Source organism: Hymenobacter mucosus (genome assembly GCF_900188255.1).
Classification (GTDB): Bacteria; Bacteroidota; Bacteroidia; order Cytophagales; family Hymenobacteraceae; genus Hymenobacter; species Hymenobacter mucosus.
The window spans coordinates 1-56,632 of the sequence record NZ_FZNS01000016.1 but is presented as its reverse complement, the minus strand read 5'-3'; the positions used below and the strand labels follow the sequence as shown (position 1 = coordinate 56,632).

Sequence of the window (56,632 nt, the reverse complement as noted above, 5' to 3'; positions counted from 1 at the left end):
CTAGCTTGGGTCGGTACGTAGTCAACGGTGGCTTTCTCGGTGGCAAAGTTGACCACGGCCCGTTGCACGCCGGGCGTGCGGGTTAGCGACTTCTCGACGAATGAGGCGCACGAGGCGCATGTCATGCCTTCGATGTCGAGGGTCTCGGTTTTGGTGGTTGGTTCCATGAGAAGGGTATGCAACAAGCTGTTTCTGAACCAGAAATCAGGATAGTAACAGCTTAGTAATACACTACAAAGGAACGGCCCTCATCGCCCAGAGTTAGTACGGAATCCTTCTCTAGACTTGCATAATTTGTATGGTCAGCTTAGGCTAAATATGGTCGTCTTTAACCTGTATCTAACTGCTTGAGAAATGATTGTTAGTGTTAGCTACTCCCAGTCAGTGTCACTCAACGCGATCCGCGAGAAGGGCGAGCAGAGAAGCTTGATTCTCTCCTAGTTCTTGCCGGATAGGTTGTTGTACTTCTAGTAAGGCCATCAGCATACCGCTTACCTCAATCAAATATACTAGAGCCTCAAACCAGTAGCGGCAGTCTACAGCTGGGGGCAATTGTATGAAATCACGGTTTGCCGGAGCGTAATGGTGTTGCTGTGATAAATGGCGTTGTACGATGTAAAGGCGGGCTAAATGCCGTGTACCCGGATGCGCCTTTATTTGGTTGAACATATCTTTTTCAGATAACGGCCGGGTATGGCCTCCAGGGGCATGAAACAATGGCTGGTGCCGCGCTTCTCGTAGCATCTCCGGGCTTTTGAGTTGCTTGCTGCCAGGACCGCGCAGCAAGTGCTCCGCGTCGTGGTATAGCTTTGCCCAACGGGTTTGTTCTTCCTGCTCTACCTCTGCGGCACTGGCATCCGGCATTTCCAGCGCCGTATGCTCAAAGATGGTCTTGACGTACTTGAAGTATTCCAGGTCCAATATCATCAACTCGTGCTGAAAGGCATCAGCATCTTCATGGAAGGTTGCCAGATACAAGCCGGTCAGGGCATCGGTTGAAGCAGTGCGAAAAGCCAACGAGATAGAAAGCTTCAGCTCGATTATCTCTGGCCATCGTTCTAAGTGTATAATAACCCCCACGAGAGTAGACCGGATCCGACGCAGCAAATCTAGATACGTGTGTTGAGTGAGGTTGGCTTGCGTGAATGACCGGCCTGCCGCTTGAATACTGTCCGTCAGGACCTGGCAGTAATGCCGCAAAATGTCGCTGTCTTTTTTATCTCCTCGAATCATAATCGTATTTCTAAATTGACGATAAATTAAGCTTGCGACTGCAGGCTCCCTCTCTGCACTACACAGGCGTGACCATAACCGGAGTTAAAGTATACAAAGCTGATAGGATACACCTAATTCCTATGCTCTACCACTAAGCGACCTGTTTATAAAATAGCGCTCACGACTTGCATAATTTTGTGGTCTGACAAGTTGCCTAACTATGGGGGTTGCAAGATAAACCGGCTTATAGAGCAGATAGAGACTGTTTTACTCCTTTTCACGTCTTACCTAACCAAGCCTTGCTGGAACTCTTAGGTAGGAATAGTAGTAAAGAATTAGTCCTGTACTTTCCGCGCAGAAGTCTAATTTTGCAGTTGCTTAACGCCTGTCATGTTCCGTAGCCTGTTTCCTTTCCGACGCCTGCTGGCGACGAGCTTCCTGCTCGTCTTCATCAACGTGTTCGTCGGCCAGTGCTGGTGCGCGACCATGAATCCGGTACTGGCAGCCCCGGTTGCGAAGGCCTCGATGGGTAAGAAGCCCGTACATCCCGGCTGCCACGGCCACAACCGGGCGATGGCCAAGCAGGACCCTACCAAGGAAAAGAGGGCCCATGGCAAGCATGATTCCAAGCCGATGGGCAAAGAGGATTGCTGCAAGGATAACTCGGCCGCTATTCTCAAGTCGCTGACGCCACCTGCCGAGAAGCAACTGCTGACGCTCGCGCCGGCCCTGCTGCCGGCTGCCAGTGACTTCTATTTTCGGCCGGCTGCCGGCCAGTGGGACCGCACTAATTCCGTGGTGCTGGTACCCGGCGAGCACCTGCCGCCCAAAATTCCGGACATCCGTATTTTCATTCAGTCCTTAACGGTCTGATTACTTGACGTGCTCCAGGCTCGCCCCGGACATAGCAGCGCTATGTCCGGGGCGAGCCTTTGCTTTGGCATGTCGGCCCGGCGCCTAGTCGCCCCTCCCTTCCCATTTACTGGCTTTGCTTTTTCAACCATGAAGAGTTGTTGCGAGCAGGCCGGCGCTCCCGCCCCGCGTGGGCCGCTACGCCGCCTGCTTTCCTACCTGCTCTACGCCGTGGTGGTCGCCGCGCTGGGCTTCATGCTCTGGCAGCAGTGGCAGGCCTAAGCGAGCGTCCGCGTTTCCGGCCGCTTTCCTAAGCGCCGCTTAGTTCACCCCCTTTTTCCTCCTTATGTACCGCATACCGCTTTCGCTGCTGGCTCTGGCCGGCATGCTCTCTGCTACTAGCTGCTCGTCTAATACCGAATCAAGCAGCGCCACTAACACCGTTACCACCCCCACCAACGGGCCCGCTGAAGGCACTGCCGACCACAGTGGCGGGCATACCTATGCCTGCCCCATGCACCCCGAAGTTACCAGCACCAAGGAAGGGGAAACGTGCCCCAAGTGCGGCATGAAGCTCGAACACAACGATAAGGTGGCCAACGGCAAAACCTACGAGATGAGGCTGGTGCCCACCCCGACGGAAGTTACGGCCGGGCAGCCCACGACCTTGGCGTTCACCCCCCGCGAAACGGGCAACGAGTCAGCCCCCGTGCCGCTGGCTGTGGTGCACGAAAAGAAGATTCACCTCATCATCGTCAGCAAGGACTTAGGCCAGTTCTACCACGAGCACCCCGAGTACACGGCCCAGGGCGACTACAAAGTGCAGTACACCTTCCCCAAAGGCGGCGACTACGTGCTGTTCCAGGACTACACGCCAACGGGTTCCGGTCACCAGCTAGGCCGGCAGCCACTCACGGTAAAAGGTGCGGCCTATACGCCCGTCAAGTTCAAGAACGACGACATGCAGTGGGATAAGGACGGCTACCAGGCGACCCTTTCCTTCGACAAGCCGCTGACCGTCGGCCAGCTGCTGGGCATGAAGATCAACATCACCAAAGGCGGGCAGCCGGTCACCAACCTTGACAACTATCTCGGGGCGCTCGGTCACGTGGTGGTCATCAGCGAGGACACCGAGCAGTACCTGCACGTGCACCCCAACGAGCAAGCCGACAAGGGCCCCTCCATTGGCTTCAACACCAACTTCGAGAAGCCCGGCTTATACCGCGTGTTCCTGCAATTCAACCACGATGGCAAGATTCACACGGGCGACTTCACCATCAACGTGAAGGCCTAGTATCCCTTCTTTTCTTCCCTTACTCCCAACCACATTCATGAAAAAGCCTGCTTTTTTCCTCACCGCCCTGTGCGCCGGTACCCTGCTGCTAGCTAGCTGCAGCAATGAAAAAACTACGGATTCGACCGCAACCGCTACCGAATCCTCCACCCCCGAAACGGCCAGCTCTGGCGATATGGCGGGCATGGACCACTCGGCCATGGGGCATGACACGGCCGGCGCCGCCAGCACCTCCCCGCTGATGACGTCGATGAACGAGATGATGCAAAAGATGGAGGCCTCCAAGCCCAAGGGCAACACTGACCACGACTTTGCCCATCACATGCTAGAGCATCACCGGGGTGCCGTAGCCATGGCCGACATCGAGCTGCGCGATGGCAAGGACGCCACCATGCGAGCAATGGCCGAGAAAATCAAGGCCGACCAGCAAAAGGAAATCGCCGAGCTGGAAGCCGTCGCTACTCGCCTTGACAATGCCCCCACCAACTACAAGCCCCAAGACCCGGCCGACCCCTTCACCAGTAAAATGAAGGCGTCGATGGAGAGCATGATGAAAAACATGCCCAAAACGGTGGCCGACCCGGACATGAATTTTAACATGCTGATGATGGTGCACCACCAGAGCGCCACGGATATGGCCCAGGCGGAACTAGCCCACGGCAAAGACACCAAGCTCAAGGAAATGGCGCAGAAGATGATTACCGAGCAGCAGAAAGAAATCCAGCAGTTCAAAGACTGGCACGCCCAGAACGCCGACAAGATGTAAGCCCCACTGGCTAGCCATTTTTTCTTACTACAACTCTCTTATGAAATTCTCCTCTCTTCTGCTGGCCGCCGCGTTGCTGGCCGCGCCCCTCTCGCTTGCCGCCCAGCATCAGCATGGTGCCCAGCCCGGCGCGGCCGCCCATGGTCATCAGGCCGTCGGTGAAAATCACGCCCACACCTCCCCGCACGGGGGGATCGTGCGCACGGCCGGGGCTTACCACTTGGAACTGGTCCAACAGGCTGGCGCCCTGCACGTCTATCTGCTTGATGCCAAGGAAGCCACGGTAGCCCCAACGGGGACGACCGGCACGGTCATGCTGCTGACGAGTGCTGGTAAAAGCAGCACAGCAACCCTGACGCCCAGCGGCGACCATTTGGTAGCGACGCTGCCAGCCGGCACTTCCCTGCGCACGGCCATCGTGAGCGTGAAGGCCAAAGGCCAGTCGCTGAGTGCCCGCTTTGAGAAGCTGGACGCCAGCAAAGCCAAGCCCGGCAAAGCCGTTGGCGCTGCTTACAACTGCCCGATGCAGTGTGCAGGCAGTGCCAGTGACAAGCCTGGTAGCTGCCCGAAATGCGGAATGGCGCTGGTAAAAAACACCTAGGCCACGACTGAATGGGCGGGCCTGGTGCATGCCGGGCCCGCTTGGCCTTTGGCTGCCCACTACGGCAACCAGGGCAGCCCCTCGGGCAAGACTTAACCTGATTGTATGAAGTACCTAAAGATAAATGCCCCGGGTAGGTGGCTGCTGCTCGTGCTGGTGCTGCTCGCGGGCCCGGCGCGGGCCCAAACGGCGGTTCTGCTACTTGACAGCGCCGAAGCGCAGGCCCTGCGGCGCCACCCCCGTCTGCGGCAGGCCGAGCAGGAAATCAGCGAGCAGCGGGCCCTGAAGCGGGGCTCATTTGCCCCGGCCAACCCCGACTTTCTGTTTTCCGCCCCCACAGGCGAAATGTGGGCCCCGGGCGTCGTGCAGACCATTGACCTGCCCAACGTGTACCGGCGGCAGCGCCAGGTAGCCCAGGCTGGCCTCACGCTGGCCGAGCGCAACCGCGAGGTGAGCCGGGCCAGCGTGCTGCGCGACACCCGCTTGGCTTACCTGAGCTTGCAGTTCGCGGAAGCGCAGGTGCGGCAGCTTGCCTACCAGGACAGCTTGTATCAGGCCCTGCGGGTAGCCACCGAGCGACTGTTTGCGGCCGGGGAAGTCACGTCCCTGCAGCGCATCAGTACCGACGCCGAGGCCCGGCAGGTCGCCGTGCAACTGCAGCAAGCCACCGAGGACTTGCGCACCGCCCAGCGCCGCTTAGGCTTGCTGCTCGGTACCCCGACTGTGTTGGCTACCAGCACAGACTTGCGCCGGAGCGGCCCGGAATTAGCGCAAACCGGGGCGGCGCTGCTCGGCAGTCTGCCGGCCGAAGATAGTGCCGCCCTCGTGCGCAGCCCCGCCCTGGCCTACGCTACCCAGAATGTGGCACTGAGTCAGTCCGGCATCAGCCTCGTGCGGGCCCGTCGAACTCCGGCGCTAACGGTGGGCTATCAGAATCAGGCCTTTGAGAACTCCGCAATCAAGTACCGCTTTCAGTTCGGGGTATCCGTGCCCATCTGGTTCTGGACCTACCGCTCCCAGCTACAGGCGGCCACGGCCCGCTCACAGGCGGCAGGCTACCAACTGCAAACCCAGCGCCTGGAACTCGGCACCCAGTACCAGCAGGCGCTGGCTGACACGCGCAAGTTTTCCGCCTCGCTGGCCTATTACGAGCAGACGGGCGTGCCCCAGGCGCGGGCCATTATCAGCCAGTCGCAGCGCCTGTTTCGGGCCGGTGAAATCAGCTACCTGGTTTTGATTCAGAGCCTGAATCAAGCCTTTACCATTCAAAATACCTACCTGACCACCATTCGGGATTACCGGCAGGCGTTGGTCGAACTTAATTACCTGCGGGGTGAATAACATGAAACAGCTACTAATGCTACTGCTCGGGCTGCTGCTAAGTTGCCCCGCCTGGGCCCACGGCGGCGAAGACCACGGGGACGGCGCCCAAGGGGCAGCCCCTGCGGGGGCTACCACGTTTTCGGTGGCCGCCCTCTCTGAACAGTTCGAGGTGCTGCTGCGCTACGAGCCGCTACAAGGCGGAAAGCCCGCCGACCTGCGCCTGTTCCTGTCCGATTACGCCACCAACGCGCCCATCAAAGGGGCCAAGCTGACCTTAACCAACCCGGAAGATGCGGCGCTCAAGTGGACCGTCACGGAGCAAGAGCCGGGCGTGTACCTAGTAGAAGGCCAATTCCCGGCTAATAAAGCCTACAGCTTCGCCCTCAACATCGTGGCCGGGGACAAAGCCGACCTGCTGCTGCTCGATGGCATCAAGGTGGGCGCCAAGCTACCGGTAGCGGCCACCGCCGTGCCCGACGCGCCCGGTCTGTTTTCCTCCTGGAAAACCATGTTGGCCTTAGTCGGTGCCTTTGCCCTGGGCGTCGTGCTGACCGTCATGCTGCTACGCCGCCGTCCCGCGCTGCGTGTTTCCACCCCTACTCCCGTTGTCTATGAAAACCAAGCATAAACTCCTGGCGGCCACGGCAGCGGCGGGCCTGACGCTCGCCGTGCTATTGCCCCCACCGGCCGCCGTACTGGCCCATGGCGGCGAAGACCACGGCGGCACCGCCCAAGCCAATACCGGCGTGGCCCTGACCGATGAGGTGCTGCTGCCCAAAGAAAGCCAGTTTCTCTTTCAGGTGGGTACCCGCTTAGCCGCTTATTCCAGTACCTACAGCCGCGCCACGCTCTACGGCACCGTGTCCGCTGCGGCGGGCGGGGAAGGTCGCATCGTCGTGCCCCAGACAGGACGTATAGTCAGCCTCACGGCGCGAGTGGGGCAGCCCGTGCGGGCCGGGCAGACGCTGGCCGTCATCGAGCAAACGCTCGACGCGACCCAGCAGATTGGCCTCAGCACCGAGCGGGCCAACGCCCAGGCCGAGTTGCGGGCGGCCCAGCAGGATTACGCCCGCCTGCAAAGCATTGCCGATATTGCCGCCCGCAAAGACGTGGTAGCCGCCGAACTGCGCTTACGGCAGGCCCGCCAGAACGCTAGCATCTACAACGGGCAAGCCCAGCAGCGCCGCGTGCGCATCACCTCGCCCATCAGTGGCACGGTGGATGTATTCAACCTAGCCGTGGGTCAGCAAGTCAACCAAGGCGACGAGCTGTTTCGGGTCCTCAACCCCGGCAAGCTGCGCGTGGAAGCCCAGGTGTTCGCCCAGGACTTAGGCAAGATTACGCCGGGCGCCGAGTTTCGGGTGGAAGGCCTGCAGGGCCAGCCCGGCGCGCCCGCCCGCCTGGTCGTGTTCAGCAACGCGGTGAATCCCGTCAACCAGGCCCGACAGCTGATTTTGGAACTCGACGCACAGGCCGGCACCGCCTACCGGGCCGGGCAGGCCGTGAACGTGCAGGTGGTGGGGCAAAGCAACCAGGGAAAAAAGCAACTCGTGGTGCCTTCTTCGGCCGTGACTGACCTGAACGGCAAGCCTGTGGTGTTTGTGCACACGCAGCCCGAGCGCTTTAAAATCCGCTACGTGCAGCCGGGCTCCATTAACGGCGAGCAAACGGTGCTCTTACAGGGCGAGGTCAATGAAAATGACCGGGTCGTGACCACCGGCACTTACCAACTCAAGTCCATCTACCTCAACCAGTAGCCCTCGCTGTTCTCTCTGCTATGCGTGCTTTCCTCGCTGCTCTCGCTTCGCTTGCCTTAACTGCCTGGTCGGTTCCGACCCTCGCCCAAACTGCTGCGGCCCCGGTGGCTTTTTCGACCGATGAAGCCGCCGTGCGGGCCGTGCTCCACCAATACCAGCAGGCGGTACAGAAGCTGGACACCACCGGCACCACCCGGTTGTTTGTGCCCAACTCCGTGGTGCTGGAATCCGGCAGCCGTGAGGGTACCTACGCCCACTACCGGGACCACCACCTGGGGCCGGAACTTAAGGAGTTCAACTCGTTCACCTATGCTGATTACAAGGCGGACGTGACGGTGGATGGCAATTACGCCTTTGCTACGGAGAGCTACACTTATACCATTGGGTTAAAGAAAGATCCGAAGGCGAAGACCGCGCCGGCGCCCATCAAGCGCCGGGGAGTCGCCAGCAGCGTGCTGCGCAAAAACGCGGCGGGTCAGTGGCAGTTCGTGAGCACCCACAACTCGGCCCACAAGTAGCCCCTACCCCCTACCGCCCCGTCCGGGGCACCCCCCCAGAACCTGATCGGCCGTGGCTAACCCGCCGTCTGTTTTTCTTTTCCGACGATGCTTGATAAGATCATTCGCTTTGCCCTGCAAAACCGCCTGCTGATGCTGGCCTTTGCCATCGGGCTCTTGATTGCCGGCACCTACACGGTCCGCCAGTTGCCAGTGGACGTGCTGCCCGACCTGGACCGTCCCCGCGTAACCGTGTTCCTCGAATCGCCAGGCATGGCCCCCGAAGAAGTGGAAGCCCTGGTAACGCTGCCCGTGGAAACGGCCCTGAATGGGGCTACCGGCGTATCGGCCGTGCGCTCCAACTCGGCCATTGGCCTAGGGATGGTGTTCGTGGAGTTCGACTACGGCACCGACCTGTTTACGGCCCGCCAGATTGTGAGCGAGAAGCTGCAAACCGTGGGCGAGCAACTGCCCACTGGCATTACCCCAGTACTCGGGCCGATTTCCTCGGTGATGGGCCAGATCATGCTCGTGGGCCTCTCGGGCGGAGCGCAAACCAACGCCGCCGATTTGCGCACGCTGGCCAACTACACCGTGCGCCAGCGGTTGCTCTCCATCCCGGGGGTGGCCCAAGTGATTCCGATTGGCGGCGATAACCTGCAGTACCAGGTGCTGCTGGACATGCCCCGCCTCAACGCCACCGGTCTGACGGTAAATCAGGTGGAAGAGGCGTTGCGCCAATCCAACCTGAACACCACCGGCAACTTCTTCGACCGCAACGGCTCGGAAGTGCTCATTCGTAATCTAGGCCGGCTGCGCTCAGTGGCCGATATCGAGAACATCGTCGTGGGCTACCGTGAGCAGTCCCCCATCCGGGTGGCCGACATTGCGAAGGTGGAGTTTGGGGCCCGCTTCAAGCGCGGCGACGGCAGCGTGAATGGCAAGCCGGCCGTCATTCTGAGCATCGAAAAGCAGCCGGGCGCGGCCACGGTGGGCCTGACCCAAGCCGTGGAAAAGGCCCTGGTAGAGCTTAAGCCCTCCCTGCCCAAGGACGTGCAAGTCAATACGCGGCTGTTCAAGCAGTCCGAGTTTATTGAGTCCAGTATTACCAACGTCGAGGAAGCCTTGCGCGACGGGGCCATTCTGGTAGTAATCGTGCTTTTTGCCTTCCTACTCAACGTGCGCACCACCTTTATTTCGCTGGTGGCCATTCCCTTGTCCTTGCTGGTCACGGCCCTGGTGTTCCGCTTCGCGGGCATCAGCATCAACACTATGACGTTGGGCGGCCTAGCTATTGCCATCGGCGAGCTGGTCGATGACGCCATTGTGGACGTGGAGAACGTGTACCGGCGACTACGGGAAAACCGGCACCTGCCCCAGCCCCGGCCCGTGCTGCAAGTGATCTACGCCGCCTCGTCGGAGGTGCGCAATTCCATTGTATACGCCACCATCATTGTGGTGCTGGTATTCCTGCCCCTGTTTGCGCTCGAAGGTATGGAAGGCCGCATTTTCGCGCCCTTGGGCATTGCCTACATCACCAGCATCGTGGCCTCGCTGTTCGTGTCGCTGACCGTGACGCCGGTGCTCTGCTACTACCTGCTGCCCAAGATGAAGCAGATCAACCACGCGGAAACCGACGGCCCGCTGGTGCGCTGGCTGAAACGAAAGGATACCCATTTATTGGATTGGGGACTACAGCACCCGAAGGTGGTGCTGGCCACCACCGGACTGCTGTTTGTGCTGGCGGGGGCCATGGTGCCCTTCTTCGGTACCGAGTTCTTGCCGCCCTTCAACGAGGGCTCGCTGACCGTGAACTTCTCGGCCCCGGCCGGTACGTCGCTGACCGAAAGCAACCGGCTGGGCACGCTCGGCGAGCAGCAGATGCTCAAGATACCGGAGGTAGCCTACACCGCCCGTCGTACCGGCCGCGCCGAACTCGATGAGCACGCCGAATCAGTCAACAACTCGGAAATCGAGGTAGCTTTCAAAACCGAGGACGAGTTGGAAAAAGAAGGCAAAACGATGCGCAGCCGCGACGAGATTCTGGCCGACATGCGCGAGAAGCTGAGTTTGATTACCGGGGTGAACGTGAACATCGGGCAGCCCATCTCGCACCGCCTCGACCACTTGCTCTCGGGCGTGCGGGCGCAGGTCGCCATCAAGGTGTTCGGCAACGATTTATTGGAGTTGCGCCGCTACGCGGGCGAGATTCGCAGCGCGGCGGCCACGGTGCCGGGCGTAGTGGATCTGCAAGTGGAAAAGCAGGTGCAGATTCCCCAACTGCTGGTGCGCCCCCGCGACCAGGCGTTGCGAGCCTACGGCATGGAGCGGGGCGAGGTGGTGCGCGATTTGGAAACCCTGTTTCAGGGGGCCGTCGTCTCGCAGATGCTCAACGGCCAGCAGCGCTTCGACCTGATTGTGAAGCTGCCCGAAAACCAGCGCAACGACATTGCTGCTATCGGACAGACGCGAATTGAAACACCCTCCGGGGCCATGATTCCGGTGAGTGAAGTGGCCGACATCATCTATGAGCCGGGACCTAACACGGTCAACCACGAAAACACCCAGCGCCGCATTACCATCTCGCTGAACGTGGCTGAGCGCGATTTGGGCTCCACAGTGAAAGAGATTCAGCAGAAGATCAGCCAGCAGGTGAAGCTGCCGGCCGGCTACTACCTCACCTACGGCGGCCAGTTCGAGAGCCAGCAGTCAGCTTCGCAGAAGATTCTCTGGCTGAGCCTGTTTTCGCTGGCCGGCATCTTCCTAGTCCTCTACTCGCACTTCAAGTCCAGCTACATGGTGGGCCAGATCATGCTCAACATTCCGCTGGCGCTAATTGGCTCGGTGGTGGCCGTGCTGCTGACGGGCGGCACCTTCAGCATTGCCTCGCTGGTGGGCTTTATCACCCTCACGGGCATTGCCTCGCGCAACGGCATTATGATGATTTCCCACTACATCCACCTGGTGGAGCACGAAGGCGAAGTGTTCGGTGCCAAGATGATTGTGCGAGGCTCGTTGGAGCGTCTGGTGCCGGTACTGATGACGGCCCTGGTGGCGGCGCTGGCGCTCATTCCGTTGACGCTGGCCAAAGATGCGCCGGGCAAGGAAATCCTCTACCCGGTGGCCACCGTGATTTTAGGCGGCCTGCTCTCGTCCACGTTCCTGGATATCATCGTCACACCCGTGGTGTTCTGGCTGGTCGGCGATAAAGCGCTGGCGCAATACTTCACCGCTCACCAGGAAACCGGCTTGGACGCGCACCCGCAAGAATTGGATGCGCAGCCCCTCACCCCGGCCGGCGACCACAACCCCTTATTCCCCGTGCGGTAAGTGTATGTCAGTTGATCGCTGTTCCATTCCGCCTACTACTGTGCTGTACATCAAGCACATCGTCTGCGCGCGCTGTATACGGGTGGTACGGCAGGAGTTGGAGCAGTTGGGTTATCAGGTGCTGGAGGTGCGGCTAGGGGCCGCGACGATAGCGGCGGCGGCCGAGCAGATTGACTGGCCGCGCCTGCGGTTGGCGCTCACGGCAGCCGGGTTTGCGTTGCTTGAATCCGTGCATCAAACGCTGCTGGGCCGGGTGCAGACGGCGGTGCACCAATTGTTGCGCCAGCCGCCCGGTTTGCGGCATCGGGCGTATCCGGCGGCTGTCGCCCTGGAGCTAGGCTTACCAGTTGCTCAACTAAGCGCAGCTTACGCCCGCTTGGCCACAGGCGATACGCTGGCGGGCTATATAGTCCGCCAGCGCCAGGCCTATGCGCAGGAGCTACTAGTCTCGTCAGCGCTTGGGGTAGGGCTGATTGCCCGGAAACTAGGCTATAGCAGCTTAGCCCACTTCTCGGGGCAGTTTCGGCGGGCCGCGCAGTGCTCGCCGTCCACCTACCGCAAGCGGCAACGCCTTACCGAGGAGCAGCCAAATGATGCAAGCCTGAGCGCGTCAGATATAAAACCAGCAGTTCCTAGCGGGGTATAATTAGAAAAAGACAACCGACCCTTGTTCACTTGATTTCTTTATTATGCACCAGCAAAATCAAAGCCTGCTCGCCGCCCTCAACGCCTGTATTGCTGCCTGCGAGCACTGCGCCACGGCCTGCCTGCAGGAAGACGATGTTAAAATGATGGTCCGCTGCATCAGCTTGGACCGCGACTGCGCCGATATCTGCGCGTTGACCGCCCGCTTGGTAGCCCGGGGCTCCGAGCACGCCGCGCATTTGCTGCGTGAGTGCGCCGAGATCTGCAAGGCCTGCGGCGACGAATGCGAGCAGCACGCTGCGCACATGGAACACTGCCGCGAGTGTGCCGAGGCGTGCCGCCGCTGTGAGGAGGCCTGCCGCCAAGGGGTAACCGCCTAGCTTGCCTTTAGAGAAACGGCCACCGCCCGTTGGTATGGTACCAACGGGCGGTGGCCGTTTCCATGCCGTAGAAATCATGCAAGTTGCCGGCACAATTCTGTACCCGGTGCGGCGCACGAGCACCTACTTTTGGCTGTTAGCATGTCGAACTCGCCCGTAATGGGCCCACTTACTTTCAACTTCCATGAAAACGCTCCAGTTCAAAACCAATATCAATTGCGGCGGCTGCATTAAGGCTGTAACGCCGACCCTCAATCAGGAAGCGGGTGCCGGCAATTGGCAGGTAGATACCGCCAATCCCGACAAGATTTTAACGGTGACCTCCGATAAGCTCACGGCTGACCAAGTGGTAAAAGCGGTAGAGAATGCGGGGTTTGCTATTCAGCCAGCGTAATATCTTTTGCGCTTGTTTTACTCAAACGCCTGGCTCCGCCGGGCGTTTTTCGTTTGGCCTTGATTTGGTGAGTTCACCTCATCAAAGGCCGAGTGAGTAGGCTGCATTATATTTAATAACATCATCCAGTCGGGAGTAGCGGCTAATCATTACATCGGTTTTCTGCTTTGTTTGGTTCTTGATGAACTCGTTGGATTGGCCATTAAGCTTGGCCGTGGTAATAAAGGAGGCCCGCAAGGAGTGCGCCGAGTATTTCTCGCCCAGGTGCAGCTTGACCAGCCGGTTTACCCGCACATCGGAAAGCCGCTTCGTCGAAGGCGTACCCGGCTCCCCTTTTTTGCCGCGCAGCAACGATACGAACACCGGCCCGGACGTGCGCCCCAGCATCCGTTGCCAAGCCTGAAAAGCCCGGACCGGGCAGAAAAGCGGATTGGAAGCGTAGAAAACGGCTTTGTCTTCTACTTCGCCGGCTTGGTTGGTTTTGCTTTTGGTCAGGTGCAGTACTAAAGCCTCCTCTTTCAATTCGATGTGCTCCAAGTCGAGAGCAACCAGCTCCGAGCGCCGAAAGGCTCCCGCAAAGCCGAGTAGTAAAAGTGCCCGGTCCCGAACGCCGGCCGCGGATTCCAGATCGAGGGCACTTATGGCTTGCTTCAATTCCGCCACCGTAAACGCGGGCGCCTGCTTTTGGCGCTTCCCTACGGCGCGGGCTACTCCTTTCAAGAGCACTTCCAGCGCCGACGACCCCACGGCCGAAGGAAGCCCGAGCAGTTGATGCTTCTTGGCAATGGCCGACAGGTGGCGGTGGATGGTGGCCAGCTTGCGCGGCAGGTTGGCCATGTGCGCCACGTACCCGGCCAGCGTAGCTACAGCGGCCGGATAAGCCGTGAGCTGGTTGGTTGAGCAGTAGGCCTCAAAGCTGGCCAAGTCGTTCGAGTACGCCAAGCGGGTATTGTCTGAGCCTTCCAGACCCAGCGACAGGAAACGGGCCACGTCCGGTGCTACCTTCCCCGACAGGTCAGCTAAGGCCAGTTCCGGGATGGATTGCCCGACCACCGGCAGCAGCTCTTTCTTTCCCTTTTGTTCCATATCTAGCATTAGGTTAAGGGCGGAAGCCACGGATTAAGTGCAGCCGAATTGACTTGCTGGTAGTCTTGCCAGTCAGACGCAGAAAGCACCGTGCGCAGGAAGGCACTAAGGCCCACATCGTTTTTTTCCAGCACGTACCGGCGCAGCGGCAAAGAGTCGTTCATTTCCTCGAAGCCAAGAGCCCGCATCGTTGCTTGCGCTGTTTCGGGTAGCCCTTCCAGCCATTCCAGGTAGTCCGTTTTCGTTACTTGTACTTGGTTGTAGTGATAGTAGCAGTAGGTAGCATTGCCCCAGCGCAGCAGTTGCGCCAAGCGGTTTCGTTCGACAATGTTTGGTGCGTGCCTGAGCAGTTCCTTTTGGGAGTAGTGGCAATCGTCGTCCGGGTGCCGAGGAATCAACAAATCTTCCAGCATTATATACTGAGTGTTTGAGGCTGAGCAGGAGCCGCCCGGCGTGAAGGGTGCTGCAACGTATCGACTAAACCCCGGAGCACCCGAGCCCGTTTCTGTTGGTGCAGCAGTTCCGCTTTGAGCCGGGCATTTTCCCGCCGTTGTTGCAGCGGACCCCAGGCCAGGAACAACGACAGCCCGCAGCTACCGAGCAGCACGAGTAGCAGGCCGAGGCGAAGGAAGCGAGTAGAGGTGGCCATGCTGTTAGAGGGTTTTGCAATTGCAAAAAATAGTCAGGTATGTTTCTGAAAGCCGCTACAAACTTAGGTACGATAATTAACATTTATCGTACCTAAACTTACTCTTTGTACGTATATAGTAAGATCCAAGCCGAACGTTGGTAGATTTTGATGTGGTCGTACTGGTGCCTTCGCTTGCCTCAAACCTAGCTCGAATATGAAAACTTCCTCGACCATGCACCTCCGCCAAGTTATGCGCCCCATCCTTACAGGAAATAATACGTATTTTTCGGGTATGGAAAAGCCAACCTTCTTACCCCAGGAAGTTACCGAGGCCCAGCGCCGCGCCATCATGCAGCGGACCTTTGCAGCGGGTATTGCGCAGGGTGCCATCGTCACTGCTGAAACCGAGGCCGTATATAACCGCTACATTGTCGGTGAAATTACGCTAGAGCAGGCGACCAACCTTGCCATGAGCATTTACCAACGACAAGCAGCACATGCTGCTTGATACTTTCGACTACCGATAGCTACTACTTCTAGGGCCTACTGTTATCAGTAGGCCCTTTTTACTTTGTGGCCACTACCGCTGAATTGATAGCCCCGATGGATTTATTTCAAGACCCTCTGCACAGTCGGCCGAATAACGAAGTATTGATTAATAAGCTAGGCATCACCGCGCAGCAAGAGCTTCGAGAGGCAGAAGGTAGAAACCTTGGCCGAATGGCACTGCTAGTGGAAGGCATTAAACCCATTCCCGGCGACTTTGACGCGGCCCACCTGAAACAGATTCACAAGGAACTGCTAGGCACTATCTATCCATGGGCGGGAGAAACCCGCGCTTGGGGACAGTTCCAAGGGCAGAAGCACTTGCCCAACGGCAGCTTATTCTTTGCGCCCTACCAGCAGATTGATACGCGCCTGAATATGCTAGGTGACCAGCTACAGCAGGAAAACCAGCTTAGAGGGCTCGATAAGGACCAGTTTGTAAAAAGGCTGGCGTACTATGCCGACCAGTACAACTATGTTCACCCCTTCCGCGAGGGCAACGGCCGCACCTTGCAAGTGGTGCTGGCTGAGGTTGGCCGCCGAGCGGGGTATGACGTGCGGATCTCCGAGCAGCAGATAAAGGACTACAACCCGGCCCGGGATGCCGCCATTCTGCGAAAGAACGGGCTCAACCCGGACGAAAACCTTTCCCCGTTACGCCGACTGCTTACCCAGGCCACTACACCCGCCGAAGGCCCCCAGGCTGAGCAATTGCGCCACCCGGACCTTGCCCGACCCTTGCCCGCGACCTCACCGGCCATGCAGCAGGCCGAGGCCCTGCGCACCATTATAATAGGAAGCCGTGAGATTTCGGAGGAACTGGTAATGCAGCGCGTAACCAAGCATGACTTCAATGTAACGTCTGACTACATGCAGCAGGCTAAGGTGCAGGAGGCCGCTTTGGTTTCCAGGGCACAGGACGTGCAGCGGGAGCCCTCGACGTGGCCCGAGTTCCGCCAGCATCTACTAGCGCAGGTGAAGCAGGTAGAAACCGACCCCGGCATTACCCGAGGCTCATTGGCTCATCTTGCCAATGTGAAAAAGGCCAGTGCTGAACTCGATATGAACCAAGCGCTGACCCCAGCCTTTCGGGAGCAGGAAGTACCTGCCGACCAGTTGGCCCGGTTGGGCAAGCCCGTTGAGGAATTATGGAAAAGGGGCCAGATGGAAAAGCTCCTACAGGGCCAGCGCACCGACCAGCTGCCATTCCCGATGCCGAACCCCCAGGGCGGCCCACAGCAAGTGCCTATGCAGCTAAAGCTACACCGCGATGCAGCCGGGGCCGTAGGCGTTGAGGTGTACTTACCGGCCGCCGTGCGCGAGAGAATGGAGCAAGCCGCCGCACAGCAAAAGGCCCAAACTTCCCAGCAGCAACAGCCGCCCGCGCAGCAGCCCCCAACTCCCAAGGCGGAGACACCAACTCCACCCAAAAGGCGGCGCGGGCCAAAGCTCTAGTCATTACGCTTACCTTTCCAATACATTATTGCCCATTCCCCCCTATTAGACTATGAGAAAGAAACTGCTTACCCTGCTCCTGCTGCCCTTCTTAGCGGCTAGCTGTTCCGGCGACAAGGAAAATTCGGACCCACAGCCGAATACTACTCCCAAAGAGTACCAGGTAACCTACCAAGTAACGGCCGTAAACTACAACCAGGCCCGCATTATCTACCGTGACAATACCGGCACGCTGATTACGGACGAAAACGTAGCGCTGCCCAAAACCTACACTTTCAAGCGGACCATGAAATCAGCTGATATTGTAAGCGTAGGCGCGTTTCCTAAAGATGGAGATGCAGCCGCTAACGTGACGTGCGCGATTCAACTTGACGGAAAGACAGTCGATACAAAGTCAGGGCCCGGCCCTAACCCGCAACCAGTGGCCAGCTACATTCTGCCATAACTTCTTGAAACCAACTGATAGTTTCTATTGATTTTTATAACGCGAAAAGCCTTCTTGGTTAGATATACCGAGAGGGCTTTTTTTGCCTACTAATAGTAAAGTGGATATAAATTCACCGTAGCTTTTAGGAGTGGCAATTTTTGTAATTTTAAATCTAAACTGATACAACATCTAAACTGTCTCCCTGCTTTGGCAAAACAGATGAAGATTACCCGAAACACTGAAAGAATTATTGAGGTCTTAGACTTGTTAAATAATGAGCAGCGGCCAAGTACCATCAATAGTTATATAATTTATGTAATTTCTAGTTCGCGTGAGGCTTCGTTAAAAGATATAATTGAACTAACGCAAGTAGAGTTTGATATTAATCTTGAAGTAGAGGAAGTTTCAGATGCTGTTAATCAGTTGATGAAAGATGGTCAGCTTGTTTTGGTTGGTGAGAAGTATAAGTTGACAGAAGCAGCTAATGAAGCACATGCAAAACGTATTGAGGCCAGCGAACAGCAAGAAGAACAACTAAGAAAAAGTTTTTACGAAAAGGCTTCGTCTTTAAGCGAAACTGAATTAACTGACGATGAATTACAGAAAATATTCAAGGAGTTTAAAGGATATATTCACGAAAACTTTTTTTACTACGGAAAGTCAGCTATTGCTATTCTGGGGAAGAATAGCAGTGAAAATGCCAACTTAACGACCCAACAACTCTTTAAGTTGTCATCTGACAAGCTGCAGCCTAAGCTGAAAAAAGTATTTTATAGATACATAGAGAGCTTGACTGAGAACAGTTCGGCGCTTGAATTAGCATATTATGAATCCTTAGCTGATAGAGCAGAGCATTTCTTTGCTCTAGGTCTGTCGAAAGAGCTGGCCCAAGAGTTGGCTTCATTCCAACAAATTGATTGGAAAGTTTATGTTGATACTAATTTTCTATTGTCAGCTTTAAAGATTCGTGAAAATACAATGAATCCTGCTGTTGATTCTTTATTGAAAATTATTGAAGAAAATAAAGAGTACTTTAAAATTAAGCTTACTTATCTCAGAAGTACCTTTAAAGAATTAACCCAATTTAGGCCAGTATTGAATGGGCTCGTTCACAGTCAAAGGTTGACTGAGAATCAACTTAAAGCTGCTTTGAAAAGCGGTAATTTAGATAGCTTCACAGAAGCGTATTATAAATTGCAGTTAGCCCACCCTCAAGGTGCGCAACACCCTTCTGTTATACTTGACCAAGCTTCTTTTATTTTAAGAAGCAAAAAAATAGAAATTCATAATGGCGATATTAAAGGGGTAGATAAAGAATCTGAGGGTTTTGTTGATTTAATATCTGATTATTCTAAATACTATGCCTTGATGAACGAGGCTAGGATAGAGAAGCAGCAACTTGGTGAAGTAAGATATAAGGATACACCTCAGATAGAACATGATGTTGAACTAAGAGAGTCAATTCTTTGCGAACGTAATAAGAATGGTGAAACTGCTACACACTTTCAAGACTGTAAAATTTTCGGATTAACTCTAGATTTTGGTCTAATAGCATACGATAAATACGCAGGGCGTAGAGATAATGGTAATGAATTATTCATTCCTGCATTCTTTACTCCTACGTATTTGTTGAAAAAGCTATACAAATTATTGCCTGTTCAAAGCGATGATTATAGAAAGGCATTCTTGTCATCCATTGCAAGCCCCGTTTTTTCAGGCTCTCATGCTAAAAGTGAGGTTTCTCAATCAGCACTTGCGGTTTTTAATGCAATTGGTATTGATGATTTGTCATTTATGACGAAAAGCCTTGCCAGTAAGATATTCCTAGATGAAATCAAGAAAATCGGAGGTGATATTGAGAAAGCGACTGTTTTTGTCGAAAGTCAAATTAGTAAAGAACTGAAGGAGAAAGACCAGAAGGAGGCACGTCTTGCTAAAGAGCTAAAGAATAAGCAGGATATGCTAAAGAAAACTAGCGATGATTATAATTCAACTTTGCAAGACAATAGTGCTCTAGTTGATAAAAAGACATTGCTAGAGCAACAGGTAGAGGCTTTGACCAAAGGATTAAAGGCTACCAAAAAGGCACAAGACCGATTGCAAGGGATGCTTGTCAAAGCAGCTAACAACCCTCAGCAACAAATACCTTTTAGCAATGAACAGGATAAGCAGGAAATAGAACGCCTAAAAGAAGAACTCAGGCAAAGAGAGGAAGCGGACGCTAGAATTGCTCAGCAGAGGATAGACGAACAGCGTAGAATTGAAAAAGAGCAAAAGGACGCTGATAAGGAAACGTATATTCAGAATGCTGTTAAAAAGTGGCAGAAGGATTCAGTGAATCATTTGTTAATCGCATTGGCAGTGCTACTTGTATTGGGTATTTACTCATTGTTTCGTTATGATTGGAGTATTAAAGCTCTAATAGCTGCAATGAGAGGTATTAATAATAACCCTGATTTAGCTTTTTCAATAGCGCCTATTTTAACTCTACTGTTATTTGGCTTTAATTTATTGCTTGTCCAAAAGTGGTATAGCCGGCATTTCAACCACTCCAACATAAAAGCCTTTAGAGAGTTGTTGCCTATTCCTAAACATCTCAAATAGCTCTACTGGCTTACAATAAGCGTATAGGGGATATATCTACACCACAATACTAAAAAAGGCCCTACTTGCACAGTAGAGCCTTTTTTAGTATTGAATTAGGGTTTCCAGAACGGCGGGACATTCCGCAGCTTAGCAGCGAACTCCTTTACACCTTTTTGCAATTGTAAAACGTTATTTGGGGCGGGCCAGAGTTGAGGTAGCAAACAGCTCTACCCAACGCAGGTACTCTTTCTCCGACAGTCGTTGCACCAGGTAGTCGGCTAGGCTCATGCCCCGCGCCAAAAGTACCCATTCCTGAAAGGAGAGCAGACCCGCCGCCCAACAGTGCGCCCAGCCCTTCCGGTAGAGTCCCGGCCGCGAGGCCAGGGGCTGAGCATCGACCCAGCCCACAAATTCATCATCGGTAGGCGTGAGCCCCAGGGCTACCGCTTGGTGCAGGTAGTCTAGGGCCAGCTCGTCTATCCGTTGGGTGAAATCTTTTTCTTGGTCCATCGGAAGAAAGGGCGCAGATAGAAGCGGTAAACGTAGAGGGCCAGAAAGGTAGTGAGGCCCACGCAAAAGCTGAAGTACAGAGCGCCGGGCAAGTGGGCAAGAGCTTTCGAGAAATCCATGTTTGAGTATCAGGGGTAGTACTAAACTAGGAACAGAAATTCCCGCCAAGATGATACCCGCTTGCTGGCAACTGCCTGTGTTGGCCGCTAAGCAACCATGCCGAGCAGCAAAAACAGCAGAAAGCCAATAAAAAAGGCTAGGGTGAGCAGTGGGGTTTCGGTTTCTTCGTGGGCCTCGGTGAGCAACTCTTCCGTGACCAGAAACAGCAAGGCGGCCAGGCCAAAGGAAAGCACAATTTCCAACAGGTTGCCCGTGGCCCCTCGTAGCACGGTGGTGCCAATACCTGCCCCGACGAGCAGCATTAGGGACGTGCTGGCCACAATGACCACTATCCGCCCCTTGGCGTGGCCATCCTGCCGTAGCTCCACGGCCGTGGCCAGGCCCAGCGAGAGCAACTCGATGGTCAGGGCAATGGCTAACAAGGTGCCTTCCTTAGCGCCGGCGGCAAAGCCGATGCCGAGCAGCAGCCCGTCGATTAGAATGTCGATGCCGATAGCGACCAACAGACCCCAGGGCAGCGGGGCCGCTGGCGCCTGACCAGGGCCGGGTGCGTCAGCGGCTGCCGCAGCACTAGTCCCTGCCGACGCGACCCGTTTTTCCAGCCGTTGGGTGAAATAGCGCAGCCCGAGCATGGCCGCTACGCCCAGCCCAAAGCCCAGGGCTACTTCGTAGGGGGCATGGTGCTGCACGATGTCGGGCAGCAGCTCTACGGCCACCACCGAGAAAATCACGCCCGCTGCAAAGTGCAAAATGGCACTGCGCAGCTTCGGGCCGGGGGCGCGCCAGACGGCTAGGGCCGCCCCGGCAATCATAACCACCGCGGGCAGCAGCGAGAAGCCCAGCATAGTCGTCCAGGACGGGGGAACGGCGGGTGTCATAGGGCGTCGTTGAGTAGGGCCTGTAAATCGGCTGGAACCGGCATTTTCTGCTCAGCCGGCACGTTGGCCCCGCCGGTGTTGCCCGTGGGCACGCGGCCGACTAATGAGAGTAAAAACCCGAACACAATGCGCGGCACCTGACCCGCTAGTTCGCGCAAGTTGCGGGTGCGCCAGCCGTGAGCGAGCATGAGCAGGTGTACCTGCGTATGCGGCCAAGCCCACCGTTGCCCCAACACGTGGGCGCGCTCCAGGTGGGCAAATGCCTCCGGCCAATGGCGGCGGGCCGTGGCGGCGCGGGCCGCGTGCAGTTCGGCGCGATAGTGCAGACGCAGGCGGGCGGGGAGAAGCAGCGTGTTCACGGGAAAAAGATACGGCAAGGTTAAAACTTCATCCGTTGGATACGCACCGCGTTCAGAATAGCCAGCAGCGCCACCCCCACGTCGGCAAACACGGCTTCCCACATGGTGGCCACGCCCCCAGCGCCCAGGGCCAGCACCACGGCTTTCACTCCGAAGGCCAGCCAGATGTTCTGCCAGACTACCGTGTGCGTGGCGCGGGCAATGCGGCGGGCGGTGGCAATCTTGCTCGGGTGATCCGTTTGAATGACCACGTCGGCCGTTTCAATAGTGGCGTCCGAGCCCAGGCCACCCATAGCAATGCCCACGTCGGCTAGGGCCACTACGGGAGCATCATTCACCCCATCGCCCACGAAGGCCAGTTTGCGCCCTTGCGTGAGGTACTGCTGCACGTAGTGGGCCTTGTCTTCCGGCAGCAGTCCGCCGTGCGCTTCGTCAATACCGAGTTCCTTGGCCACGCGCTGCGTAATGCTGTCTTTATCGCCGGATAGCATCACCAGCTTGGTGATGCCATCCGCCCGCAGCTCGCGCACGGCTTGCTTGGCGTCGGCCTTCGGGGCATCCGCGACGGTCAGGTAACCGGCGTACTGGCCATCCACGGCCGCGACGACAATGCTGTCTACTACCTGATCCACTTCGGCCGGGTAGGCGACGCTAAACTTGGTGAGCAGCTTGGTATTGCCAGCCAGCACGTCTTTTCCCGCTACCCGACCGCGCAGACCGTGGCCCGCTATTTCTTCTACTCCCTCCACGAGCACGTCTGTCACGGCGGCCCCGACGTGCGTCACCACCGCTTTGGCAATGGGGTGCGTGGATTTGGTTTCCAAGGCCCCTACCAGTTGCAGCAGTTGCGCCGGCTCAGTGCCGGGAGCCGGCTGTACCTGCTGGACGGCAAACACGCCTTGAGTGAGGGTGCCGGTTTTATCCATCACCACCGTGTCGATTTCGCGGAGCACGTCCAGAAAGTTGGAGCCTTTGAACAGAATTCCCGCTTTGGAAGCCGCACCGATACCCCCGAAATAGCCCAGGGGAATGCTGATGACCAGCGCGCAGGGGCAGGAAATCACCAGAAAGACCAGGGCCCGGTAGAGCCAGGTTCGGAACACGTAGTCGTCTACCACGAAGTAGGGCACCAGCACTAAGAGCACCGCCAAACCCACGACGATGGGCGTGTAAATTTTAGCGAAGCGCGTAATGAACTGCTGGGTTTTGGCTTTGCGCCCCACCGCGTCCTGCACCATCGTCAGAATCTTGGAGAGCTTGGTATCGGCAAAGGCCGCCGTAACCGTGACGCGGGCCAGCGTTTCCAAGTTGATCATGCCCGCGAGCACGGCCTCGCCGGGCTGCTTGGTCTGCGGAGCCGATTCGCCCGTAAGAGCCGCCGTATTAAATGAAGCTGCGGCGTTTTGTAGCGTCCCGTCCAGGGCTACTTTCTCGCCCGGCTTGACCTCCATTACGTCACCAAGCTGTACCTGCTTGGGGTCGAGCACGAGGCTTTGCCCATTGCGCACCACCGTGACTTCGGTCGCCTGAATCTCAAGCAGGGCGCGAATGCTGCGCTTGGCCCGGTTCACGGCGGCGTCTTGGAACAGTTCGCCCACCGTATAAAACAGCATCACGGCCACGCCCTCCGGGTATTCGCCGATGGCAAAGGCGCCGAGCGTGGCGATACTCATGAGCAGGAACTCGTTAAAGATGTTGCCCGAGGGAATACTTTGGATGGCCGAGCGAATCACTTTCCAGCCCACCAGCAGGAAGGCGAGGCCATACCAAATCAGGCGCACCGGGCCGGTGAAAAAGGCTATGTCGAAGTAGTCCAGCGCGATGCCGCCCAGCAGCAGCGCCAGACTCACGCCCGGCCAGAGGTAGGGAGTAGCACCCGCTGGTCCGTGGTCGTGGTCGTCGTCCTCTCCCTCGGCGTGGGTATGGCCAGCATGGGCAGCCGAAGCGGGAGCCGCTGCCGGGGCATGGTCGTGGCCGGACACGTCGTGGCCTTGCGGCTCGGTTGCGGCCGCGGGCGTGAGCTGGTCCCGGCTGAGGGCGCCCACGTTTTCGAGCTGCACCTGCTTGGCAGTATTCAGCTCTTCGTTGGTGTTCTTGGATGAAGGATCAGGCATAAAGCAGGAAAGTAAAGCGGAAGAAAAGAAGACAGTCCCGGCAGCGAGTTGCTACCAGTCCAGGAAGAAGCTCGTAAGCCCCACCAGCACGAGCACCGCGCCGGTCAGCTGCCGTTCGTGCTGCGCGAGCCCCTCCAGGTTCAGGGTTCGCAAACTGCGGTGCGCCAGGGCTACCAGGGCGCACATCGCGGCCACCGTAACCAGTAAGTACAGGCTCATCAACAGGGCCAGCGCGGCGGGGCCGTGGGTGCCGGCAGCTAAAAAGAAGGTTTGTATTTCCAGGCAGGGCGCTAGAAACATGGTGGCGGCCAGTCCGAGTACCACCCGCCGACGCGGCGCTCGGCGGCTTATCGGTCGAGGGTCCGGGTGGGTATGACCAGGTCTAGAAAAGGCGTACAGCAGCCCCACAATAATGAGTAGCAGCGGCGCGGCCCATCCCGCCACTTGCTCGAAGCGGGCCGATAAGCGCCAGCCCAGCCACCCCAGTGCCACGCCCAGGGCTACCGTGCTCAGCACGTGGGCCATGCCGGCGACCAGCGTCACCCCCACCGCCCGCCGCAACGGCCACTGTTCGGCCCGGGCAATAGCGAGCACAGGCGCCCAGTGGTTGGGAATGAGCGCGTGGAGTAAACTCAGCACAAGGGCACCGGTGAGCAATTCAACCATGAGCAGGCAGGAACGGGGAACACACCGCCCTTACGAGCAAGCAAACTTCACTCGTAGGGCGATGCAATGGTATTGCATTGTTTCAGGAGGCGACGGCGCAGCGTTCGCAGAGGCCCTTCATCACTAAACTGGTCTCCTGCACCTGAAACGCGCCCGGCAGTGGAATGGTCGGTACGGCCACGGTAGGCAGGCAGCTGGTTTCGCGGCACCGGGTGCAGAAGAAGTGTACGTGCAGGTCTTGGTGCTGCTCGGGCGTGCAGCCCGGCTCGCACAAGGCAAACTTGACAGCTCCGCTCCCATCCTCAATGCGGTGCACCAGTCCTTTATCGGTAAAGGTTTTCAGGGTGCGGTGCACGGTAATGCGGTCGGCGTGGCCCAGCAGCTGCTCCACGTCGGCCAGACTCAGCGCGGCCGGGTGCTGTTGGAGCACGTCTAGTACCAGCAGGCGCATGGCCGTCGGTGTGATCTGCTTGGCAATGAGCGTATCTTCTTGCGGGTGAGCCATAGCGAGAGTTGGTTGGAGTAGCGATTGCGCAGACACCTTAGTTGAAGCAGCGAACTGCGAGGCTCTGGTGCTCAAGTAGAGTAGGGCGGCAAATCAGGGTCTGGGCCAGAACAGAATGACCCCCAGCCCCAGCAGGACGATAGCCCCGCCCAACACATCAAACCGATCCGGCCGGAAACCGTCGAAATACCAAGCCCAGGCAATGGACATGACCACGAAAATGCCGCCGTAGACGGCGTAGGTTTTACCGAAGGAAGTGGGCTGCCACGTCGCTACCCAGCCGTAGAACACGAGCAGTAACGCCCCGAGCAAGCCCATCCAGCCTGGACGGTCTGCCTTCAGCCACTGCCAGACCAGGTAGCCGCCCCCTATTTCGCAGAGGCCAGCCAGAATAAATACGGCCACGGGCTGTAGGTAATTCATCATCAGATTTTTTACGGTAGAAAGTGTAAACCGGAGATGCCCGTAGACGGCTACTCGTCTTCTTCGGCGTTTTTCATCTTGGCCAGCAACGAATACGCCGCGCCCGTAACGAAGGTGGTTGTCGCGGGCACCGTTTCGGGTAGGGTGACTTCCGTGAAGTTGTCTTCGCTGCGGCCCAGCGTGACGGGCACCATGCGGTAGCGGCCGGGCGCTTCCACGGCGTAGACGTAATTCTTGCCCTCGAAGCGCACCAGCGCCGCGTCGGGCAGGGCGGGCACCTCGGTGCGGCCGGTTTCAATCAAGGCCCGCACGTAGAGGCCCGGCAGCAACGCCGGGTCGTTTTCCTGGTCTAAATGACCGTGTACGCGCACCGTGCGGTCCTCTCCGATAGCCCGCCCGATTAGATACACATGGGCCGTCCGCTCGCGGCGGGAGCTGGTAGAATCGCTGGCCAGGGTGAAGCGAATCAGCTGGTTTTTTTGTACCCGCGCTACGTCACGCTCGAATACGGTCAGCTCGACGTGCAAGTGCTCGGGGTCCACGATTTCAAACAGGGCATCGGTTGGCGTCACCGCTTGGCCCACCGTTACGTTCACCGCCCGCACAAAGCCCGCCCGGGGTGCCCGGATAGGGGCCGTCGTGACCAGGGTGCCTCCGACCGGCAGGTTCGCCAAGCGCAGCCGGGCGGCCAACGCGTTGGTTTGCACGCGCAGCGCGTTGTAATCGGCTTGGGCCCGTTGGTAGTTCTTTTGGGGCGCTACCTCCTGCTCGTACAGTTCTTTCTGCCGAGCCAGTTCGGTGCGGGCGTATTCGAGGCGGGCACGGGTTTCCAAGTACTCCTGTTGCAGGGTCACGAACTCGGGGTTGCGGATGGTGGCCAGTACTTCGCCCTTGCGCACCCGCGTGCCTTGGAGGAGTTCGGTGTTTTCCACGAAGCCCCCCAGGGGAGCCGTGATGGAGACGGCGCTTTCCGGCGGCACGTCCAGCGTGCCGGTGACGGCCAGGCCCGCGCCCATCGGCCGGTTCGTCAGGTGACCGGTCTGGATGCCTGCCACCTGCTGCTGCGCCGGTGAGAGGGTAACCAGGTCGTTTGCCTCTTCCCCTTCTGCTTCTTCGCCTTCTTCCGTGGAGGCGGTTTCCCGACCTGCGGCATCCGCCGCGGCCGTTTCTGGTTTATCGGGGGTGCAGCCGAAGGGCAGGCTCAGGCCCAGCAGGAGCACGAATGATACGATCTTATGCATGATAAATACGTCGAAAAGAGAAGGTTACTGCGCCGGGGTACCCAATAGGTACTCCAACTCGATAGTGGTCTGGTTGTGCGCCAGCACAGCGTCGAGGTAGGCGGTGCGCACGCGTAAGGTGCGTTCCAGGTTGAGCAATAGCTCGGAGTAGGTGGTCTCGCCCGCCTTGTAAGCGCGCTGGCTAAGCCGGACAATGACCTCGGCCTGCGGCAGGCCGGTCTGCTCGTAGAACTGTACCCGCCGCTGCTGCTCTTGCAGGCGCAAACGGAGCTCATCGAGTTGGGCGGCTACTTCCGCCCGGTAGCGCTGGTAGGTGGCAGCGGCTGCCTGCTCCTGCAACCGGGCCGCTTGTACGCGGGCCTTCTGCGGACCGCGCAGCAGGGGGATGGCCACGCCCGCCTGCACGCTCTGGAACCGGTCGCCAGCCCCGTAGGTAGTGGCCTGCCCATCCACTTCGTACGTGCCCCGGAGTGACTGATTGGTGTAGCCCACTGTCACTTGCGGCAAGCCGGCCGCCTGTTCCACCCGCGTTTGCGCTTGTCGCTCCACTACTTGCTGTTGCAGCACCCGAGCCTGAGGCGTTAAAGCCAGCACCGTTGTATCCGAGGGGGCAGTTGGGGAGGGCAAGAGGCGCAAGGTGCTGTCGGCAATGACCACCAGCTGCGGGGCTTGCAGCAACGCTTGCAGCTGCCGTTGGGCGATGGCGTAGTCCGTTCGGGCCTCGGTTAGCAGGTTTTGCGTTTCGCCCTGCGCCAACAGGGCGTTGGCTGGTTCGAGCCGGGCGACTTCCCCCGTTTTGAAGCGCAGCTGCGCCGAGCGCAAAAACTCGGCGTAAATGCTGTCCTGGCCACGCAACATGCGCAGCCGGTGCCGGGCATGCACGGCTTGCTCATAGCTCAAACGGACCTGTCGGCGCAGCTCCGCCTGCACCTGCGCGAGCTGTTGCTCCTGCCCCTGCACCTGCGCCTGGTTCAGGGTCGCCTGCGCTTTGTAGTAGCCTGGTAAGGCCAACGTCTGCCCGATGCTGAGCACGTTGTCGGACAGGGGGGAGTTCACTTGCCCATAGGTTCCCAGGATTGTGGTGCGGCCTACGTCGCGCGCAGTTCGTCGCAGGGCCTGTTGCGCTTCCAACGCACTGCGGGCCGCTTGCACGGTGCCATTGGCTTGCAGGGCTTGGCCTACGGCCTGCGTGGCTGTGAGTGCGCTCTGCGCCCGGGCGGGCGGGGTGATGAGCAATCCCCCGAGTCCGAGCAGCAGCCAACTGGCAACTGGTAAGGGCCGCCGGGGCTGTTCCTCGGACTTGCTGTTTTTCTCGGAGAGAGCATAGAGCACGGGCAGCACCAGCAGCGTGAGTAAGGTGGCCGTCACCAGTCCGCCGATGACCACGGTGGCCAGGGGCCGCTGGACTTCCGCCCCGGCCGAAGTACTCAGGGCCATCGGCAGAAATCCCAACGAAGCGACGGTGGCCGTCATCAGCACCGGCCGCAACCGTACCTGCGTGCCTTCCAGAATGCGCTGATACAGGTCGATGTAGCCTTCTTCCTTGAGCTGGTTGAAGTAGCCGATCAGCACAATGCCGTTCAGCACAGCTACCCCGAACAGGGCAATGAAGCCTACTCCGGCCGAGATGCTGAACGGCATGCCGCGTAGCCACAAGGCCAGCACCCCGCCGATAGCCGAGAGGGGAATGGCCGTGAAAATCATCACCGACTGCTTCAACGACTTAAACGTGAAGAACAAGAGCACAAAAATGAGCAGCAGCGCCACCGGCACGGCGATGCTTAGGCGCTCGGTGGCCTGGCGCAGGTTCTCGAACTGCCCGCCGTAGGTGGTGTAGTAGCCGGGAGCCAGCTTTAGTTGTTGGTCCATCTTGCCCTGCAACTCCTGGACAATGCTTTCCACGTCGCGCCCCCGCACGTTGAAGGCCACCGAAATGCGGCGCTTGGCGTCGTCGCGCTGGATCTGGTTGGGGCCTTCCTGCAACTCCACCGTCGCTACTTGCTCCAACGGGAGTTGCTCGCCGGTAGGCGTGGCCACCAGCAGTTGCCGCACGTTGTTGATATTCTGGCGCAGTTCGGGCGCGAGGCGTAGCACGACGTCGAAGCGGCGCTCCTGCTCGAAAAGCTGCCCGGCGCTCTGCCCGGCAAACGCGGTCTGCACCGTGCGGTTCACGTCCTCGGCGTTCAGCCCGAAACGGGCCAGCCGGTTACGGTCTAGCTTCACCACGATTTGGGGCAGGCCGGTCACCTGTTCCACGTACACGTCTTCGGCTCCTTCTACTTGCCGTACCAGGCGGGCCGCCCGCTCCGCGTAGGCGGCGAGCTGCTGCAAGTCTTCCCCGTAGATTTTGAGCACCACGTCCTGCTTGGCGCCGGAAATCAGTTCGTTGAAGCGCATCTGAATCGGCTGCTGGAAGCCAAAGGTGACGCCGGGTATTACTGCCAGCGCTTCGGCCATCTTCTCGGCCAACTCTTCCTGCGTGCGCGCCGAGGTCCATTTGCGTTGGTCCTTTTCCAGGATCACCATGACGTCGGCCGCTTCCACTGGCATGGGGTCGGTGGGAATTTCGGCGGCCCCGATTTTGGCGACTACCTCCTTCACTTCCGGAAACTGCTTGGTGAGGATGGCGCCCGCCTCCTGGCTTTTATCCACGGTGTAGCTCAGCGACGAGCCGGTGAGCGTGCGCATCTCGATGGCAAAGTCCCCCTCGGCCAGTTGCGGGATGAACTCGCCGCCCAGAGTTCGGAACAGCAGCAGCGCCCCCCCAAACAAGGCCACGGCGGCAACCAATACCACCGCTTGGCGGCGCAGGGCCCATTCCAGTACCGGCCGGTAGCGGGCTTCCAGCCCGCTCATCAGCCGGTCCGAGAACGTGCGCTTCGTCTCGGTGGAGCGGCTCAAGGCCAGCGCCGACATCATGGGCACGTACGTCAGACTTAGCAGGAAGGCGCCGACAATGGCGAAGGCCACGGTTTCGGCCATCGGCCGGAACATCTTGCCCTCAATGCCGGCCAGCGCCAGCAAGGGCAGGTACACAATCAGGATAATGATTTCGCCAAAGGCAGCCGATGAACGGATTTTGCTGGCCGCGTGGTAGGTTTCCTCGTTCATCTGCGCCGCGTTGAGGCGGCCCCCGGGCACGCGCAACTGCCCGCCGTGCAAACGGTGCACGATGGCCTCGACGATGATGACAGCGCCGTCTACGACCAGCCCGAAGTCAATGGCTCCGAGCGAGAGCAGGTTACCCGAGACCCCGAACAGGCGCATCATACTGATGGCAAAGAGCATGGCCAGCGGAATTACCGAGGCCACGACCAGCCCGGCCCGCCAGTTGCCGAGAAACAACACCAGCACGAAAATCACGATCAGGGCGCCCTCCACCAGGTTTTTGGTGACGGTGCTGATGGCCCGGCCGACCAGGTCCGAGCGGTCCAGGTACACGTCGATGGTCACCCCTTCCGGCAACGACTTGCGCACGGTAGTCATGCGCTCTTTTACCGCTTGGATGACTTCGTTGGCGTTGGCTCCTTTGAGCATGAGTACCAGGCCGCCGGTGACTTCGCCCTCCGCGTTGCGCGTCATGGCCCCGTAGCGCACGGCTGAGCCCAGGCGCACGTCGGCCACATCGCGTACCAGCACCGGCATGCCGCCTTGGGTGCTGCGCACGACGATGTTGCCCAGGTCGGCCGTATTCTCGGCCAATCCTTCGGTGCGGATAAAGTAGGCGGTGGGCTTCTGGTCGAGGTAGGCCCCCCCGGCATTCTGGTTGTTGCGTGAGATGGCCTGATAGACCTGGTCAATGGTGACGCCAAGCGAGCGCAGCCGGTCGGGATCCAACCGGATTTCGTACTGCTTGAGTTGGCCGCCAAAGCTGGCCACGTCGGCCACGCCGGGCGTGCCGAGCAATTGCCGCCGCACAATCCAGTCCTGAATGGTGCGCAGCTCGCGGGCGTCGTACTTCTTTTCGTAGCCGGGTTTAGCCCGCACCAGGTACTGGTACACTTCGCCCAGGCCGGTGCTGACGGGCGCCAGTTCCGGACGGCCGATGCTGGCCGGGATCTGGCTTTCGGCTTCGCGCAGGCGCTCGGCTACTTGCTGGCGAGCCCAGTAAATATCAATCTTGTCCTCGAAGACGATGGTCACGACCGAGAGGCCAAAGCGCGAGAACGAGCGTACTTCCTCGCGGCCGGGAATGGTGGCCACACTCTGCTCGACTGGAAAAGAAACGAGGCGCTCGATGTCGCTGGCGGCCAGCGAGGGCGCTACCGTGTAGACGACGACTTGGTTGGTGGTAATGTCGGGGACCGCGTCAATGGGTAGCCGACTGAGCGAGTAGCCGCCCCAGGCGATCAAGGCCAGGGTCAGCAGCCCGATGATGAGCTTGTTGTGAATGGAAAAATAGATCAGCCGGTCGAACATCCGCTGGTTGGGGTTAGGTCTAACACTTCCGTGAAAACCCTGCGGCGAGGCGGTTCCGGCTAGCGAGTAGACAGGAACGGCGTGGCCAAGACGCACCCCGCGTCAATGCACGCGTTGGCAAGCCGAGCCGAGCTGCTCCATAGCGGAGCAGGCCGCCCGGTGGGGTGGTCAGCAGGAAAACGAGGGAAAGGTTAGGCCCGCGGCGGTTGCCAGATAGCCCCTGGAGCGCGAGTTGGCGCCGCTACCACAAGTTGGGCGTGGTGGCGGGCTGAGTTCCATACTTGGGTCCGGGCTTGGACAAGCGCTTGTAGTGGGGCGAGCGGTACGACGGCCCCGCCGCAGCAGTGGCACTGGCACAGGGGAGAACACCAGTCCCCCAAAGCATCAGCCCCACAATCCGAATGGGACGAGGCGGCCACGGTTGTTTGCGTCTGGTCTTTGCACACAGGAGTCTCGTCAGCGCAGGTTAAGCACGAGAGACACGCGAAGTACAAGGCAAAAAACAGAGCAGTCAGACGCATTCCGGGCAAATATAGCGACGATCAGTACTTGCCGCTACTGGCCTATACAATCGTACATAGGCCAGGGTTTCTTAAAAGCACGAAATGAATGTAGGACAGTAGCAGCACACGGTTGGAAGTACGTCTCAAGGCTAGCCTGCTAACCAAAACCCTAATGCTAACTGAACTCAGCTAGAATCCTCGCTTTGACTCTAGCGCTACCCCCTTATTGCTGCTATGAATAAAGCAGGACAGCAGCAATAATACGGCTTGCCAACTACATAAAGAGTATGGCTAAGTCCAAGACTAGAAGTAAGCTCATAATTCCCACAACTCCCACCCACGCCCAGCGCATCGGCTCAGGATTGAACAACCGGGCAATGCCTAGCATCACGGCCACCATAACAAGGTGCTTCGCTATTTCGGGAAAATTGTTGTCCGTGTAGACTACAAACCCGCCTAGCACAATGAAGATTATCGACAAGCCGACATAATTCTTCGAGATAGGTTGCTCAAACAGTGAAGCCGCTAGCGCGGCCAGACGAGGAAACCGTTTTTTGCTCATGGTAGTAGGCTTTAGAACGAGAAGTGCTAGCTACTATACCAAGAGCTGCCAGGAGCAATGCCCCCAGCAGCTTAGAAGGTCGCAGACTATCTAGCCCCAATAGCACCCGCCGCTACGCCAGTGGCTACGGCAGTACCCTTATACGTGCGGGCCTTCAACAAATCCGAGTTGGCCAGCGTGAGCTTGATGTTACGTCCACCCCCCTTTTCGTACAGCTCGATAACTAACTGCTTCTTGTCAGGAATGGTGAATTTTTTGAAGATGAATACCTTTTCTAGTTTGCCTTGTGCTTCAATCTTCTGCTGAGGCCCATTGTAGACGTAGATAGGCGAAATCTCAATGGCTTGTTCAGCCGTGCGTTTCGCTACCTTCTTATCTTGAATGTAGAACTTCACGAAGTCTATATCATACGTCACGTTCGACTTGTTGGCGATGTGCAGCGGGAAAAACAGCGTTTCGTTCTGATACCCTACCGAGCCCGCCCGCAGGCTGAGTTGATTGGCTGTTTTGCTATCCGCCGTGCCTTTTCCGGCCAATGCTTCAACTGAGAATGCATCGAGGTTGCCTTGGGGAATAGGCGAGTTGGATAGAATGGCCTCCGTGGTGGAGCGTGACGTAGAGGCAATGGCCGGTGAGCTAGAAAGAGAGTTGGACCGAACGGCGGCAGTGCCCGCGCCCAGGTTCAGCGACAGTATTTTGGGGTTGGAATTGTAGTTGACCAGAAACGAGTACAGCTTACCATCTGAGGTTAGAACCGTCATGTTGGTTTCCGCGAAGCCCTTGGCCGCTGCTTTCACGCGAACAATGTTCTCCGCGCCCGTAGCCTTCGCCGCAATTAGGCCCGCGCTACCCAAGTCAACATACGTCACCGGGAAGGGAAACACCAAGTGAGTAGTCTTTTGGTCGCTCACATAAAGTGGATAAGAAGCCATCTCGTTATCATCCGAGTAGTCCAGCATCTTAGGGGCTCTCTGAGCGTTATTGTCCGGTACATCAACGTACTGGCTTTTGGCCTGACGCATAGAGTTAGCGCGATAAGAGCGCCCTTGCGGCGTATTGGCTTGGGCCAGGATAGGCGAAGCGTTGAGCAAGGCCAGCGCGAGGGCGGCACCAAGGGAAAGGAGGGGCTTATTCATAGGAGGGAGGGATTAGGTTAATCTTTATCGACTTTCAACATGATATTGTACCCAGCTTTCAGGCGCACTTTGACCAAGCGAATTTTCTTCTGGCCCAAGCTCTTTACCGCCGTTACCGCTACCCCAGCCGCCGCCGTGGTAGGGTCCGCACTCATGGTCATCATATCGGCCGCGCCCATTGCGTCAGCCCCCGCTTGCTTGCTGGCATCCCGCGTGATAGTACCCGGAATGTGTAGGCCCTGCAATCCGTCCACGTCGTACACTTCGAGCGAAGCCGGGAAGATGCTACCCCCCGCTTTTAGTGTTTCAATGGTAATGCTCAACCGTTCCCCGCTGAGGCTACACGTACCATAGATGAAGGTGTTTGCCGCCAGCTTGTGGCCATTAACTACGGCCGGTTCTGTAAGCCGCATTTTCACCAGCGAACCGCTCACCACTTCTTGTGATTCGTGAATAACCGCCGGTAAGGTATTGGCATCGACATTGGCCGAGCTACCATCATCCAACCCTTGAAAAGAGGCCGTGCGCTTAGTGCCGCTGCTAGCACCCAGGCGCGAGACAATAGCATCGTTATCTTCCACGATAGCCTTAGTAGCCGGTTTCTTTTTAACGGGTGCAGCTGGTTTGGTAACCGCTACGGCAGCACCCCCACCGCTAGCCGAAGCCATTACTCCGGCATTGGTTTGAGCATTGATGCGTTCGAGAGTAGCTTGGGTGCGGGCCGCTTCCAATTCGCGCTGATGCTGAGAGCGCATCAATTCCATCTGCTGTTCCGGCGTTAGGGACGAGGTAGCCGGCGCGGCTACTTGCCCGCTGCTTTGCTGCGCGGCTTGTACCGCGGCCAACTGCTGCTGCGCCGCCAGTACCTGCGCGTCAGCCGGAGCCGAGCTAGGTTGACCATTCGCCGCCACTCCATAAGCCAAGCCGGTTGCAGCGCCCGGTGCAGAAACAGTATCTACTTTGCCAGAAACAAGGCCCCGGTTACGCATGGAATCAACCGGGGCGGCATACGCGGCTAATTTGCTGCTGGTAATGTTACTAGCGCCTGCTTTGGGTAATTCCGTATTGATACCGGCAACAGGTGGTGCAACGCCCGCTGCTTCGGCGCCCTTGCCCCCATCCCCCAGCCAAAACATAGCGGCCATAAACGGCACCCCGACAATGGGAATAAAGACCGCCATTTTGCGCGTCCGGTAGAACTGCGCATCTTTTGTGGTGGTAGCCATAGGACTTAACGGGCGATAGTGGATAAGGTGTTATTCTGCACTACCCGCCAGTTTTCCATGATGAAGCCGTGCGGGTTGTTTTCCGAGCGCGTTACGTCCCGCAGGGTGCAGTCGGCAACTAAGTCCCGGTTGGTATAAGAAGTAGCTCGAATCAGGCGCTGGTGGGCAAACGTGCGGGCCGTAATGGGCCGGGTATTGCTGAGCACCACGCTATCAACCGTAATTTCCATGCTGATATTGGCAGAAATCAAGTCGTTGTAAAACCCGCGCTCTTTCAAGTTCTCGTACTCCCGTTTCGCGGAGTTATCAGCCAGGTAAAGTGCCTGATTGATATTGCCATCAATGGCCTTTTGGTCGGGGTCCAGGCTAAAGAATAATTCGTGAAACCGCTTAACGTGGCTCCGGGCTTCTACTGGCCGGTTAGCCCGCGCATCGGTTGCGCCAGCGGTGAGCAGTTGGCCACCCTCTAATACATAAATCCGATTCGCTGCCGCCGCTGAGTTCTGAAAGGAAAAGTAGGCAATGGTAACGGCCAGCGTCAGGACGGAGACAATGAAAATGATAGCCAGGGTTTTTACCTGTTTGAAGGCAGAATCAATGGTTTTCAGGGATTCAAACATGATGGTAGCAGCTAGAGGACCGGGCTAGTGCCCGGTCCTGGTGATTAAGAATTGCCGTTGTTGCGGCCGAAGTAGCCGCCTACTCGCTCCCGGATGGCTGACCCGGCCCGATGGCCAAGCTGTTCGCCCCGCGTCATATTGGCCGCGCCGCTGAAGCCAAAGCCACCCTGCGCTGCCCCAACTACTGTTCCCACACCGGAAGCGCCAGCCGAAACGCCCTGCGCACCCATGCGGCCCGCAGCACCCATGCCCGCGCCAGCCGCCGCAGCGCCACCCGTAGCCGCGCTCACGAAAGCACCGGCCGCTGAGCCAGCACCGCTAGCCGAAATGAGCATATCCGTAATGAAGGGCACCAGCACGTAGCCCGCAATGGCCACGAGCAGGAAGACCAAGTAGCCGAAATCAGCGGAATCTACCCCGCGTTGCGCGTTCAGGCGGTCAATGTCGCCTTGCAGCATTTGCACCTGGAACGAGGCCATCATGGCCCCGAACACATTGGCCACCGGCACCCACAGCGAAATTGTAATGAAGTGGCCAAGCCATTTCTGAATACCGCCCCCAAAGCCGGGGAAAATGGCAATGCCGAACGTTATGGGCCCGAGTACCGAAAGCACCACCAGGATAAAGGTGGAGAGAAAGTGAATGAGCAGCCGCGCCCCAACGTGGAACAGTTCGAGCGTGTTCTTCATCCACTCCCGGAAGTTCTGGTTTACATCATAAGAAACCTTCTGGAAGGTAAGGCTCATTCGGTCACCAATACCCCCCATCCCGGTAGGCCCGGCCAAGTCGGCTAGCTTGCGCTCGTAGGCTTCATCCGTGGCGAAATCCTTGTTTTCCGGCTTATTAGCCAGAATATTCTTTTTTTCTTCTTGCAGCGCGACAATCTTAGCGGATTGGTCGTTTCGGATTGAATCGGTGCTATGGGACAGCGCCCCGGTAAAGCCTCGTAGGCCCTGGCAGAGCGCCGGGAAGAACAGGATGCACAAGCCAATTAAAAACGGCCGCAGCAGCGGGTACACGTCGATAGGTTCCGCCCGCGCAATGTGCCCCCACACTTTGGCACTGATGTAAATAAGTGCGCCCACACCGCCAATTGCCCGACCTAGATTCGTGAATTGGGATACAAGCGGCATCATGTTGGTGTACAAATCATCCAACATGGTTTCCATCGCGTCTACTTGCGCGAGGATAGAATTCATGTCCATAGGAAAGGGGAGTAAGATTCGGGACGGAAATAGAATAGCTAAGCGGCGATTACTTCTTGCCCATCAGGGCTAGTACTGACTCTTTATCTTGGACAGTTTGAGCCTGAACGCGGGCAACAGCCCGGCACTTGCTGGTATAGTAGTTCATCAAGTCATGCTGCCCTTCTATTTTGTCAGCGATGTTGTTGATGAACTCTATCCGTTCGGGATCCGTCATTTTAGCCTTCCCGGCGCTGAGCACCCCGACCAGTTCACTAAGCAGGCCGATGTTTTCATTCAGCATCTTACCGTACATGGAAGTAGCCCCGGCAAGCTGGTTGGCATCAAGACCCTTGTTGCGCAGCTCAGGCATAATGTTGGCGTACAGCGTAATCATCGCGGCCTGGCGGTCGTAAATTTCCTGTACCCGGCGATAGGTGCGAACCCCGGAACTGATTTGTAGCAGGCTGCTATACCATTGGTCGTGTAACTGTTGGGTTTTGTCGATTACACCCTTAATCTGACCGCTTACCACCTTCATATCGGCCGCTAGCAGCTTGCCTTGCGCTAGCAAGGTGCCCGATACGGTTTGGTGGCCAATCTGCTTGCGCGAAATCTTTTCCGAGATAGGAGCCGATATAACGGCTGGTAGTTGAGCGTATGCTTGGTGAGCACCCAGGGCGAGGGCCAGCGCGAAGAATTTGGAGAAGGTATTCATACTAGCTGAAGCTTTTAAGTGAGCATCCTACCCCTACCGTTTCGACATGAGGTTTTTAAGTGATTCCAGGTCTTGCGCCTGTTCCTTGGCTACGCGCATCATCATTAGGTTGCGCTGCGTGTAGTAATTCACTAGGCCAGATTGGTCGGTAATCTTCTTGTCCAGTTGGTCGATGAAGCGCATCCGTTCGGCATCCGTCATTTTGAGCATAGCCGGGCTCACGATGGTTTGCAAGTCACCAATGGTGTTGGAGCTTTCCAATAGCATCTTGCCGTACATGGTCGTCATATCGGCCAACTGTTGCGGCTTGATAAAAGGCGACTTGCGCAGCACCTCAATAGCCGACGAGTACTGTTGGATAATTTGGGTTTGCTTCTCGAAAATGTTCTTCACCCGGCGATAGTCCCGGACCGCCGAGCTAATCGACAGTAGCCCATCGTACCAGTTTTTGGCCATGAGCATATTCTTCTCCGAGAACATCTTGGTTAGTTCTTGCTCCTTCACCCCCGCCGAAACCAGCTTGTTAGCCGCCGATGAAAGAGCTTTCATGGTGCCTTGCAAGCCAGTTTGCACCCCACTTTGTACTTCTAGTACCGGAGCTGTTACCACGAGTTGAGCCGAGGCCTGCGTGACACTAAGGCCCAACAGTGCCAGGCTTAGGATTCCTATTTTCTTGTTCATAACAGTAGGAAAAGAGGGTGAATAGAATAGCGGAATTAGGCGGCTACTTTTTCGCCAGGGGCTCGATGTAGGACATTTCACGCTCAGCGTTCAGGCGGACGTGCTGCATTCCGTCCCATACCATCTGCATTTGCGGCACTGCTTTGTCGGACGTGGGCGCGGGCTCATCTTGGGTGAGGGGCACTAGCATCTTGGCCAACTGCTCGCATTGCGGCGTGTATTTGTCCCATATTTTGGCCTGATCTTCGGGCTTCTGCTTTTTAAGAGGCCGCGCCGTAATCACTTTGCGAATGATGGCGCGGTAGTTCCGCCAAATGCCCTCAGCTAGCGGGTGCTCCTTGATACCCGAGCCAAGCTCACTGCCGTACCAGTCGCTGACCGATTGCGCGTAAGCCCGCCCCGCCGCCACGTCGGCCGCAGCAGCCCCAGGCAGCGCTGCTACGCTATCAGCAAACGCCGTTGCCGCCGAGGCTTGGGCCGAAGCCGCTACCGCCGTTACCGGGGCACTGGCCGCAGTACCATCAGTACTAGGCGTAGAGGATTCCGAATTGCCACAGCCCGCCAAGGCCAGCAACATTCCTAGAGAGAGCAAGGACGTTTTCATGTTTTTCCCTTTTGTTCAATTACCGCTTGGCCAAGGCTTCTTCGCGCAGTTCGGCAGCCACCAGCTTTATTGCCGTGGGCATATCGGCCGTTTTCTTGAACTTGTCGAACAGCCGCATCTTCTCCGATTCTTCCGTGGAGTAGGTGATGTATTCCTCTTTGGAAACTTCGATGGAATACACCTTGGATACCACGCCCCCCAGGGAGATAAATACTTCGGTGTAACGGCCTCGTTCGGGCTTATTGTCCCGGTTGATAGAGAGGATAATAGCCTTCTCCTTTTCGGTCAGCGACAGCAGCGCTTGTATCTGGTCGAATTTGAGGATGAACTTGCGCTGGTCGAGTAGAATCTTGGTGTCCGAGTTGTTGATAATGGCATCTTTTACAATGGCATTACCGATAATATCATCTACTTCCTGCGTTACTACGATTGCCTCACCGAAGAACTTACGCACCGTCTTAAACAGGTACTTGATGTACTCTGCCATGCCCGGCGTAGTAAGCGCCTTCCAGGCTTCCTCAATCAAAATCATCTTCCGTACCCCTTTCAGCTTGCGCATCTTGGAGATGAAGGTTTCCATGATAATGAGGGTAACCACCGGGAACAGGATCGGATGATCCTTTATGTTGTCCAGCTCGAATACGATAAAGGGCTCATTCACCAAGTCCAACTCTTTAGGCGAGTTGAGCAGGTAATCGTACTCCCCACCCTTATAGTAGGGCTTTAGGACGTATAGGAAATTGTCTATATCAAAGTCCTTTTCGCGTACTTTTTCTTCGCGCAGAATTTCCGAGTAAGGGCCTTTTACGAAGTCATAGAACGTGTTGAAGCTAGGCTTAACAGCCGGGTTTTCTTCCAGCATCACGTAGTACAAGCTCACGGCCGTAGAGAGCGAAACGTACTCCGATTGGCTTACATTCTCGTCGTCCTTCTTCCAGAGAGCTTGCAGCAGCGTTTTGATGCTTTCCTTCTTTTCTACGTCCAGCTTACCCGACACCAGGAAGGGATTAAAGGCAATCGGGTTATCTTCTTCATAGGTGAAGTACACGCCGCCTTTCAGCTCACAGAGGCCCTTGTAGGAGTTACCCGTATCGACCAACAAGACGTGCGCCCCTTGCTCGTAGTACTGGCGAACCATATGGTTCGTGAAAAACGACTTGCCCGAGCCCGAAGGCCCCAGGATAAATTTGTTGCGGTTGAAGATGATTTGCTTTTTCATCGGCTCATCCGACAAATCCACTTGCACCGGCTTACCGGATAGGCGGTCGGAAAGCTTAATGCCCTTCGTCGCGCCGGTACTCCGGTAGTTGGTTTCGGTGGCCCAAAAGCAAACGGCCTGCTCGATGAAGGTGTAAAAGGTTTCTTCCGATGGGAAGTCGCCCGCGTTACCCGGCACCCCACCCCAATACAAAGCGGCAATGTCCACCGTGTTTTGCCGAGGCTTGCAGTTCATGGTGTTGAAGGCTGCATTGATCAGCTTGCGGGTTTCGGTCAGCTCATCTTCACTTTCGGCCCAGGTCAGTACATTGACATGCACCCGCGCCGGCCGGCGCTTGTCCGCTACCGCTTCATTGAGGTAGTCTTGATAGAATTGATAGTTGACCGTGTTTTGCCGCGAGTAGAGCGAGAGCGAGTTAAGCCGGTCCTTCTTTTGCTCGAAGGTTTTAAGCGTCTTAGCCGTATTATCCAGGAATACATATTGATTCAGGATATGGCTAGTACCCAGCAGCAGGCCCAGGGGGGCCGCAAAGGAAATCGGGAAGTCGGTGTATTCGGTGCTCAGCTGCTCGTAGCGAATATCCGATTCCACGCCCAGCGGCAAATCATCCAGATTCGCCACCGAAAACATGTTGCAGATTTGCTGGCCCACCTTCAACCCTTCGGTTAGGTCCAAGTCTACTTGTTGGGCCTGCTCAGATAGGTTGAGCGCAAAATACTTTTCCAGCAAGCCCGCTTTTTCCGGGGTGCCGGCCAACTCGTCGGAGGTGAGCCGGTGAGATTTGATGTAGGGGGCATTCGTGGGGCCTACTCCTTCCAACGTACGCACGAACTGCCCTACGTTGTCAAAAAAGGCTTCCATCACCTTTACATCGAGCATATCCTTGGGCACGATGTTACGCCGGGCCAGGAGCCCCGAAGCACTGTTCCAGTTGGGACGCTCCGAGGACATTTTAGTAATGAATAGGTAGCAGTAGTGGTTGAGAAACGGGCGCTCGAAAAAGTGCCGCTCATAGGCCGCGGAGAGTAGCGTTCTATCCGTTTCAAAGCCGGGCGCATACTTATCCTCTACAAACCAATCCTGCTTGTGGACCGCGCAGTGGTCAGGCAGCAAGCGCACCGCTTTTACAAAGGCCTGTTGTAGCTGCGCATAGTCTTCACGCGAGAGCGTAAAAATCTCCGGTAGCTCCAGCCGGAAGGCCACCGTTACATCGGCGTTCTTCGAGATGAGGCAATCCTTCTCAATCTTATAAATCGGCTGCTTGGATTCGAGCGAGGCGGACGGAAGTATTTTACTGCTCATATAATAAATCGGTAATAACCTAAGACCGGGCGCTACTAGCGCCCGGTCCGGTCCTCGTTCAAATTTTGGAATAAGCGACTCTGCCGATTCGTAATTCGCTTTGGCGCTGAGCGCCGAGCACCGGCTTTCATCATGCCGTGCTCCCCGTATTTCGTATTTAAGGCGAATACCCCGGCCCACATACCCCCACCCAGCACGAGCGTTATCACTACCGTCAGCAGCAGCGGAGTACCCAGTAGATACATGGTCACGAAGGCCGCGAACACCAAGCCGATGCCTGCTACCAAGTAGTATACATTGCCTCCAATAAGCCCGTTGAACTCCCAAGGCTTATTAATGCCGCGATTCAGGTTGTATTGAGGCATGGCGGCGTAGGCTTACAGGAAGAACGAGCGAACTACCGTTGCTACCAGTACCAGGAAAATCATAGAGCCGAACCACGATACCGCCGTTTTCTGCGTGTCTTGGTCGCCTGCGTTCCACTTGCTATACACCTTGATAGCGCCGATCAGACCAAGAACAGCCCCGATTGCATACATGAGCTTGGTAAGCGGGTCGAAATAGTTGGTAACCTGAGTAGTGGCATCCTGAATGCCGCTGGCACCACCAGCTGCGCCGCCGCCTTGAGCAAATACAGCTTGAGTGCAGAGCATGAGCCCGAGGATAGCAATTGACGTGAGAATCTGCTTCTTTTTCATGGTCGTAAAAGATTGGATGAGGGAAAGAAAAAGGTTTAATAATCTGGTTATGAGATGACTAAAGGATTGCTACGCGAACAGGCTCGCTATTTCATTGCTGGTTTCCTTGGTTCGGAGAGCCCATTGCTCGCCTAGAGTAGTATCCGCTAAAGCAGCAGGTCCCTGTGGCTGCTCTCCTGCCTGCAACTGAGCCACGAATGCGGCCACTGTTTCAACTGCAAACAGCTCTTCCATTTCGACAGGGGCAACGTCTGCTTTCGTCGCTACCAATTCCTCAAATTCGGCCAGAGGCTCCCCAAAATCAGCTAGAGGCTCATAGCTGCCAGCGACGGCAGGCTGGTACACTATCTCAGGCTCAATAGCAGATACCTCGATGGCGTGGTGCTTAGCTTCAGCATTTGTATCCGTCTTATTGGTGTCCTCAACCAGTCTTTCTTGGCCTGCAGTTGTGCTAGCACCATCCTTATCCACACCATTAGCCTCAGCCTCAGTATTATCAACGGGCATTTGGTGGGCCTTTCTGCGAATCAGCGCCTCTAGCTGCGGATTTGGGCGGTCCTCCTGCTCTTGCCGGGATTCGTCGGCTGCTATGGCCTCGTCCGTGGCTCCGGCCACTGATGCCGCCGCGTCCATTGGTCCACCATCATCTTCGCTATCATCCCGACCGGTTGCCCTGGCTGTGGAATCGGGCAGCTCCCCTCCTACTACCGCCGCTGCGCCTTCGGGTAGGTTCTCTGCCGCCCCAGCTTCGGGCGCTTCAGTAGTTGCGTCTGCTTCCGCCGTACCGGCTGCCGATTCAGTGGCCGTAGGCGTAGCCACGAAGGCTGACTTTGGCCGCACAAGGGACGGTGGCGCAGCGGCCGTAGTGCCAGGGGCCGCGCCTGCCAGTTGAGGTCCGCCGCTTACCTTCTTTCCTTTTAGAAGGTCAGAAAAGTCATCGCGGTAATAGAGAAATCCTACTACCAAGTAGTAGAGTACCAGTAATACCAGCACGAACACGAAAAACTGGCCCCAGGAATATTGACTAAGCATAGCAGTATAAAGCAGTGGCTGAATCCCCACTACTAAGCTAGAGTCAGGATTCAGCCAGAGCCAGAGTATTTGATGAATGGCAGAAATTGGGTGGTGAGCTGCAAATCCACTACACGAACGGTAATGGCCAATCAGTCACGAATGAGGAAAAACGCTACCCAAGCAGGTGGATACGGTTCTTCAATTCCTCTTTGCAGGCCCGACTAACGGGGATATACTCTTTGCCGAGCAGTACGCAGCCCTCGACATAGGCTTGCACATGGTCCAGGTTGACGATGTGGGAGCGGTGGGTTTTGAAGAAGCAGGGCGGTAGCTTTTGCTCTAGCTCCTTCAAGGTGGAGTCAAACACGTAGCTGCTGGTAGCCGTGTGCAGGCGGACGTAGTTTTGCAGGGCCTCGAAGTACAGTATATCGCTCACTGCTACCCGGACGTGCCCCGAGCCATGACGGACAAAGAAATGCCGGGCAAACTGAGTAGTATTTGGGGCTGAGGTTGCCATTTCCTCACTGGCTGCAGTTCTTGGCGGGGGAACTTCGTAGGCATTATACAGGGCCATTTCCAGTTGAGCCCGTAGCGAATCATCGGTGAAAGGCTTGAGCAGGAAGCCGAAAGGCTGCGCTACCTTGGCCCGGTTGAGGGTAGCCGAATCAGAACGGGCTGTGAGAAACACTACCGGAATGGCAAACTGACGACGTACCAGGATAGCTGTCGCAATACCATCGGTATCACCCTGAATATTCACGTCCATCAATACCAGTTCTACTTGCTGCTCAGCTAAGGTGGCCAGCGCATCATCGCTATTATCAACTGGCTCTAAGGCATTATGACCTAGTCGGATCAAAGCCCGCTGTATTTCGTCCGCAATCAATACTTCATCTTCAACAATGAGGATAGTAGCCATTAGGTCGGCGTTTAAAAAGGAAATGGATAGTCATCAAGGGTGAAAAATTTCGATGCAGGTGCCGGTGGGTACGTTGGGGGAAGCGGTGACGGTTGCTTTCAACTGCTTGGCCAGCTTGCGCACAATCTGCATACCGAGCCCCTGGCCCTCGAAGCCAGTGGCAGGCAAGCCAGCGCCATTATCCGTTACCGTTAAGTGAAATCCTTTGGTTGAAACGCCTTTCAGGGCGATATGCAGGTGGCCCGCGGCCTGCTCACGAAAGGCGTGCTTATAGGCGTTGGTTACTATTTCGCTGACCAGCAATCCAAACGCGCTACCGTCCTTGGCGCACATGGCGACTGGAGCCAAGTCCGTAGATAGCTCTATCTGCCGATGGGGAGTAGCCAAGGATAGACGGAGCGCAGGCAGCAACTCTGCGAGGTACGAGTCAAGCCGAATCTGAGCTAGGTTTTCCGCCCGGTACAGAAACTCGTGCACCAGGGCCATACTCTGAATACGAGCCTGGTTGCCCGCCATTAGAGCCGTAACGGTTGGGTCGTTCGAGGCGCTGCTTTGCCAGGAAAGCAGGCTGCTCACCAATTGCAGGTTGTTTTTAACGCGGTGGTGGATTTCTTGCACCAGCACTTCCTTTTCCGTTACTGATTCCTGAATTTCCGCATTGGCCGAGGCCAGCAAGCCATTAGTCTTAGCCAAGAGCGCCCGACTACGACGAAGCCGCCAGTAGAGCAGGGTGCCAGCCGTTAAACCTAGCAAGAGCAAGGAAGCCACCCCGAGCAGCGCCCGTTTCTGTTGCTGCTGCTCCCGAACCAAGGCAGCGTCAGCGCGGGCCTGCTGCCTCAAAAGCTTGATTTGTTGCTCCCGAGCTTGTACATCGTACTTGACGTGCAGCTGAGCCAGGGCTTTCTTGTTTTCTTGGGCTTCCAGAACACGGTTCAAGGCCGTAGCGCCTACCTCGTAAGAATAGGCTTGCTGATAGTCACCCAAGGCCGCATATGCCTTAGCCAGCAAGGTTGAGGCAGCCCCCTGAAATGGGATTGCCCCTACCCTATTGGCTAGCTCCAGGCAGCGGGCGGCAGCGTCGCGCATTGCCGGATAGTTCCGCTGCTGCTGGTACAGTTCCGCTACGTTGATGAGCGCCCCTGCTTCTTCTTTGGGATTGCCGGAACGCTGAGCATAGCCAACTGTCTGATGCAGGTACTTACTGGCTGAATCCAGATTGGTACGAGTGGCGGCCTGCTGCTGATAAATGCGGCCCATTAACAAGCTTGCTTGACCAGCGCCAAGGGACTTGGGTATCAGCCGGTACATGGCCACCGACTTTAAAGCAAACTTGCGGGCTAGGTCGAAACGGTGAAGCTGAAAGTAGGTGTTTCCCAAGTTGTGAAACACAATTGCGGAATCTTCTACTCCAATGCGCGAGGTACCCGAGAGCTTCATATTTTGATAGCTCCGCAAAAGGTATTTCAAGCTTAGCTCAGCATCACCAGTCGTAGAGGCTGTAGCGCCCATGTTCAAATAGAGCAGAGCCAGTTGCACAGGTTGGTTCTGAGCAGTCGCCAGGTCCACTCCTTGCTGATAGTAGGCCAGGGCCTCATCGTAGTTGCCGCTTTCCGTGTTGAAGTTGGCTAGCGTGCGAAGGATGTTCATCTGGCCCCGCCGATACCCGATTTTCTGCGCTAGTTTCAATGCTTCTTCTGCGGTGCTGATGGCGCCGGACAAGTCGTTCGTGCTGGTTTCCACCGCTAAGCGGCTGAGGCAGTACACCCGGAAGGTATCAGGTACGGCTGTTGAGCGACTAAGCAGGCGTAAGGAATCAATCGGGTAATCCCGGAACTCATACCGTATCGCAGGGCTCGACTGCTGACCTTTCGCTATGACGTTAAGCCCCAGCAACAAGACTGTACAGATTCGGAGGCTTAACATCGGCGGATTGTGAAGTACGTTGTAGAGAGCTATTTCTTGACTTGACGTTGGCGTAGCTGTTTTGCAATTGCCTTTTGAATTTGTGCGTCGTTCTTGTCAATGAACTGAGCAATGAGGTTATGCACTATGTCAGGTGGGGATGCGCCATTGCCCACGACAGTACCCAGCAATAGCAAGTATTGATAGTGAGCATCCGTTAGACGCATAGTAAATACCTTCTTATCGGCTGCGGGAGTAAAGAGCGAAGCAAGCTCCACTTTGCCCACTTCAATAGCAGTCGATGGCTCAGTAGTGGATTCTGGAATAGCTTCTACTTTCGGGGTAGTTTCTACAGCGGGTGCCGCCACAGGAGGGGCTGCTTGTGCAGGCTCAGGTGCCGCTGCGAGGGGTTCAACTTTTGGCGCTGGTATTGTCGTTTCAGGCGCAGGAGTAGGCTCTGAAGTAGTTGGGGTAACAGCTTCATTGCTTGGGGCCACCGAAACGTTTTCTCCCTTTTGTTCTTCTTTCCCGGTAGTGGTTTCCGAGGCTGGTTGCGTTGCTGAACTATTGTTCCGCTGAGTTGGAGCAGGACTATCTAAGTGGTTGCTGGTAGCAGCCATGCTTAGCATCTGGTCTAGTGCAGCTTTCTTTTCTTCTTCGCTTTTTGCTTTAGGCTTCGCCATTAGTGTGTTGGACTTTTAGAAGGTGTTCAGTACGTGTTATAGCGAATCGTCCGAAGTCGTAGCCGCACTGCTTGTGGTAACAGTAGCCGAAGGCATTTCAATAGTTTTGCCGGAGGGAGTGACTTGCCCGGGTCCGAGGACGATAGAAAGTATCTCCATTATCAGCTTGCCCATGCCCAGCTTGTCTAGCTCCCGTTCAGGCAGAGAGAACATCGTAGAACGCCTTTCTTTATAGCCAATCAGCAGTTCTACCCGGCTTTGCAGTAGAGGCAATCCTTTCTCTTCAAAAAACGCCTCTATTTTATCGTAAGTGGATTTTTTCTCCGACTTGACGAAGCGGTTCCAGAAAGCATAAAAACCTAGCAGGTTCGATTCGTCGGGGTCTGGTTGAGTTGATTTAAGGAACCCACCCAAAATCTGCATATAGCCCACCGTTGAGGCAATGGTGCCTTGGTCAGCTTCCATTGGCAGGAAAATGTACTGAACCATGCGCAGCAAGTCAGGAAGGCCGGTAACGTTGATAGTACCCGGAGTATCTACCAAAATGAAGTCGTATCCTTGCTTTTCCAGTGCCTCTATAGAATCAACTGATTTTTCAACGCTCGAAATACTCACCGGATAGGGGGTAATGCCTTGGTTGAGCAGCCGGTCTTTGAAAGCTTCATCGGTTTTGACCTTCTGCAATTCTTGATTGCGGTACACTTGAATAGTGTTCTGCGGGTAGTCACAATCTAGAATAGCCACTTTGTAGCCATAGACATAAGCTAGGGCCGAGGCAACGTGAACACTGATTGTAGACTTACCAGCGCCGCCCTTTTGGGTCGCAAAGGCGATAACTTTTGGTTCGCTCATGGGGTCTGGTGGTTTGAATAGGTGATAAACAAAGATAGCAATTGACTTGAAACCTCAAAGCCTCATAGCCTCAATGATATTTTGGTGTTTAACCTCATAGGCTCTTAACCCCAAAACACCAAAGGGTCAATGAGGCTAAATATCATAATATCATGGCCTCAAAACCTCATAATATCTTTGATATTTAGCATCGAAAAATCATCGCCTCAAAATATCAAGTCCTCAAATTTTCATAGCCTCAAAACCCCAATGCCTCAAAGCCTCATAATATCACAGCCTCAAAACTTCATAAGCAGTTGTCCATCTTCAACAGTAATATTGTTCAGTTATCCGGCCTCAAAACCTCAGAGCCTCAGAGCCTCAAAACTTCAAAACGTCCTAGCCTCATAACCTCAGAATATCATAGCCTCAAAATATCTAGAAGACAATTATCCGGTCGTGCAGTCTAAATAGGTAGCTTCGATAATCGTAGAAGTAGATGTTGAGCCTCAAACCCTCAAAGCCTCAAAGCGCCAAAGCCTCATATAAGCTCTAGCTCTAGCACTGTTCAACGACTGTTCAACGCCCCCGTTCTACTAGCCCGTTTAAACGTACAGCAAGCCATGTCATTGTATATACAAACTTCGTTTATATCTTACAATGACACCGCCAAGTTCGCAGGCTCACTTGGCTTGGCTTGCTAAAGCAGACGACATAAAATAGCCTCATAGATGATTTAGACGTAGCTTAGTCCCACTACTCAACGAAAGCCCCTATGACCAATGAAGCAACCCGGGAACCAGTAGAGCCAAACCGCGACCAGCAAATTAATTTTCGAGTAACCGAGCAGGAGAAGAATAAAATTATAGCTAACGCAAAGGCCGCTGGCTACAAGAAGTATTCTGATTATCTGCGCACCCTTGGCGTACAGGGCGAGGTAAAAGAAGTAATGCCGCCAGAGCTACGGCGGCAGCTCGTAGGCATTGGTACCAACCTTAACCAGATAGCGAGGCGCGTTCAGTCCAGCACCTTGTTTAACACCGACGAGGCCCACTTGAAGCAAGCCTTAGCTATCATTCGCTCCTACCTGAAATGATAGCAAAAACAGTAACCGGCAGCGATTTTGAAGGAGCCCTACTATATGGTGCAGGCTTGCGCCGTGGCAAAGGAAAAGAGCCTGAGGATGCGCCTTTACTGGTAGTATCTAATGTGATTCCAGGTAGCCCTAAAGAAATGGCTGAGGATATGCAGGCCACCGCCGCGATCAGCAAGAAGATACAGAAACCAGTATGGCATACGGTGCTTTCGTGGAAGGCCGACGAGGTAGTAACCCAGGAGCAAAAGGTAGCCGCAGCACGGCGTTATTGTGAGTTAATTGGCGCCCCAATTGACCGTCACCAGGTAGTCGTTTATGAGCACCGGGATAAGCAGCACGCCCACGTTCATATCTACCTAAACCGAGTGCCGATTGACGGAGGCCCAGCCCTACGGACTGATAATAATTTCTACCGTCAGCCAGCCATCACCAAGCAGATAAGCCAGGAGCTAGGGATGCAGCCGATACCCGAACGCCGGCAGAGTTTGGCCGATGTGGACCCCATCAAACAGGCAACCCGAGAACTGGTACGCGAGGCAGTAAAGCAGCTCGTAGCCCAGCCCGCTAATAGCGGCCCGCAGTGGCTGCAAGAGCAGTTAGAGCAAAGAGGTATTGCTACTCGATACCGCCACGACAAAGGCGGCATCCTACGCGGCGTTAGCTTCGAGCTAGAAGGAGTAGCAGTAACCGGCCAACAAGTCGGGTTCAAAGCGGCCCAGCTCCGCGAGATGTTCCCGGCTAGCCAGCAGCAAGTGCCCACGCTGCCAACACCTAGCAGCGAGGACGAGGACGAGGCCAAGACCGCCCCCAAGCAGAGGCCGCGAGGCACACGATTATAGAATTGTACTTATTTAATCCACCCCATTTAATAGTAGTATCATGGAGGACGAGAAGGCACTTAAAAAGATAATGGAGTTTATGCGGCTCTTTGCCATTGTGCTGATAGGCATAAACATCTACTACTACTGCTACGGCTACTTTAGTTTGATGGGATGGAGCGCGGCCGTGGTGGAGCGCATTATGGGCCAGCTTACCAAAAACTCATTCTTGTTCAAGGCTAGCTGGGTGAGTAAAACGCTAGCCGTGGTTTTCCTGTTGCTGAGCTGCCTTGGCACCAAAGGCCGGAAGGATGAAAACGTCAAGGGTATTTCCGTGGCAGGATATGGCATCATCGGCTTAACCCTGATTTACGGCTCTGACCTTATCCGCAGCATTGCTATGTCGCCGCTGGTCGCCACTGCTCTTTACTCGTTGTTGCTTGCCGTGGGCTTTCTGTTGCTGCTGAGCGCGGGTAACTGGCTGAGCCGCCTATTCAACAACGACTTGATGAAAGATATTTTCAACAAGGAAAATGAGTCGTTCCCCCAGGAGGAACGGCTTATGCAAAACGAGTTTTCGGTGAACCTGCGCACAGAATATCAGCTGCGAGGCAAAAAGCGCCAGGGCTGGTTGAACGTAGTAAATCCGTTCCGGGCCACAATGGTCCTTGGTACTCCCGGTAGCGGTAAGTCCTTCGCCGTGATAAATGAGTTCATCCGGCAGCACCTGGCCAAGGGCTTCTGTATGTATATCTACGATTACAAGTTTGACGACCTGAGTCGCATATGCTACAATACGCTGCTAAAGCACCAAGACAAGTTCGACAAGCCGGTGGGCTTCTACGTTATCAACTTCGACAACCCGCGCAAAAGCCACCGCTGCAATCCGCTGTTGCCCGAAATGATGACTGACATTGTAGATGCCTACGAGAGTGCATCTACCATCATGCTAAACCTCAATAAGAGCTGGATTAGCAAGCAAGGCGACTTCTTTGTAGAAAGCCCGATCAACTTTGTAGCCGCTATCATCTGGTTTCTAAAGCTGTTCGAGAAAGGCAAGTATTGCACCTTCCCCCACGTCATAGAATTTCTAAGCCGGGACTACGAAGAAATCTTTCCCGTACTGGCCTCTTACCCCGAGATTGAAAACTTAGTAAAGCCGTTCGTTTCGGCCTTCCAGAAGGACGCGATAGAGCAGCTAGAGGGACAGATTGCCAGTGCTCGTATTCCGTTGGGTAGGTTGGCCAGCCCGCAGCTCTATTGGGTAATGAGTGGCAATGACTTTACGCTCGACATTAACAGCAACGAGGAACCCAAAGTGTTGTGCGTAGGCAACAACCCGGATCGCCAAGCCATCTACGGTGCCGCACTTGGGCTTTACAACGCCCGCTTGGTGAAGCTGGTAAACAAGAAGGGCAAACGGAAATCTTCTATCATCATCGACGAGCTGCCCACCATCTACTTCAAAGGGCTGGATAACCTGATAGCCACGGCCCGGAGCAATAAGGTTTCGACCTGCTTAGGTTTCCAGGACTTCTCCCAGCTAGAGCGCGACTACGGCCAGAAGGAAGCCGAGGTAATCAAGAACACAGTAGGCAACGTTTTCAGCGGCCAAGTATCCGGGAACAGTGGCAAATGGCTGAGTGAGCGGTTCGGTAAGATTCTGCAAAAGCGCCAGAGCCTCAGTATCAATATGCGCGAAACCAGCACCAGCCTATCTACTCAGATGGATAGCATGATTCCGGCAAGCACGATTGCTAATCTAACCCAGGGCAACTTTGTTGGGGCCGTGGCGGATAACTTCGGGGAGGAAATAGAGCAGAAAGTTTTTCATGCTAAAATTCAAGTTGACATTAAAACTGTCACTGCTGAGGCGAAAAACTACCAGCCAATTCCCGACATTACCAGCTTCATAAACCCTGCTACTGGCAAGGACGAGGCAGACGAAATGATACAGGCCAACTTCAGGCAAATCAAAACTGACGTTAAAGACCTTTGTGCGCGGGAGTTGACCCGAATCAAAAGCGACCCTGACCTAAAGCACCTCATCAAAGAGAAAGCCGAAAAGTAAAATGAAAGAAGCCGACGCGCCCAGCCCAAAGAACAGCGCTCCAAATAGCCAGCGTGTAGGTAAACGGTTGGCCATTATTCGTGAGGAATTGGGGAAGCACTACGGCGAGGCTGAATGGACGCAGGCCGCCGTAGCCAAAAGGACCGGCCTAACGCAGAATATCATTTGGCGGATTGAGCAAGGAGAAGGAGGGAAGATTGAAAACTGGCTGAAAGTAATGGGCGTCTACGAGGCCGAGGGCTACAACCTGAATTGGGTCTTAACCAAGCATAATGGACGAGTTGGAAAGCTTCAAATGGATGAAGTGACAAAAAAGGCTCCCGAGCCAATCCGGGCGGCTGTTCAGAAGACCTTAGACCGCCACATAATAGCCGTTGACGAGAAGCTAGAGGCTAAAATGAATGAAATTAAAGAACTGATAGGAGCGCACTTTCGTACTTCCTAAAATCAATATTACGTTCTGTTTTCAATAAGCCGTATATTGATGGGTAGGAGCCGTAGCGGTTCCTGCCTTTCTTTTTTCTACGCCTATCCTATTCACATAAACCCAACTTTTCCAATGGCAGAGCAGGAAGTAGTATCCACCCCGGAGGCCGTAGCGCCTACCCCAGCAGCCCCGCAGGTTATCTATCTAAATGGTCTGCCAAATCCTAAAGGCGAAATTGACCCCACACTATTAAGCAACACCCAGGCCGCTTACAGCCTCTTTCAGTTGAAGGTGGACCCTAACAACCCCAATCGGGCCGAGGCTACTCACCTACCCGGAGCCGATGCCCAACTCATAAACGGCTACCATGCCACCATGCGGCCGATGTTCCACTTGAACGGTGCGCCCACGTCAGGTGAGGAATTTGTACACACCAACAAGCCCGCCATCTTCGAGCGCCAGGGGGAGAGCTGGAAAATGACAGAGCAGGGCAGAGCCAGCTTTGCTTACAGGCCACAAGGCCCCGAGGGAGCAAACTATCGGGTTTCTATCCCTGAGTACCAACCTATTCAGGACGCGCCTACTACCCAGGCCCCGAACAATACTGATTCAGCAGCCGGCGAGCTACAAATCAGGTGGAGGCAGCAGGATAAAGAGGTAGCGCCCATGTTGGAGCTACGCGCCTATGTAGCCCAGCTTGATAAGGCCGGGATTGCCGTAGGAGCCATGAGTTTCGGGCAGCAGCCAGATGGGAAGCTGAGCAGCAGCTTTGACGTGACGTACGACCCCAAAAGCCCCCTGCTTTTGCAATTGGAAAGCACCCTGCAAGCTATTCATCAGGTGAAAAACGGGGTTGAAGTAGTGGAGAAGTACGACCAGACCGTTAATCGTTGGAACTCCCTCAGCCCCGACGACCAGCAGAAGGTGATGCCGGGTGCAGCACAGGTAGTGGATGCGTTCAACTCTAAGCAGTGGGAAAGAATGAATGCCCGTTTAACCACCGTGCCATCGGAGAATCTGACCGGCCCGGAGCAAGCGCAGCAGAGCGCCGCCGCGGTGCGCGTAGAGCAGGTTACCCAATACCAGGGCGTGAGCCGGGAGCAACTGATTCAGGAAGCCCCGAACGTATCTCCTTTGCCGACTACCGCCGCTCAAGCCCAGCAATCGCAGCTAACCGCACAGGCAGCGGAGTTGGCCAGCGAGGTAGCCACCACTACCGGGGCCACGCGCAATGCAGCTGAGGCCAAACTAGAAACCGTTGCCGACCAAGCTATGAACGGACCTTCAACTAGCAAGGCTGAGAAAGCCGATGCGTTGCGCGATGAAGCAGTTACTAAGCTGGGAGTAGGAGAGCAGCAGCCAGCACCTAAAGTGGCCGCAGCACCAGCCGAAGCCGAGCAGCAGTCGGCAGCCGGTGAGCTACAAATCAAGTGGAAGCAGCAGGGCGAGGGAGTAGCACCGCTACTAGAAATGCGGGCCTACCTAGACCAGCTCAAAGATTCAGGAGTAGCGGTTGGCCCCATGAAGTTTGACCGGGGAGCAGATGGTAAGCTAAGCGGCAGTTTCGGCGTAAGCTACGACCCGGCCAGCCCCGACCTGGCCAAGCTAGAAGGCACCATTCAGGGCTTAAAACGGGTAGGCAACGGCGTCGAGGTAGTAGATACCCCGGAGCAGGTTGCCGCTCGTCGCCGCAGTATTGGGGTGGATGGCCAGGACCAAGCTACCGATTTGGGCTATTCCGTTAAGGAAGCGTTCGGCGTAAAGCAATGGGACGCACTGAGCGCCCAGCTCAGCCAAGCGCCGAAGCAAGCTCTCACCGGCCCGGAGCAAGTACAGCAGGAGGCAGGAATTGAGCGCGTAGGCCAGGTGGCCAAGCAGCGGGGCATCACGAAGGAGGAAGTTATTCAGGAAGGCAAGAGCCTGCTTGATATTGACACCAGCGGCAACCCGGTTTCAGCCTTTCTGAAAAACTTTTACGCCCAGCTAAACGGAGCCCCGAAAACCCGCCAGTCGTTGGAGGTCGATTATGACAAGACCCGCCAGGAGTTGCAGCAACGGTTGACCAGACTTGCCGGTAACGCTACCCCAAGCGACCAGCTAAAGCAGGGCACCCGCGCCGAGCAGGTTATACCAGCCCCCGCAGTAGTTACCCCCGCCGCAACCAGCCCGAGCGTAGCCGCTCCCGCCGCAGCTCCAACCCAGCAGCCCACCGTGCCCGCCCGGGCTCCCAAATTCACGGAGGCCGACATTCCTCAAAAGGTACTCGCTACAATGGGCTTGACGGTGGCCGATTTGAAAGCCAGTGGTCAGATGGAAAAACTGCTTAAAGGAGAGAAAACCGACTTGCTGGCCATGCAGGCCAGCGGCAAGGAAGGGCAGGAGCCGGTGAAATTTGATGCTAAGATGGTTTTGCATCGGGAGGCCAACGGTTCCGCTACTCTTAAAATGGAGTTGCCCAAGCGTCAGCTCGAAATTCCCAACGAGATAGGCGGTCAGCCATTCACCCCGGAGCAGCGCAAGCAACTTGAAACCGAAGGCACCGCGGGCTTGGTACGCGGGCTAAAGGATGAAAAAGGTAATACCTACAATGGCTATGTAGGCATTGACAAAGAGATGAATAAGGTTGTAGTATTGCCGGAAAACAAGGTGTCAATCAAGGACACCATCGCAGGCGTTAAGTTGACACCCGAACAGAGTAAGGATTTGCGCGAAGGCAAAGCCGTTGCTCTTTCCAACATGGCGCGAGGGGATGGAGGCAAGCCGTACGATGGAACGGCTCAAATAGTAGCCTCTAAGGCCAGCATCGTTGTAAAGCCCACTCCCGAGCAGCCCATGCAAAAGCAGACGACAGAAGTTGCGCAGTCCACTACGAAAACTGTCAAAACGGAAGTGCCAACAGTAGAAGCACCTAAGCCCAAGGTACGCGGCCCACGGCTCTAAACTACCCGGCCATCGTAGGCCAAGTTTTCTGACCTCAGAAGCCCGAAAGCCCATCTTTCGGGCTTCTATATTTTCCCTACTACCGCACACACCGAGTGCAGCAAGACCCAACGATTACCACGTACTACAATGGAACACGACCTAACTTTTCAGCAAATCAAGGAGCGCGTAGAACTTCCCGAATTGCTTACTCACTATGGTTACACGCTGCAAAAAGGTGAGGACTTAGCGAAAGGCAAGTGGCATGTTTTCGAGGGTGATGATAAGCTCGTCGTGTTCAAGGGTAGGGGAGGGGATTGGATGTATTTCAACAGCCAGGACGATAGGGACAAGGGTAGTGTGGTTGACTGGATGAAAAACCGGGTGAGCACGGGCCGCATCGCCGGTATCGAGCAGCTACCCGGCCGCAACTTATGGCAGAGTGTAAATGACCACTTCCGAGCTTACCTAAACTTGCCCGAGGCCGAACGCCCCAAGCTCACGTTGCCCCCAATTAGTGAAACCGCCCCAGGCGAGAAGTTTCAAAGCATCTTAACTAAGGACTGCCGCCCGCTGGAAAATACGGCCTACCTAGAAAGCCGAGGTATTACCAAAACCACGTTGCAGAATCCGCAATTTGCGGGCCGCATCCTGAACCAGCTTCATACCGTGCAGCGCGAGGGGATGCCCGCAAAGACGTTTGTAAACACGGCTTTTCCCTCTTACCATGAGGGCCGGATAGTGGGCCTAGAGCTGAAAGGCCAAGGCTTCAAAGGGCAAGCGCCGGAGAGCCAGTTTGCCCGCTCGTTGTGGTTGAGCAAGCTACCTGAAGGGAAGCCGCCAACTCACCTCGTCGTTAGTGAATCCGCCATTGATACGCTGTCCTACGCACAGATGCACCCCGGAGAACGGGCCTTGTATGCGTCCACGTCGGGCACGCTAACACAGAATAAGATTTTTGAAATGAAGCGGCTGATGGGTGAGGAAAGGATACCCGCCATCAAGTCAGCTTTTGATAACGACACCCAGGGCCACCACTTTGATACCAGGCTGCTAGCTGGCTTCGCCAGTGAGCAAAACCCGATGAAAGTAGTTCGGGAGCACCCGCACCTGCTGACCGTGGAAATCAACACAGCCAACTTACCCAGCGTCCAGGCGGTGAGCCAACAGCTCAAAGTGTTCAATGCGAAAATCACGGACCAGTACCACCGGGAAAGCGGCGAGCCAGTTTCACCAGCGATACCGCAGACCCTGCGCGACGAGCTAATTAGTTCGGCCAGACAATACCCGAACACTTATCAGTTTCATGTTCCAATGAACCGGGAGGCACTTGGTGCCTTCAACCAAGCCATCGGTCAGCACTTGCAGTATGACCAGAAAATTGAACTGGTAAAGAGCCAGGGCAAAGATTGGAACGAGGACTTGAAGCAGGAGCAGATGCAAAAGGTAGTCAAGCGAGAGCTTGGCGGCGTAAATGAGAACCAAGTAGGTAAAGCCACGGAGCAGCAGGCCCAGGCCGAAGCCCGCGAGAAGGGGGAGCGCCTAGTTACGGTAGAATTCCGCGAGGGCCGCAATGATATATTACAGCTGAACACCGTACAGCAAGACCTAGAGAAAGCGGGCCTGCGCATCGCCCACGCGACGAGATTAGATAGCAACGTTCCCCGCGAAATAGCTACCGAGCTAACCCTACGATACCGGATAGATTCACCCCAACTCCCCGCTATTAGTGCCGCCCTCGACAACCTAGCCACCAACCCCAGGGCCACCATTAATGAGCCAGTGCAGGATGCCACGGAACGCCGGCAGCTAGTCGCCACCCAGCAGCAGGCCGAGCAGCAGAAGCAGCAGGCAGGCCCACAGATTCAGCCCAGCGATTCACCGGCCCATGACCAAGCCCGCTTGTCGTTCGTGCGGGCCGCTAGTCCACTGGCTAAGGAATTGCGCGATAGTGGCGCGGGCTTGGAGGCTGCATTCTTGCAACAGTTGAGCAAGGTTCTAATTCGACAGCCGGAAATTAAAGGCGCTGACCAAGAGCAACTGAACAAGGTTATGGCCAAGCTCGATAAGTCGCCCGCGCTCAACGAAAGCCCCGCCGCGCAGCAGCTACGGCAGGCGGTGCAGGTGCTCACCACGCCCGCCGTAGCCCCTTCACGGCAGGTGCAGCAGAAGCCGGAGCCGCCAGCACAGGACGTGCGCAAACGTGGCCCCAGGCTCTAATTCTTCGCTTTTTCCCCTTTTGTTCTTTTAAGAAAAAGACCCTTGCCGATGTGGTAAGGGTCTTTTTTTGGGTTCTGCTTTGGTTCGTGCGGTGGCCGGGCTATCCAGGGCTCCGCTTCGCTTCGGTCCTAGCGGACAGCTCCCAATGGTCGCTCCCTTCCTATCCCTTGTATGATTACAGTGCCTTTCGTAGAAGGGTAGCCAGAAAAGGAAACGAGGTCACCAACTATCCCTAAATGCGGGGCTTCGGCCCTGACAT

At 56.1% G+C, this 56,632-nt stretch carries 56 protein-coding genes (1 of these 56 cut by a window edge); 23 read left to right on the top strand and 33 right to left on the bottom strand.

The window, feature by feature from the left end; genetic code table 11:
- Both CHB83_RS21750 and CHB83_RS21745 read right to left on the bottom strand, forming a co-directional pair.
- A protein-coding gene (locus CHB83_RS21750; RefSeq protein WP_089334280.1) for a heavy metal translocating P-type ATPase crosses the window boundary here: on the bottom strand, positions 1–167 show its 5' end (the start). The gene continues 2,107 nt to the left of window position 1, outside the view; 167 of the gene's 2,274 nt are visible here — the first part of the coding sequence; the start codon lies at positions 165–167; its stop codon lies beyond the left edge, outside the window.
- Between the two features lie 220 nt (positions 168–387).
- Positions 388–1,233 (bottom strand): hypothetical protein, encoded by an 846-nt coding sequence (locus tag CHB83_RS21745; RefSeq protein WP_089334279.1) that lies wholly within the window; start codon positions 1,231–1,233, stop codon positions 388–390.
- A 372-nt stretch (positions 1,234–1,605) separates the two neighbouring features.
- Between CHB83_RS21745 and CHB83_RS21740 the strand changes: the two genes are divergently transcribed.
- From CHB83_RS21740 to CHB83_RS21680, 13 genes are all read left to right on the top strand, one after another.
- The gene (locus tag CHB83_RS21740) at positions 1,606–2,088 is read left to right on the top strand and encodes a hypothetical protein (RefSeq protein WP_089334278.1); all 483 of its coding nucleotides are present in this window, start codon (positions 1,606–1,608) and stop codon (positions 2,086–2,088) included.
- Between the two features lie 129 nt (positions 2,089–2,217).
- Positions 2,218–2,349, top strand: a complete 132-nt coding sequence (locus tag CHB83_RS24270) for a hypothetical protein (RefSeq protein WP_262490744.1) — start codon at positions 2,218–2,220, stop codon at positions 2,347–2,349.
- 64 nt (positions 2,350–2,413) lie between these two features.
- Entirely contained in the window at positions 2,414–3,361 is a 948-nt protein-coding gene (locus CHB83_RS21730; protein WP_089334276.1) for a heavy metal-binding domain-containing protein, read from the top strand.
- Positions 3,362–3,398: 37 nt separating this feature from the next.
- A complete protein-coding gene (locus tag CHB83_RS21725) occupies positions 3,399–4,127 on the top strand; it encodes a DUF305 domain-containing protein (protein ID WP_089334275.1) in 729 nt (242 codons plus the stop codon).
- A 40-nt stretch (positions 4,128–4,167) separates the two neighbouring features.
- Positions 4,168–4,728: a heavy metal-binding domain-containing protein gene (locus tag CHB83_RS21720; protein ID WP_089334274.1), complete on the top strand. Its 561-nt coding sequence runs from the start codon at positions 4,168–4,170 to the stop codon at positions 4,726–4,728.
- Positions 4,729–4,833: 105 nt separating this feature from the next.
- Positions 4,834–6,069 (top strand): TolC family protein, encoded by a 1,236-nt coding sequence (locus CHB83_RS21715; RefSeq protein WP_089334273.1) that lies wholly within the window; start codon positions 4,834–4,836, stop codon positions 6,067–6,069.
- 1 nt (position 6,070) lies between these two features.
- Complete coding sequence (locus CHB83_RS21710) at positions 6,071–6,679, top strand: hypothetical protein (RefSeq protein WP_089334272.1); 609 nt, start codon at positions 6,071–6,073, stop codon at positions 6,677–6,679.
- Positions 6,663–7,808, top strand: a complete 1,146-nt coding sequence (locus tag CHB83_RS21705) for an efflux RND transporter periplasmic adaptor subunit (protein ID WP_089334271.1) — start codon at positions 6,663–6,665, stop codon at positions 7,806–7,808. Before CHB83_RS21710 ends, CHB83_RS21705 begins: the two co-directional genes overlap by 17 nt.
- A gap of 20 nt (positions 7,809–7,828) precedes the next feature.
- Positions 7,829–8,326: a YybH family protein gene (locus tag CHB83_RS21700; protein ID WP_089334270.1), complete on the top strand. Its 498-nt coding sequence runs from the start codon at positions 7,829–7,831 to the stop codon at positions 8,324–8,326.
- Positions 8,327–8,413: 87 nt separating this feature from the next.
- Positions 8,414–11,635 (top strand): efflux RND transporter permease subunit, encoded by a 3,222-nt coding sequence (locus CHB83_RS21695; RefSeq protein ID WP_089334269.1) that lies wholly within the window; start codon positions 8,414–8,416, stop codon positions 11,633–11,635.
- A 4-nt stretch (positions 11,636–11,639) separates the two neighbouring features.
- Positions 11,640–12,281, top strand: a complete 642-nt coding sequence (locus CHB83_RS21690) for a helix-turn-helix domain-containing protein (protein ID WP_143437243.1) — start codon at positions 11,640–11,642, stop codon at positions 12,279–12,281.
- 43 nt (positions 12,282–12,324) lie between these two features.
- A complete protein-coding gene (locus CHB83_RS21685; RefSeq protein WP_089334267.1) occupies positions 12,325–12,660 on the top strand; it encodes a four-helix bundle copper-binding protein in 336 nt (111 codons plus the stop codon).
- Positions 12,661–12,844: 184 nt separating this feature from the next.
- A complete protein-coding gene (locus CHB83_RS21680) occupies positions 12,845–13,054 on the top strand; it encodes a heavy-metal-associated domain-containing protein (protein WP_089334266.1) in 210 nt (69 codons plus the stop codon).
- Between the two features lie 81 nt (positions 13,055–13,135).
- On the opposite strand, the gene CHB83_RS21675 is transcribed toward CHB83_RS21680, so the two are convergent.
- From CHB83_RS21675 to CHB83_RS21665, 3 genes are read right to left on the bottom strand one after another with little or no spacing between them, the layout of a single operon-like run.
- Positions 13,136–14,140 carry a tyrosine-type recombinase/integrase gene (locus tag CHB83_RS21675; RefSeq protein ID WP_089334288.1) on the bottom strand — a complete coding sequence of 335 codons (1,005 nt, stop codon included), beginning with the start codon at positions 14,138–14,140 and terminating at the stop codon, positions 13,136–13,138.
- Positions 14,141–14,148: 8 nt separating this feature from the next.
- Entirely contained in the window at positions 14,149–14,553 is a 405-nt protein-coding gene (locus CHB83_RS21670; RefSeq protein ID WP_089334265.1) for a hypothetical protein, read from the bottom strand.
- Positions 14,553–14,789, bottom strand: a complete 237-nt coding sequence (locus CHB83_RS21665) for a hypothetical protein (protein ID WP_089334264.1) — start codon at positions 14,787–14,789, stop codon at positions 14,553–14,555. Before CHB83_RS21665 ends, CHB83_RS21670 begins: the two co-directional genes overlap by 1 nt.
- Positions 14,790–14,985: 196 nt before the next feature.
- Between CHB83_RS21665 and CHB83_RS21660 the strand changes: the two genes are divergently transcribed.
- From CHB83_RS21660 to CHB83_RS21645, 4 genes are all read left to right on the top strand, one after another.
- Positions 14,986–15,279, top strand: a complete 294-nt coding sequence (locus tag CHB83_RS21660; RefSeq protein WP_143437242.1) for an antitoxin VbhA family protein — start codon at positions 14,986–14,988, stop codon at positions 15,277–15,279.
- Between the two features lie 212 nt (positions 15,280–15,491).
- Positions 15,492–16,772 carry a Fic family protein gene (locus tag CHB83_RS21655; RefSeq protein ID WP_179225603.1) on the top strand — a complete coding sequence of 427 codons (1,281 nt, stop codon included), beginning with the start codon at positions 15,492–15,494 and terminating at the stop codon, positions 16,770–16,772.
- Positions 16,773–16,824: 52 nt separating this feature from the next.
- The gene (locus CHB83_RS21650; protein ID WP_089334261.1) at positions 16,825–17,217 is read left to right on the top strand and encodes a hypothetical protein; all 393 of its coding nucleotides are present in this window, start codon (positions 16,825–16,827) and stop codon (positions 17,215–17,217) included.
- 189 nt (positions 17,218–17,406) lie between these two features.
- Positions 17,407–19,803 (top strand): hypothetical protein, encoded by a 2,397-nt coding sequence (locus CHB83_RS21645; RefSeq protein ID WP_143437241.1) that lies wholly within the window; start codon positions 17,407–17,409, stop codon positions 19,801–19,803.
- A 171-nt stretch (positions 19,804–19,974) separates the two neighbouring features.
- Here the strand turns inward: CHB83_RS21645 and CHB83_RS21640 are convergent, their stop codons facing one another.
- The 28 genes from CHB83_RS21640 to CHB83_RS21515 form a co-directional block, all read right to left on the bottom strand.
- Complete coding sequence (locus CHB83_RS21640) at positions 19,975–20,295, bottom strand: hypothetical protein (RefSeq protein ID WP_089334259.1); 321 nt, start codon at positions 20,293–20,295, stop codon at positions 19,975–19,977.
- Positions 20,262–20,414, bottom strand: coding sequence for a hypothetical protein (locus CHB83_RS23950; protein WP_179225602.1), 153 nt, complete (start codon positions 20,412–20,414; stop codon positions 20,262–20,264). The genes CHB83_RS21640 and CHB83_RS23950 overlap by 34 nt, the downstream gene beginning before the upstream one ends.
- A gap of 87 nt (positions 20,415–20,501) precedes the next feature.
- The gene (locus tag CHB83_RS21635; RefSeq protein ID WP_245855405.1) at positions 20,502–21,293 is read right to left on the bottom strand and encodes a ZIP family metal transporter; all 792 of its coding nucleotides are present in this window, start codon (positions 21,291–21,293) and stop codon (positions 20,502–20,504) included.
- A complete protein-coding gene (locus CHB83_RS21630; protein ID WP_179225601.1) occupies positions 21,290–21,652 on the bottom strand; it encodes a DUF3703 domain-containing protein in 363 nt (120 codons plus the stop codon). The genes CHB83_RS21635 and CHB83_RS21630 overlap by 4 nt, the downstream gene beginning before the upstream one ends.
- Positions 21,653–21,672: 20 nt before the next feature.
- Complete coding sequence (locus tag CHB83_RS21625) at positions 21,673–23,766, bottom strand: heavy metal translocating P-type ATPase (protein ID WP_089334257.1); 2,094 nt, start codon at positions 23,764–23,766, stop codon at positions 21,673–21,675.
- 51 nt (positions 23,767–23,817) lie between these two features.
- Positions 23,818–24,432: a hypothetical protein gene (locus CHB83_RS21620; protein WP_089334256.1), complete on the bottom strand. Its 615-nt coding sequence runs from the start codon at positions 24,430–24,432 to the stop codon at positions 23,818–23,820.
- Between the two features lie 82 nt (positions 24,433–24,514).
- The gene (locus CHB83_RS21615) at positions 24,515–24,937 is read right to left on the bottom strand and encodes a Fur family transcriptional regulator (protein ID WP_089334255.1); all 423 of its coding nucleotides are present in this window, start codon (positions 24,935–24,937) and stop codon (positions 24,515–24,517) included.
- A 93-nt stretch (positions 24,938–25,030) separates the two neighbouring features.
- Complete coding sequence (locus CHB83_RS21610) at positions 25,031–25,363, bottom strand: YnfA family protein (protein ID WP_218823223.1); 333 nt, start codon at positions 25,361–25,363, stop codon at positions 25,031–25,033.
- A 47-nt stretch (positions 25,364–25,410) separates the two neighbouring features.
- The gene (locus tag CHB83_RS21605; protein WP_089334254.1) at positions 25,411–26,601 is read right to left on the bottom strand and encodes an efflux RND transporter periplasmic adaptor subunit; all 1,191 of its coding nucleotides are present in this window, start codon (positions 26,599–26,601) and stop codon (positions 25,411–25,413) included.
- Positions 26,602–26,625: 24 nt separating this feature from the next.
- Complete coding sequence (locus tag CHB83_RS21600; RefSeq protein ID WP_089334253.1) at positions 26,626–31,020, bottom strand: CusA/CzcA family heavy metal efflux RND transporter; 4,395 nt, start codon at positions 31,018–31,020, stop codon at positions 26,626–26,628.
- A gap of 191 nt (positions 31,021–31,211) precedes the next feature.
- Positions 31,212–31,541, bottom strand: coding sequence for a DUF6660 family protein (locus CHB83_RS24430; RefSeq protein ID WP_394340164.1), 330 nt, complete (start codon positions 31,539–31,541; stop codon positions 31,212–31,214).
- Positions 31,542–31,797: 256 nt separating this feature from the next.
- A complete protein-coding gene (locus CHB83_RS21595) occupies positions 31,798–32,085 on the bottom strand; it encodes a hypothetical protein (protein ID WP_089334252.1) in 288 nt (95 codons plus the stop codon).
- 86 nt (positions 32,086–32,171) lie between these two features.
- Positions 32,172–33,221: a conjugative transposon protein TraN gene (gene traN, locus CHB83_RS21590; protein ID WP_089334251.1), complete on the bottom strand. Its 1,050-nt coding sequence runs from the start codon at positions 33,219–33,221 to the stop codon at positions 32,172–32,174.
- A gap of 17 nt (positions 33,222–33,238) precedes the next feature.
- Entirely contained in the window at positions 33,239–34,447 is a 1,209-nt protein-coding gene (gene traM, locus CHB83_RS21585) for a conjugative transposon protein TraM (protein WP_089334250.1), read from the bottom strand.
- Positions 34,448–34,452: 5 nt separating this feature from the next.
- Entirely contained in the window at positions 34,453–35,067 is a 615-nt protein-coding gene (traK, locus tag CHB83_RS21580; RefSeq protein ID WP_089334249.1) for a conjugative transposon protein TraK, read from the bottom strand.
- Between the two features lie 44 nt (positions 35,068–35,111).
- Complete coding sequence (locus tag CHB83_RS23660) at positions 35,112–36,272, bottom strand: hypothetical protein (RefSeq protein WP_143437240.1); 1,161 nt, start codon at positions 36,270–36,272, stop codon at positions 35,112–35,114.
- Positions 36,273–36,321: 49 nt separating this feature from the next.
- Positions 36,322–36,969: a hypothetical protein gene (locus tag CHB83_RS21565; protein WP_089334246.1), complete on the bottom strand. Its 648-nt coding sequence runs from the start codon at positions 36,967–36,969 to the stop codon at positions 36,322–36,324.
- Between the two features lie 33 nt (positions 36,970–37,002).
- Positions 37,003–37,650 (bottom strand): hypothetical protein, encoded by a 648-nt coding sequence (locus CHB83_RS21560; protein WP_089334245.1) that lies wholly within the window; start codon positions 37,648–37,650, stop codon positions 37,003–37,005.
- A gap of 43 nt (positions 37,651–37,693) precedes the next feature.
- Positions 37,694–38,254: a hypothetical protein gene (locus tag CHB83_RS21555; protein WP_143437239.1), complete on the bottom strand. Its 561-nt coding sequence runs from the start codon at positions 38,252–38,254 to the stop codon at positions 37,694–37,696.
- 19 nt (positions 38,255–38,273) lie between these two features.
- On the bottom strand, positions 38,274–40,775 hold the full coding sequence (locus CHB83_RS21550; RefSeq protein WP_089334243.1) for a TraG family conjugative transposon ATPase: 2,502 nt from the start codon (positions 40,773–40,775) through the stop codon (positions 38,274–38,276).
- Between the two features lie 35 nt (positions 40,776–40,810).
- Positions 40,811–41,140, bottom strand: coding sequence for a DUF4133 domain-containing protein (locus CHB83_RS21545; RefSeq protein WP_089334242.1), 330 nt, complete (start codon positions 41,138–41,140; stop codon positions 40,811–40,813).
- 12 nt (positions 41,141–41,152) lie between these two features.
- A complete protein-coding gene (locus tag CHB83_RS21540; protein ID WP_089334241.1) occupies positions 41,153–41,473 on the bottom strand; it encodes a DUF4134 domain-containing protein in 321 nt (106 codons plus the stop codon).
- Between the two features lie 69 nt (positions 41,474–41,542).
- Complete coding sequence (locus CHB83_RS21535) at positions 41,543–42,505, bottom strand: prolipoprotein diacylglyceryl transferase (protein ID WP_089334240.1); 963 nt, start codon at positions 42,503–42,505, stop codon at positions 41,543–41,545.
- Between the two features lie 154 nt (positions 42,506–42,659).
- On the bottom strand, positions 42,660–43,406 hold the full coding sequence (locus tag CHB83_RS21530; RefSeq protein ID WP_089334239.1) for a LytR/AlgR family response regulator transcription factor: 747 nt from the start codon (positions 43,404–43,406) through the stop codon (positions 42,660–42,662).
- A 33-nt stretch (positions 43,407–43,439) separates the two neighbouring features.
- On the bottom strand, positions 43,440–45,329 hold the full coding sequence (locus CHB83_RS21525) for a histidine kinase dimerization/phosphoacceptor domain -containing protein (protein WP_089334238.1): 1,890 nt from the start codon (positions 45,327–45,329) through the stop codon (positions 43,440–43,442).
- A gap of 29 nt (positions 45,330–45,358) precedes the next feature.
- Entirely contained in the window at positions 45,359–45,676 is a 318-nt protein-coding gene (locus tag CHB83_RS23655) for a hypothetical protein (protein WP_143437238.1), read from the bottom strand.
- Entirely contained in the window at positions 45,658–45,792 is a 135-nt protein-coding gene (locus CHB83_RS24265) for a hypothetical protein (RefSeq protein WP_262490743.1), read from the bottom strand. The genes CHB83_RS23655 and CHB83_RS24265 overlap by 19 nt, the downstream gene beginning before the upstream one ends.
- Before the next feature lie 235 nt (positions 45,793–46,027).
- Positions 46,028–46,843: a ParA family protein gene (locus tag CHB83_RS21515; RefSeq protein WP_089334236.1), complete on the bottom strand. Its 816-nt coding sequence runs from the start codon at positions 46,841–46,843 to the stop codon at positions 46,028–46,030.
- Between the two features lie 754 nt (positions 46,844–47,597).
- On the opposite strand from CHB83_RS21515, the gene CHB83_RS21510 reads away from it, so the two are divergent.
- From CHB83_RS21510 to CHB83_RS21485, 6 genes are all read left to right on the top strand, one after another.
- Complete coding sequence (locus CHB83_RS21510) at positions 47,598–47,918, top strand: plasmid mobilization protein (RefSeq protein ID WP_089334235.1); 321 nt, start codon at positions 47,598–47,600, stop codon at positions 47,916–47,918.
- Entirely contained in the window at positions 47,915–48,757 is an 843-nt protein-coding gene (locus CHB83_RS21505; protein WP_089334234.1) for a relaxase/mobilization nuclease domain-containing protein, read from the top strand. Before CHB83_RS21510 ends, CHB83_RS21505 begins: the two co-directional genes overlap by 4 nt.
- 40 nt (positions 48,758–48,797) lie before the next feature.
- Positions 48,798–50,807 carry a conjugal transfer protein MobC gene (gene mobC, locus CHB83_RS21500; protein ID WP_089334233.1) on the top strand — a complete coding sequence of 670 codons (2,010 nt, stop codon included), beginning with the start codon at positions 48,798–48,800 and terminating at the stop codon, positions 50,805–50,807.
- A gap of 1 nt (position 50,808) precedes the next feature.
- Positions 50,809–51,252: a helix-turn-helix domain-containing protein gene (locus CHB83_RS21495; protein ID WP_089334232.1), complete on the top strand. Its 444-nt coding sequence runs from the start codon at positions 50,809–50,811 to the stop codon at positions 51,250–51,252.
- Between the two features lie 114 nt (positions 51,253–51,366).
- On the top strand, positions 51,367–54,174 hold the full coding sequence (locus tag CHB83_RS21490; RefSeq protein WP_179225600.1) for a DUF3945 domain-containing protein: 2,808 nt from the start codon (positions 51,367–51,369) through the stop codon (positions 54,172–54,174).
- Between the two features lie 129 nt (positions 54,175–54,303).
- Positions 54,304–56,373, top strand: coding sequence for a toprim domain-containing protein (locus CHB83_RS21485; protein WP_089334230.1), 2,070 nt, complete (start codon positions 54,304–54,306; stop codon positions 56,371–56,373).
- The last annotated feature ends 259 nt before the right edge of the window (positions 56,374–56,632 follow it).

What these genes read in the sequence shown, in the direction of transcription:
- CHB83_RS21665 (WP_089334264.1), bottom strand. Translation starts at nt 14,789, where the DNA reads ATGGCCACCTCTACTCGCTTCCTTCGCCTCGGCCTGCTACTCGTGCTG.
- CHB83_RS23660 (WP_143437240.1), bottom strand. Translation starts at nt 36,272, where the DNA reads ATGGACATGAATTCTATCCTCGCGCAAGTAGACGCGATGGAAACCATG.
- traN (WP_089334251.1), bottom strand. Translation starts at nt 33,221, where the DNA reads ATGAATAAGCCCCTCCTTTCCCTTGGTGCCGCCCTCGCGCTGGCCTTG.
- CHB83_RS21605 (WP_089334254.1), bottom strand. Translation starts at nt 26,601, where the DNA reads ATGCATAAGATCGTATCATTCGTGCTCCTGCTGGGCCTGAGCCTGCCC.
- CHB83_RS21625 (WP_089334257.1), bottom strand. Translation starts at nt 23,766, where the DNA reads ATGCCTGATCCTTCATCCAAGAACACCAACGAAGAGCTGAATACTGCC.
- CHB83_RS21660 (WP_143437242.1), top strand. Translation starts at nt 14,986, where the DNA reads ATGAAAACTTCCTCGACCATGCACCTCCGCCAAGTTATGCGCCCCATC.
- CHB83_RS21720 (WP_089334274.1), top strand. Translation starts at nt 4,168, where the DNA reads ATGAAATTCTCCTCTCTTCTGCTGGCCGCCGCGTTGCTGGCCGCGCCC.
- CHB83_RS21515 (WP_089334236.1), bottom strand. Translation starts at nt 46,843, where the DNA reads ATGAGCGAACCAAAAGTTATCGCCTTTGCGACCCAAAAGGGCGGCGCT.
- CHB83_RS21540 (WP_089334241.1), bottom strand. Translation starts at nt 41,473, where the DNA reads ATGAAAAAGAAGCAGATTCTCACGTCAATTGCTATCCTCGGGCTCATG.
- CHB83_RS21695 (WP_089334269.1), top strand. Translation starts at nt 8,414, where the DNA reads ATGCTTGATAAGATCATTCGCTTTGCCCTGCAAAACCGCCTGCTGATG.
- CHB83_RS21530 (WP_089334239.1), bottom strand. Translation starts at nt 43,406, where the DNA reads ATGGCTACTATCCTCATTGTTGAAGATGAAGTATTGATTGCGGACGAA.
- CHB83_RS21730 (WP_089334276.1), top strand. Translation starts at nt 2,414, where the DNA reads ATGTACCGCATACCGCTTTCGCTGCTGGCTCTGGCCGGCATGCTCTCT.
- CHB83_RS21640 (WP_089334259.1), bottom strand. Translation starts at nt 20,295, where the DNA reads ATGGACCAAGAAAAAGATTTCACCCAACGGATAGACGAGCTGGCCCTA.
- CHB83_RS24270 (WP_262490744.1), top strand. Translation starts at nt 2,218, where the DNA reads ATGAAGAGTTGTTGCGAGCAGGCCGGCGCTCCCGCCCCGCGTGGGCCG.
- CHB83_RS21680 (WP_089334266.1), top strand. Translation starts at nt 12,845, where the DNA reads ATGAAAACGCTCCAGTTCAAAACCAATATCAATTGCGGCGGCTGCATT.
- CHB83_RS21715 (WP_089334273.1), top strand. Translation starts at nt 4,834, where the DNA reads ATGAAGTACCTAAAGATAAATGCCCCGGGTAGGTGGCTGCTGCTCGTG.
- CHB83_RS21595 (WP_089334252.1), bottom strand. Translation starts at nt 32,085, where the DNA reads ATGAGCAAAAAACGGTTTCCTCGTCTGGCCGCGCTAGCGGCTTCACTG.
- CHB83_RS24265 (WP_262490743.1), bottom strand. Translation starts at nt 45,792, where the DNA reads ATGAAGCTGTTACCCCAACTACTTCAGAGCCTACTCCTGCGCCTGAAA.
- CHB83_RS21620 (WP_089334256.1), bottom strand. Translation starts at nt 24,432, where the DNA reads ATGGTTGAATTGCTCACCGGTGCCCTTGTGCTGAGTTTACTCCACGCG.
- CHB83_RS21670 (WP_089334265.1), bottom strand. Translation starts at nt 14,553, where the DNA reads ATGCTGGAAGATTTGTTGATTCCTCGGCACCCGGACGACGATTGCCAC.
- CHB83_RS21505 (WP_089334234.1), top strand. Translation starts at nt 47,915, where the DNA reads ATGATAGCAAAAACAGTAACCGGCAGCGATTTTGAAGGAGCCCTACTA.
- CHB83_RS21490 (WP_179225600.1), top strand. Translation starts at nt 51,367, where the DNA reads ATGGCAGAGCAGGAAGTAGTATCCACCCCGGAGGCCGTAGCGCCTACC.
- traM (WP_089334250.1), bottom strand. Translation starts at nt 34,447, where the DNA reads ATGGCTACCACCACAAAAGATGCGCAGTTCTACCGGACGCGCAAAATG.
- CHB83_RS21650 (WP_089334261.1), top strand. Translation starts at nt 16,825, where the DNA reads ATGAGAAAGAAACTGCTTACCCTGCTCCTGCTGCCCTTCTTAGCGGCT.
- CHB83_RS21705 (WP_089334271.1), top strand. Translation starts at nt 6,663, where the DNA reads ATGAAAACCAAGCATAAACTCCTGGCGGCCACGGCAGCGGCGGGCCTG.
- CHB83_RS21545 (WP_089334242.1), bottom strand. Translation starts at nt 41,140, where the DNA reads ATGCCTCAATACAACCTGAATCGCGGCATTAATAAGCCTTGGGAGTTC.
- CHB83_RS21565 (WP_089334246.1), bottom strand. Translation starts at nt 36,969, where the DNA reads ATGAATACCTTCTCCAAATTCTTCGCGCTGGCCCTCGCCCTGGGTGCT.
- CHB83_RS21550 (WP_089334243.1), bottom strand. Translation starts at nt 40,775, where the DNA reads ATGAGCAGTAAAATACTTCCGTCCGCCTCGCTCGAATCCAAGCAGCCG.
- CHB83_RS21600 (WP_089334253.1), bottom strand. Translation starts at nt 31,020, where the DNA reads ATGTTCGACCGGCTGATCTATTTTTCCATTCACAACAAGCTCATCATC.
- CHB83_RS21510 (WP_089334235.1), top strand. Translation starts at nt 47,598, where the DNA reads ATGACCAATGAAGCAACCCGGGAACCAGTAGAGCCAAACCGCGACCAG.
- CHB83_RS21685 (WP_089334267.1), top strand. Translation starts at nt 12,325, where the DNA reads ATGCACCAGCAAAATCAAAGCCTGCTCGCCGCCCTCAACGCCTGTATT.
- CHB83_RS21740 (WP_089334278.1), top strand. Translation starts at nt 1,606, where the DNA reads ATGTTCCGTAGCCTGTTTCCTTTCCGACGCCTGCTGGCGACGAGCTTC.
- CHB83_RS21555 (WP_143437239.1), bottom strand. Translation starts at nt 38,254, where the DNA reads ATGAAAACGTCCTTGCTCTCTCTAGGAATGTTGCTGGCCTTGGCGGGC.
- CHB83_RS21560 (WP_089334245.1), bottom strand. Translation starts at nt 37,650, where the DNA reads ATGAACAAGAAAATAGGAATCCTAAGCCTGGCACTGTTGGGCCTTAGT.
- CHB83_RS21745 (WP_089334279.1), bottom strand. Translation starts at nt 1,233, where the DNA reads ATGATTCGAGGAGATAAAAAAGACAGCGACATTTTGCGGCATTACTGC.
- CHB83_RS24430 (WP_394340164.1), bottom strand. Translation starts at nt 31,541, where the DNA reads ATGCGTCTGACTGCTCTGTTTTTTGCCTTGTACTTCGCGTGTCTCTCG.
- CHB83_RS21635 (WP_245855405.1), bottom strand. Translation starts at nt 21,293, where the DNA reads ATGACACCCGCCGTTCCCCCGTCCTGGACGACTATGCTGGGCTTCTCG.
- CHB83_RS21710 (WP_089334272.1), top strand. Translation starts at nt 6,071, where the DNA reads ATGAAACAGCTACTAATGCTACTGCTCGGGCTGCTGCTAAGTTGCCCC.
- CHB83_RS21725 (WP_089334275.1), top strand. Translation starts at nt 3,399, where the DNA reads ATGAAAAAGCCTGCTTTTTTCCTCACCGCCCTGTGCGCCGGTACCCTG.
- CHB83_RS23950 (WP_179225602.1), bottom strand. Translation starts at nt 20,414, where the DNA reads ATGGATTTCTCGAAAGCTCTTGCCCACTTGCCCGGCGCTCTGTACTTC.
- traK (WP_089334249.1), bottom strand. Translation starts at nt 35,067, where the DNA reads ATGTTTGAATCCCTGAAAACCATTGATTCTGCCTTCAAACAGGTAAAA.
- CHB83_RS21615 (WP_089334255.1), bottom strand. Translation starts at nt 24,937, where the DNA reads ATGGCTCACCCGCAAGAAGATACGCTCATTGCCAAGCAGATCACACCG.
- mobC (WP_089334233.1), top strand. Translation starts at nt 48,798, where the DNA reads ATGGAGGACGAGAAGGCACTTAAAAAGATAATGGAGTTTATGCGGCTC.
- CHB83_RS21485 (WP_089334230.1), top strand. Translation starts at nt 54,304, where the DNA reads ATGGAACACGACCTAACTTTTCAGCAAATCAAGGAGCGCGTAGAACTT.
- CHB83_RS21495 (WP_089334232.1), top strand. Translation starts at nt 50,809, where the DNA reads ATGAAAGAAGCCGACGCGCCCAGCCCAAAGAACAGCGCTCCAAATAGC.
- CHB83_RS21690 (WP_143437243.1), top strand. Translation starts at nt 11,640, where the DNA reads ATGTCAGTTGATCGCTGTTCCATTCCGCCTACTACTGTGCTGTACATC.
- CHB83_RS21675 (WP_089334288.1), bottom strand. Translation starts at nt 14,140, where the DNA reads ATGGAACAAAAGGGAAAGAAAGAGCTGCTGCCGGTGGTCGGGCAATCC.
- CHB83_RS21535 (WP_089334240.1), bottom strand. Translation starts at nt 42,505, where the DNA reads ATGCTTAGTCAATATTCCTGGGGCCAGTTTTTCGTGTTCGTGCTGGTA.
- CHB83_RS21525 (WP_089334238.1), bottom strand. Translation starts at nt 45,329, where the DNA reads ATGTTAAGCCTCCGAATCTGTACAGTCTTGTTGCTGGGGCTTAACGTC.
- CHB83_RS21610 (WP_218823223.1), bottom strand. Translation starts at nt 25,363, where the DNA reads ATGATGAATTACCTACAGCCCGTGGCCGTATTTATTCTGGCTGGCCTC.
- CHB83_RS21655 (WP_179225603.1), top strand. Translation starts at nt 15,492, where the DNA reads ATGGCACTGCTAGTGGAAGGCATTAAACCCATTCCCGGCGACTTTGAC.
- CHB83_RS21700 (WP_089334270.1), top strand. Translation starts at nt 7,829, where the DNA reads ATGCGTGCTTTCCTCGCTGCTCTCGCTTCGCTTGCCTTAACTGCCTGG.